Below are 47,654 nucleotides of genomic sequence, written 5' to 3' on the forward strand. Positions count from 1 at the left end.
CGGTGATAATGAGTTGGCCCGCATGTCGGCAGCCAAAGCTTGGTGTCACTGGGAGGCACGTTGTTCGACGCTGCGCCCCAGCCATGATCTGGAGGCCCAGATTATGGATACCCACAGTGCGGTGGCGATGTCGCACATCGAAAATCATTTCTTCCTCAACGACGCTTTCCTGCTGGCGCAGCGGCAACTGGAAAACCTCGACGCCATTGCGGAGATTCCCGGCGTGATCGTCCACGGCCGCTACGATATGATTTGTCCGCTCGATAATGCCCAGTATCTTCACGAGCGCTGGCCGGCTTCAGAGCTGTTGGTCGTACGCGAGGCGGGGCATTCTGCCTTCGAGCCCGGCATTACCGATGCACTCATAAAAGCTACCGAGGAAATTGCCGTACTGCTGGCGAGGCAGTTTAACGGCGAAGGTGCCTGAGTATTTAGCAAACCCGTCAGGAGTACGATGAAAGCCTTATTGCAGCGTGTGCGTCAGGCCCGTGTGGATGTGAATGCGCAGTGTGTGGGAGAAATTCAGCAGGGGCTGCTGGTGTTTCTCGGTGTGGAACGGGGAGATGATGCCGGTCGGCTGGAGAAGCTGCTTGAGCGTATTCTCAACTATCGAGTGTTTGCCGACGAAGATGGCCGGATGAATTTATCGCTACGAGATATCGGTGGCGGCATTCTACTGGTTTCCCAGTTCACGCTGGCGGCGGAGACCAGCAAAGGGCGCCGTCCCGGCTTTTCTACTGCAGCGGCTCCGGCGGATGCCGAGGCCTTATATGAGCAGGGGCTGGCCTGGTTGCGAGCGCGCCACGAGAACGTCGCGTGCGGGCAGTTCGGGGCGGATATGCAGGTGCGTCTCGTCAACGACGGCCCGGTAAGCTTTCTGCTTGAACAATAGTTCAGGCAGACTCGTGGAGGTGGCTGTAGTTCCCTGTTTTGTCTGTTTTTTCCTGATTTCGAATCCTGCGTCACAAAGTCATCTCTGTCGGGGAACGCTGTTCTCTGTTCGCGTCTAAAGGGCATCTTCATCCCAAAAGGAGAGAGCTCATGAATCGACAAACATTGAAAATCACCCTGCCACTGGTGCTGCTGGGTATTGGTTTTAGCAGCCCGCTGCTCGCCAAGGAATTCAGCTACAACTATGCCGAATTGGGTGTGGCTGATGTGGAAGTGGACGATAACGATGGCGACTATATCTACGGCGGGGGTTCGCTTTCACTGAATAGTGATGTTTTCATTCGCGGCTCGCTTGGCTCGCTGGATTTTGAGCCGGGTGAGGCCGATGTCATCAGTCTGGGGGTTGGTCACCCCATGTCGATTTCCCAGCGCAGTGATCTGGTGCTGGCGGTGGACTACAGCTATCTTGATCCCGATCGCGGGAGCGGTGATAGCGATACGCTGACGGCGAGTGCCATGTCGCGTACCTGGTTGACCAATAATGTCGAAGGTAACCTCTATGGCGGTTTTGCCTATGCCGACTACGATCGCGGCGATGACAGCGGTGCGATTCTCGGTGCGGGCATTCGCCTTTATGTCGCTCCCCAGATTTCTGTGGCAGCCGACTTCCGACGCAGCTTTGTCGGCGATCTGGATACCGACTCTATTGGTATCAGCGGCCGCGTACAGTTTTAATCCTGTATAAACGTTGCACATAAAAACGGCGCCTTGCAGGCGCCGTTTTTATGTCTGCGCGAAGCTGCCTAGTCACTCTGGCTGTTGTAGCCTTCGACGCGTTGCTGGAATCGCTGCTTCTTCCGATAGGGGAACACATCTGCCACAAAGCCGTCGCGGATTTTTTGTTGCAGACTTTGCCAGTACCCTGGGTCATACAGGTCGCTGTGCAGCTCGTCGAAGACTTTTTTGGCGCGCTGGTTCCCGGAAAAGAACAGGCGGAATTCCTCCGGGAAAACGTCCTCGGGCTTCACCTCGTACCAGGGCTGGGTGGCCATCGCCTGCTCCTCGGTTTTCGGCTCGGGGAGTTTGCGGAAGTTGCAATCTGTCAGCGGGCAGATTTCATCGTAGTCATAGAATACGACTCGACCGTGACGGGTGACCCCGAAGTTTTTCAGCAACATATCGCCGGGGAAAATATTACCGGCGGCAAGTTGCTTAATCGCGGTGCCGTACTCGTCCATGATGCTGTAAAGCTGTTGCTCATCGCAGTCTTTCAGGTACAGGTTGAGCGGTGTCATTTTGCGCTCGATGTACACGTGTTTGAGGATCAGCACGTTACCATTTTCCTCAACCAACGAGGGCGCTTCCTTGTAGAGCTCTTCAATCAGCTCGTCAGAGAAGCGGCGGCGATCAAAGGCAAGGTTGTTGAACTCTTGGGTGTCGGCCATGCGACCACCGCGATCCCAGCGTTTAACCAAGCTATAACACTTTTTAACATGCTCTCGTGTCATTTCCTTGGGCGGTGTAAACCGGTCTTTAATCACCTTGTATACATAGCCAAAATCCGGGCGGGTGAACACGAGCATGACCATGCCTTTGATGCCCGGCGCGATGACATAAGGAGCGTCACTTTCCAGCGTGTCGGCCACAGCGAAACGGAAGAATTCGCTCTTGCCGTGTTTCTGCATGCCGATGGCGTTATACAGCTCGAAGGTTTCCTTGTGGGGCATCAGCCGTTTCAAAAAGGCGACATACTCCGAGGGAATGGAGGCGTCGACCATAAAATAGCTGCGGCTGAAGCTGAACAGAATCGAGATGTCGTCGGGGTCGTAGAGCAGGGTATCCACATACAGTGGGCCCTCTTCCGAGTGCAGGATCGGCAGCACAAAGGGCAGGCTGAAACTGCCGCTGTAAACGCGGCCCACGAGATAGGCGGCCTTGTTGCGGAAGAACAGCGATTCCAGGGTTTCCACCCAGATGTCGCCCGTGCCGCGGGGAATGCGAGGGATCAATTCGTCGTTGACGACATTCATCATAAAGTTGATGTCGCGCTCCTGGTCTTCCCAGGGCGTATTGAACTCACAGTCATCGAGCATCTGGCGGATAATCGACGAGCCATTTTCACCGTTGAAGTGATAGCGGCGCAGGATCGAGTCGCTGTCCATCGGTCCTCGGTGGCCGACGGAGGTGGTGGCAAAGGTGTGCTGGTCGCGTATTTTTTCGTGCTTGAACACGTAGCAGTAAATCGAGTTAAAGAAAGACTGGGCGATTTCGAAATTGTCGTGATTTTGAATCAGCTCAGCGTATTCCTGCTTGGCGATTTCCCAGTGATCCCGGTTTTCTACGCTGCCGCCGGTAATGGTGTAGGCAGCTTCCGCCACAATAACCCGCTTTTGCTTCCAGAGGTTCAATCGCGCCTGCATTGCCGCTTGGGAGGCATGCCAGTCAGCGGCTTCGAATCGCGCCTGCGCACCCAGCGTGATGTTTTTGAATTCGGCAAAAAACGCATCAAAGCCATTCAGAATGGCCATGGCGAGGCGACGGGTAACAGCAGTCATTGCGAGGGTCTGTCCTGTGGGCCGTTGGTCTGCGTGCAGTCTGCCCGACTTTTATGGAAAAACGAAGCCCGGCCATCGGCCGGGCGACGTGTTTTACAGGAAGCAGTCGGCCATCACTTCCCGTGCTTCTGCTTGCTGGCAGTTGAGGATCATGGTGCCGACTTCGCCGCGTTGCTCGGCCGCTTTCCAGTCTTTGGCGCGCTCGCGAATGCGGGCTTCAGGGCCAACCATGGCAATTTCATCTACCAAATCATTGGGAATGGCATCGCGGGCTTCGTCTTTTTTACCGGCCAGGTACAGATCCTGTACTTTTTCAGCCGCGTCGCCGTAACCCATGCGCGTGGCGTAGTCGGTATAGAAGTTTTTACCCTTGGCGCCCATGCCGCCTATGTAAAGAGCCAGGAAGTCCTTGATGAAGTAGCGGCAGCCATCGAGATTGTCATCCATGATGACGCCGACAAAGGGGGCGACATCGAAGTCGGCTTTCGTGCGCCCGCTTTTTTCCAGGCCTTTATTGATGCTGGGCTCCAGTACGGAATACTTCTCCGGGCTCATCCACACCGGGAACACACCGTCGGCCACTTCAGCAGAGGCTGCGACGCCTGCCGGAGTTATCGAGGCGGTGTAAATCGGGATGCTGGGGTCGCCGTGCAAAATGGATTTCAGTGGCTTGCCCAGGCCGGTAGTGCCTTCCCCTTTGTTTGGCATCTGATACATTTTGCCGTCGAATTCTACTGGGCCTTTGCGTTCAAAGATCTGCTTCATGATCTGGATGTATTCGCGGGTGCGGGTGACTGGCTTGCCGTAAGGCACGCCGTGCCAGCCTTCGACGACCTGGGGGCCGGAGGCGCCGAGACCGACAATAAAGCGACCATCGGAAAGGTGGTCCAGGCTCATGGCGGTCATGGCTGCCATCGCCGGAGAGCGTGCTGGCATTTGCATGATGGCGGTGCCGACTTTAATTTTGTCGGTCTGAGCCAGAATCCAGGCGGCGGGAGTGACGGCGTCAGAGCCGTAGGCTTCTGCTGTCCACACTGAGTCGAAGCCCAATGATTCCGCGTGTTTGATATCGTCCATGGGCAATTTCAATTTAGCGCCCGAGTATCCCAGTAGTAGTCCCAGTTTCATGGTGTGCATCCTGTTATTGTGACGTCATTGTCGCGGGGTGGGAGTGTTGCTCCCCCGCAGTTGGTTTAGCTTACCAGCGCTTTTTCGGCGAAGATAACACCGGTTTCGTCAGCGTAGGCAAAGTCGCCAGGGGCGATGGTAATGCCGCCAAAGTGCAGCGGGACATTCAGTTGCCCCTCGTTACGCTTGTCAGTTTTGCGCGGTACGCTCCCCAGTGCCAGGACACCCAGTGACATGGGGGCAATTTCTTCTACGTCGCGCAAATAGCCGTAAATAATAATGCCGGACCAGCCGTTTTTCACCGCCGCGCCCGCCAGGTTATCGCCCAATAATGAGCGACGTGGGGACGCGCCGCCATCAACGACCAGCACGCGGCCATCACCGGGTTGTTTGACCTGTTCGGCTACCAGCGAATTATCTTCAAAGCATTTGATAGTGACCACTTCGCCGCCAAAGTGATGGATGGCGCCGTAGTGTTTCAGTGACAGTTCCAGTACGCGAACGTCGTCGCCGTGTTCGTCGCAGAGGTCGGGGGTGGATATGGTCATTGCAAACTCCCTGTGTTGCGGTGGTTATGGCGCTGATGAATAGATACAAAAAAAGGGGCGACATCGCTGCCGCCCCTTTTTATACACCAATTGCCGATTAGATGTTCTCGAACTGGCCCATGGTGTTGTCTTTACCGCCAGCTTTCAACGCAGCGTCACCAGCAAAGTACTCTTTGTGATCGTCACCGATGTTAGAACCAGCCATATCCTGGTGCTTAACGGTCGCGATGCCTTCGCGGATTTCTTTGCGCTGTACGCCGCCAGCATAAGCCAGCATGCCTTGGTCACCGAAGTAGCCTTTCGCCAGTTGATCAGTAGACAGTGCCGCAGTGTGGTAAGTCGGCAGAGTGATCAAGTGGTGGAAAATACCGGCTTCACGAGACGCGTCGGCCTGGAAGGTGCGGATCTTCTCGTCAGCGGCTGCCGCTAGATCTGTGGCGTCGTAGTCGGCGCTCATCAAGCGAGCACGATCGTAGGCAGAAACGTCTTTGCCCTCAGCTGACCACGCGTCAAAGATTTGCTGACGGAAGTTCAGGGTCCAGTTGAACGATGGGCTGTTGTTGTAAACCAGCTTCGCATTGGGTACCACTTCGCGAATGCGGTTTACCATGCCGCCGATTTGGCCAACGTGAGGTTTCTCGGTTTCGATCCACAGCAGGTCGGCACCGTTCTGCAGGCTGGTGATACAGTCCAGAACAACGCGGTCTTCGCCAGAGCCTTCTTTGAAGCAGAACAGGCCGCTTTGCAGACGCTTGGGCTTGAGCAGTTTGCCGTTAGATTTAACAACCACGTCGCCGTTTTGGATTTCGTCAGCGCTAGTGATGTAATCGCCATCGAGGAAAGCGTTGTATTGGTCGCCCAAGTCGCCCGGCTCGTTGGTAACCGCGATTTGCTTGGTCAGGCCAGCACCCAGAGAGTCAGTACGAGCAACGATTACACCGTCGTCGATACCCAGCTCCAGGAACGCGTAGCGTACCGCGCGGATTTTCGCCAGGAAGTCGGCGTGAGGAACAGTAACTTTACCGTCCTGGTGGCCACACTGCTTCTCGTCAGAAACCTGGTTTTCGATTTGGATACAGCAAGCACCCGCTTCGATCATTTGCTTGGCCATCAGGTAAGTCGCTTCCGCGTTACCGAAGCCTGCGTCGATGTCAGCAATGATGGGCACAACGTGAGTTTCGTAGTTGTCGATCTTGCTGATGATCTCAGCTTCTTTTGCGCTGTCGCCAGCGTCGCGAGCGGCATCCAGATCGCGGAACAGGTGGTTCAGTTCCCAAGCGTCGGCTTGTTTCAGGAAGGTGTACAGCTCGCGGATCAGGTCAGCAACGGTGGTTTTCTCGTGCATAGACTGGTCGGGCAGAGGGCCGAACTCGCTACGCAGTGCAGCAACCATCCAGCCAGACAGGTACAGGTAACGCTTGTCGGTGTGGCCGAAGTGCTTTTTGATAGAGATCAGCTTTTGCTGACCGATGAAGCCGTGCCAGCAGCCCAGAGATTGAGTGTACTTGGCAGTGTCAGCATCGTAGTCGGCCATGTCTTTGCGCATGATGCCGGCAGTGTATTTGGCGATGTCCAGGTGCGTTTTGAAACGGTTCTGGGTTTTCATACGAGCCGCGTACTCGGGAGTGATGTCTCTCCAGCCGCTTCCCATTGCTTCGCGCAGGCTAGCGATAGCCTCGATGTCTTTTTGATACTGTGACATGGTCGATCCCTTCCTAAAGTGAGGACAAGTGATAGTGACGGAGGGAAGTGTAGGAGGAATTTTAAGATTTACCTAATTTATAGTTTTTATGATCGTTATTTTTATTGAGAATTATAAATTCTGGTGATCATGATTCTACCTGTTATAACAAAATGGCTGGATGCGAGGTGCTGCTTCCTTTCTGTAGGGATCGACTTGAAGTCGCTTCATTCATTTGTGAAATAACAATAATAATATGGATAAATTTGTAGAATTATCCCCCGCTGGCTAGGATGTGGGCTACATTAGGTGAGGGATTACCCATTTCACCGTTTTCCAATGAGCGTCGCTAACCAGTTTTAAGGAGTTCCCATGTCTGCGTCGACCAACCGGGTTCAGCATAGTGGTTTACAAATTGCCGAGCTGCTTTATCGCTTGGTCAATGAGGAGATCGCTCCGGGCACCGGTGTGGACACCGATAAGTACTGGACGGCTTTTGCAGGCATTATCCGTGACCTGGCGCCCCGCAACCGGGAACTGCTTGCCAAGCGCGACGCTATTCAGGCTCAGATCGACCAGTGGCACCACGACAATGCCGCTAACTTCGATGCGGCCGCTTACAAGCAGTTCCTGAGCGACATTGGCTACCTGCTTCCCGAACCCGCTGATTTTAGCATTGCTACGGAAAACGTAGACGACGAGATCGCCACCTTGGCTGGCCCTCAGCTGGTTGTACCGGTAATGAATGCTCGTTTCGGACTCAATGCTGCCAACGCGCGTTGGGGTAGCCTCTACGATGCATTATACGGCACTGATGTTATTTCCGAAGAAGGTGGCGCAGAGAAGGGCAAAGCTTACAATCCGGTGCGTGGTGACAAAGTCATTGCCTACGCTAAAGCTTTTCTGAATAAGCATGTTCCGCTTGCGGCGGGCAGCCATGCCGACGCCACCGCATATTGCATCGACAACGGCAGTCTGCGGGTAACGCTGAAAGACGGTTCAACAACAGGCCTGCAAAGCCCTGAGAAATTTACCGGCTATATGGGCAGTGCTGAAGCGCCCAGCAATGTGCTGCTGATTAACAATGGTCTGCACATCGATATTCAAATTGATGGCGAGCACCCTATTGGCAAGACCGACGCGGCACGAGTGAAGGATGTTTGCCTGGAGGCAGCGCTGACCACCATTCAGGACTGTGAAGACTCCGTGGCTGCCGTCGATGCTGACGACAAGGTTGTGGTCTATCGCAACTGGCTGGGTCTGATGAAGGGTGACCTGGAGGAGCGTTTCGAAAAGGGCGGTAAAACCCTGACCCGCCGCATGGTGGAAGACCGTGTATTCACCGCGCCTGACGGCAGTGAGAAAACCTTGCACGGCCGCTCGCTGCTGCTCGTGCGCAACGTTGGCCACCTGATGACGAACGAAGCCATTCTGGATGCCGATGGCAATGAAGTGCCGGAAGGCATTATGGATGCCATGGTTACAGTGCTGGCTTCCATGCACGACTTGCAGGGTAACGGTCGTGTTCGCAACTCGCGTAAAGGCAGCGTGTACATCGTTAAGCCGAAAATGCACGGCCCCGAGGAAGTGGCTTTCGCTGCCGAGCTGTTCAGCCGCGTAGAAGATGCTCTCGGACTGGCTCGCAACACTCTGAAAATCGGCATTATGGATGAAGAGCGCCGCACTACGGTTAATCTTAAGGCCTGTATTGCCGCAGCCAAAGAGCGCGTGATCTTCATCAATACTGGCTTCCTGGATCGCACCGGCGACGAAATTCACACCAGCATGGAAGCGGGCGCCTTCGTGCGCAAAGCCGACATGAAGCAGCAGGCGTGGATCAGCGCCTACGAAGACTGGAACGTGGATATCGGTCTGGCTTGTGGCTTGAGTGGTCGTGCGCAGATCGGTAAGGGCATGTGGGCGATGCCCGATGAAATGGCGGCAATGATGGAGGCCAAAATCGGTCACCCGAAAGCCGGTGCCAACTGTGCCTGGGTACCATCACCCACCGCGGCGACGCTGCATGTGATGCACTATCACGACGTGAATGTGCGCAGCCAGCAAGAAGAGATTGCTAAGCGTCAACGCGCATCACTGGACGATATTCTGACCTTCCCGGTTGCGGCTGAGACCAACTGGTCCGCCGAGGAAATTCAGAACGAACTGGACAACAATGCACAGGGGATTCTGGGCTACGTGGTTCGCTGGATCGACCAGGGTGTTGGCTGTTCGAAAGTGCCGGATATTAACGATGTAGGCCTGATGGAAGACCGCGCAACACTGCGTATCTCGAGCCAACACATTGCCAACTGGCTGCGCCATGGCATCTGCACAGAAGAGCAGGTGATGGAGACCATGAAGCGTATGGCGGCCGTCGTTGATCGTCAGAACGCCGGTGATGCGGCTTACCTCAACATGGCTCCCAATTTTGACGACAGTGTGGCCTTCCAGGCCGCCTGCGAGCTGGTCTTCGAGGGCTGCAAACAGCCCAACGGCTACACCGAGCCGGTTCTCCACCGCCGTCGTATTGAGTTCAAGGCGAAGCACGGCGCCTAAGCGCCGCCGCCACTTTTTCCTGTCAGTGAGGCTTGGCCCGGTTCTTCCGGGCCTTTTTTTGTCTGATATTCGGCCACGAGTGTCGCAGGCGCGTCAGCAATGCTGGCGAGCTGGCGATAAAATGAGCATAATCACCCTGTGTTATGCAGCCCTTCGGAGCTATTCCTATCATGAATTTATCGCGTATCGATCTCAACCTGCTGGTGTATCTGGATGTGTTGCTGCGGGAAAAGAATGTGACGCGCGCGGCTGAGCAATTGGGCATTACTCAGCCTGCATTGAGTAATGGCCTGCGCCGCCTGCGTGATCTGTTCAACGATCCGCTGCTAGTGCGTACCAGTGAGGGCATGACGCCCACCGAGCGAGCGCTGGAGCTTCAGCCGCAGGTGCGAAATATTCTGGCTTCGGTGGAGCAGGCGGTGCTGCCGGTTTCCGACTTTGAGGTGACTCGCAGCAATCGGGTGTTCAGGGTGATGGCCAGCGATTATGCCGAGTCTACGCTGCTGACGCGTTTGCTGTTCAAGCTCCGGGATGAGGCACCGAATATCACTTTGGATATCCTCACGCCCTCCGACGTGACCTTTCAGGACCTGGAGCAGGGCAAGATTGATATGGCGGTAAACCGCTTTGATCGCCTGCCGCAGTCATTTCACCAGGCGACGGTATGGCGAGACAGCTTCTCCTGCCTGATGAGCAGCGAAAACAAAGCCTTGGAAAATTTTGATATGGAGGCTTTTCTGGCCGCGCCACACATCTGGGTGAGTAAAACCGGCATGGGTGTGGGGCGTGGTATGAGTCATCGCGACAGTCAGCGTTTGGGCTGGGTCGACGAGGCCTTGGCTGAAGTGGGGCACGAGCGGCAGATTCGCGTGTTTACCCGCCACTATCAAGTTGCCGCGCTCTTGGCTCGCCATCCTGATCTCATTGCGACGCTGCCTACTCAGGTTGCCAAGTTGTATGCGGATGACTCTCGCCTGGCAGTGCGCAAACCGCCGTTTATGATCATTCCCATCGAGTTGAAGTTGGCGTGGAGCCCGCTGTTGCAACACGACCCAGGCCATATCTGGCTGCGCCGCCGCATTGTTGATATGGGGCAGGAGATGATCGAGCACGGATGAGCTTGGCAAAAGTCCCGGAAAGTCGGCTCTCAGCGGGCCCGCGGGGTGACCTCGGCGGGTAAAGCTGTCATGCTTGCCGCCTCATTTTAACGGGAGGTTCCCATGAACATTGCCAACGATTGCGTGGTGGCATTTCACTACACGCTCACCGACGACAACGGGGTAGAGCTGGATTCATCTCAGGGCGGTGAGCCGCTCGCATACCTGCACGGCCACGGTGGTATCATCCCCGGGCTGGAGCGCGAACTGGAAGGCAAAGTTGCCGGCGATGCACTGAAAGTGACAGTTCAGCCTGCTGATGCCTACGGCGAAGTGAACCCAGAGCTGGTTCAAGCTGTTCCTCGCGACGCTTTCCAGGGTGTGGACCAGATCGAAGTTGGCATGCAGTTCCAAGCCCAGGGTGCGGGTGGCCAAGTACAGTTGGTCGTAGTAAAAGCGGTGGACGACGAAAATGTTACCGTTGATGCCAATCATCCTCTGGCGGGTCAAACACTGCATTTTGATGTCAATATCGCCGACGTTCGCGAAGCATCTGCAGAAGAGATTGAGCACGGCCACGTGCATTAATCGTTTGCCGGACTGGAGTTCTTCCTGTCCGGCTGCCTTCCCCCCCTTTTTGCCGCACTGGCAAGAAATCTGCTTAACGTCTTCCCATCTCAGTGCATCGCACTGTCAAAAAGATCGGTTACGCTGTGCCTGAGTGTCGGCGGACTGAGCGACCGGGAGGGACAAGCCATGTCGGATTTGACCGGAATTGATGAGTTTCTGCGCAGCGAATCGTTGCCAGCCAGCTATTGCCAGCAGGTCGACCAGTATTTTCTACCCTTTATTCAGCGCTGGTTGGCTGTCGAGTTGTCGGCGCCGAAAGTGCTGGGTATCCACGGGGCACAGGGCAGCGGTAAGTCTACCCTTGCTGCCTTTTATCAGTGGTATTTGCGGCGTCATTGCGGCAAGCGAGTTGCCTGCCTCTCGCTGGACGATTTTTATCTGCCGCGCGGTGAGCGCCTGCGTCTTGGTAGTCATCAGCATCCGCTGTTGGCTACACGCGGTGTGCCGGGCACGCATGACCTGCCGCTCGCGTTGGGAACACTGGAGGACTTGCGCGCGGGTCGCCCCACGGCACTGCCGCGGTTCGATAAAGCGCGGGACGATCGTTGTGAAGTCGTTGACTGGCCGCGTGTTGGCGCTGTGGATGTCATTATTTTGGAGGGTTGGTGCCTCGGGGTGCCGCCGCAGGCGGAATCAGAGCTCGTCGATCCTATTAATGCACTGGAAGCCGAGGAAGATAGCGATGGCCGCTGGCGGCGCTGGGTCAATGATCAGCTTGCCGGGAGCTATCAACAGCTGTTTGCGGAGCTTGACTGCTTGCTGATGTTAAAAGCGCCAAGCTTCGACTGTGTTGCGAGCTGGCGGGAAGAACAGGAGCAGAAAATGGCGGCCCGGCGTGCCGGTGATGACAGCGCTCACTTTATGAGTTCGGCTGAAATTCTCCGCTTTGTCAGTCATTATGAACGCCTGACCCGACATGCATTAAGCGTATTACCTGCGCGAGCCGATGCGGTGATGACGATGGATGAGCACCGCAGTATTGTTTCGTTGAGCTACAAAGGGAGTCCTGGGTGACCGCAAACACCGCCGTTTTTACCGACCTTGATGGCAGCCTTCTCGATCATGATAACTATTCCTTTGCCCCTGCGGCAGAGGCCCTGGCAACGCTGGATGACCAGCAAATTCCCTGGATACTTAATACCAGCAAAACGGCCGCTGAGCTGGCAGAGCTGCGCCAGCATCTGAATAATCCCTACCCGTATATTGTTGAAAATGGCGCTGCGGTGGTTTTTCCAGAGAACGCCGTGGTGGCGGAGCCTGAGGGCCTGGAGTCATCGCCTTGGGGGAAAGTCAAAGCGCTGGCTCCCGGGCGTCAGCATATTCTGCGTGTGATTCGAGACTGGCGTGAGGAACATGGCCCGGTTTTCACCGGATTTTCCGATATGGGCGCACCGAAAGTGTGCGAGCTGACCGGCTTGCCCCCGGAGGGGGCGGTGTTGGCACTGCAGCGCGAGTATTCTGAGCCGATTGTATGGCAGGGAAGTGATGCCAACTGGCAGGCATTTTCTGACATGCTTGCCGCTGAAGGCTTGCAGGCACTTCGTGGCGGGCGGTTTACTCACATCATTGGTGACTGCGACAAGGGGCGCGCCATGCGCTGGCTGGCGCCCAGATTAATTCCCGGGTGTACTGCGCCACGCTGTATTGCACTGGGGGACGGGGAGAACGATGTCGCCATGCTTGCACTGGCGGACGAAGGGGTGATTATCCGCTCTGCCCACCATGAGCCGCCACTCGTGCCGGCTCCCTCAGGGCGGATACACATTACCGACGAATGTGGTCCGGCGGGGTGGAATAGCAGTTTGTTGGCCTTGTTATAAGCTATAGGGGCAGGCGGCACGGAAAATGCCTTAATACTGCGCAGGCCCCGGATCGCGAACGAGGCTTGCGGAATGATAGGGCGGCCAATGCCGGGCGGTCCTGTCAGACACAACAATAAGGGGAATGCAGTACCATGGCTGATTTTTATCAGAACGGCATCATTACCACACTTCATAATCTTGTTGACCGGCCCATCGAGGCACTGGAAGCCGAGCTGAGTGGCTTCGCAAGGCACCGTCCGATGGCGTTGGTATTACCATCGTTGTTTTCTGAGCTGGAGGGGCCGGCTCTTGGTCACATCATTGATGAGATCGCCAAGGTGCCCTACATCAATGAGATTATTATCGGCCTCGATCAGGCTGACGAAGCGCAGTATCGACATGCGCTGAAATTTTTCAGCCGCTTGCCTCAACCGCACCGTGTGTTGTGGAACGATGGCCCACGGCTGCGCGCCATTGATGAGCGTCTCCAGGCGCGAGGATTATCGCCGCAAGAACCGGGCAAGGGGCGGAATGTCTGGTATTGCCTCGGTTATGTGCTGGCGTCGGGGCAGAGCGAGGCGATTGCGCTGCACGACTGCGACATTCTCACCTACGACCGTCGGCTGCTTGCTCAGTTGTTTTATCCAGTGGCCAATCCCGGCTTTAACTACGAATTCTGCAAAGGCTTTTACGCCCGTGTCGCGGATGGGCGCATGAACGGTCGTGTCAGTCGCCTGCTGGTGACGCCACTGATCCGCTCGCTGAAAAAAGTGCTGGGCGATCTCGACTACCTCGACTATCTGGACAGTTACCGCTATCCGCTTTCCGGTGAGTTCTCGATGCGCCGGGATGTGTTGAACGACCTGCGTATTCCCAGTGATTGGGGCCTGGAGATTGGCGTGCTGTCGGAAATGTATCGCAATTACTCTACCAACCGGCTGTGCCAGGTAGACATTGCGGACAGCTATGATCACAAGCACCAATCGCTGTCAGCGGATAACGATACTGGTGGCTTGTCGAAAATGTCGATCGATATCTCCAAGGCGATTTTCCGCAAGTTGGCCACGAATGGTGTTGTGTTTAACAGCGAAACCTTCCGTTCTATCAAGGCGACCTACTTCAGGGTGGCGCTCGATTTTGTGGAGAGCTACCGAAATGATGCGGTAATGAACGGCTTGGACCTGGATTTGCATCGCGAAGAAGAAGCCGTGGAGTTGTTTGCCGCCAATCTGGTTAAGGCGGGGAATGCCTTCCTGGATAACCCTATGGAAACGCCTTTCATCCCGAGTTGGAATCGGGTGTGCAGTGCGGAGCCGGAATTGTTGACGGCGCTTTATGACGCCGTTGCCGCTGATTTGGACGAGTTTGGTGCATGACGGATAGCAGCCCCCAGTCGCATTTGCGCGATAAACTCTACGCGCATCTTGAACAGATCTATCCCCAGCGGGAGCTGTCGCGGCTGGTGGAGTTGCTGATTGAGCTGATGGAGCTGGATCAGCGCTGCTTTATGCCGGAGGCGCATAAAAATCTCTGGGACGAGCGGGACTGTTTGATGATCGCCTACGGCGACAGTCTTCAGCGAGAGGGCGAGTGGCCGCTGCACACGCTTCACGACTTTTTGCGTCGAGAGTGCCGGGGGGTTATTTCCGGTGTGCATATCTTGCCGTTTTACCCCTGGAGTTCCGACGACGGTTTTGCGGTGATCAACTACGTTGAGGTGAATCCGTCGTTGGGGGAATGGCAGGACATTAATGCGATTTCCCGTGACTTCGATGTCATGGCCGATCTGGTTATCAATCACTGCTCAAGCCGCAGTCAGTGGTTTGAAAACTTCAAGCAGCGCCGCGACCCCGGCAAGGATTATTTTGTCGAAGCGGACCCCGAGTGGGATCTGTCGGCGGTGGTGCGGCCTAGAACAAGCCCCTTACTTGCCGAGGTGCAGACGCTCGATGGCAAGCGACACGTCTGGTGTACATTCAGTCACGATCAGGTCGATCTCAATTTTGCCAACCCCGAAGTGCTGTTGGAATTTGTGCGAATTGTTCGCCATTACCTCGATCAAGGGGTGCGCATCTTCCGGCTGGATGCGGTTGCCTTTCTCTGGAAGGAGCCGGGGACGAATTGCCTGAATCTGAATCAAACGCATGAAATGGTACGCCTGCTGCGCAGTCTGATAGAGCATGCGGCCCCTGATGCCATTCTGATTACTGAGACCAATATTCCTCTGCGCGAGAACCTGGCGTATTTCGGCAACGCCAACGAAGCGCACCTGGTTTACAACTTCTCTTTGCCGCCGCTGCTGCTGAACGCTCTGGTCAGTGGCGACAGTTCGGCGCTCAATCGCTGGATGATGGGGATGCCTGCGGCACAGGATGGCACGACGTACTTCAACTTTATCGCCTCGCATGATGGTATCGGCCTGCGGCCTGCAGAGGGCTTGCTGGATGACGATGAGATTAATCGGCTGGTGGGGTTGATGGAGGAGAGTGGGGGGCTTGTGTCGTGGCGGGCGCTGGGTAATGGCGAGAATCGCCCCTATGAAATTAATATCAGTCTGTTTGATGCCATGCGTCGCCGTCACGGTGCCGGTGAAGATGGTTATCAGGAAGCACGTTTCCTGTGTGCCCATGCTGTAATGCTGTCTTTGCAGGGTATTCCCGCATTCTATATTCACAGTCTGTTGGCGACGGGAAATGATTTGAACCGCGTGGCTCACAGCAATCACAACCGCTCGATCAATCGCCACCAATGGCAAGCTGACGAGCTGGAGGCCGCACTGGAACATGGCAGCAACAGCCACCATCGCCGTGTCTTTGATGCGCTGAAAACGATGATTAGCAAGCGGGCTGAACAGCCCGCGTTTCACCCCAATGCTGCCCAGTTCCCGCTCCATCTCGGGGACAAGCTGTTTGGCTTGAGGCGGGAAAGTCGCAGCGAGGGAGCGCCGCAAACCCTGTTGGCGATTTACAACTTCAGCGCAGAGAAGCAAACACTGCCACTGGCTGAGCTGAACCTCGATACCGACAGGCGCTGGTTCGAGCTGTTAAGCGGTGCCGAGATCGTTGCCGAACAGGGAAATCTGCTGCTACCTGCTTACGGTTATTGCTGGCTTGCCTGCTAGCCGTTGCCACCCGCAGGCGCATGATCTGTTCGCCTGTTGACCTCCAATGTTACTTATCCCTCGATGCATATCTGCTAAGCTGCGGCGGTTTCCCGTATCTGATACAGCAAGTTGAGGTTTGCCATGGCCGACTATAAAGCGCCCCTGCGCGATATTAATTTCGTTCTGAAAGAGTTTCTGAACAGCGAACAACACTATGCTTCGCTGCAAGGTTGTGAGCGGCCGGATATGGACGTCGTCGATGCGGTGATTGGTGAGGGCGCCAAGTTTGCCGAGAACGTCGTCGGCCCGATAGCGGCCAATGGCGATGAACAGGGTTGTAAGTTTGACGGCGGCAAGGTCACTACACCGGACGGCTTTAAGGAAGCCTTCCGTCAGTGGGGTGAGGGTGGCTGGCAGTCGCTGAGTATTCCAGTGGAAGAAGGCGGTCAGGGCTTGCCGTCGTCAATTGGTACGGTGATCGGCGAAATGGTCGGTTCGCCGAGCTGGGCGTTCAGCATGTATGGCGGTTTGGCGCTGGCGCCGGTGACGTGCTTGCTGAATGGCGGTACAGAGGAGCAGAAACAGCGTTATTTGCCCAAGCTGCTCAGTGGAGAATGGGCGGGCACCATGTGCCTGACCGAGGCCCACTGTGGTTCGGATGTTGGTCTGCTGCGCACGAAAGCGACCCGCAACGACGATGGCACCTACACCCTGCAGGGCACCAAGATATTTATCTCCGGCGGTGAGCAGGACATGACCGACAATATTATTCACGCCATTTTGGCGAGAGTGGACGGAGCGCCGGAGGGGACTAAGGGTATCTCGCTGTTTATCGCACCCAAATACTGGGTGAATGAAGACGGTTCGATGGGGGATTTCAACAATATCAGTTGTGGCGCTATCGAGAAGAAGATGGGGCTCAAGGCTTCTGCAACCTGTGTGATGAATTACGATGGCGCGCGTGCGGTACTGCTCGGTGAGGAGAATCGCGGCTTGGAAATCATGTTCAAGTTGATGAACGCTGCACGACTGGGTACGGCTTTGCAGGGGCTGGCGATGGGGGAGGTCGCCTATCAGGGGGCGATGGACTATGCCCGTGAGCGCCTGCAAATGCGTTCTCTCACCGGTCCGAAGAACCCGGATGGCCTCGCCGATCCGATTCTGGTGCATCCGGATGTTCGCCGTATGCTACTGACTCAAAAAGCCTTTATTGAAGGCCAGAGGGCGTTTATTTACTGGCTGGCGCAGCAAGTGGACTTGACTCGCCACGGCAGTGAAGAGCAGCAGGAAAGCGCAACGCAGTTGCTTGAGCTGCTGACGCCAATCGCCAAGGCCTTCTGCACGGAAACGGCTCAGGAAGTGACGTATCTCGGAATGCAGGTGTTCGGTGGCCACGGCTATATCTGGGAGCACGGTATGGAGCGGATTGCCCGCGATAACCGTATTTCCACGGTATATGAAGGGACGACCGGAATTCAATCGCTGGACCTGTTGGGCCGGAAAGTGATGGGAAGCGGCGGCGCGGTGCTGCGCAACTTTACCAAGCTGATTCACAAATACTGTGAAGCCCACAAAGAGAATGCCGCGATGGCGGAGTTTGTTGAGCCGCTGGCTGTGCTGAACAAAGAGTGGGGCGAAGTGACAATGGCTGTGGGTGAAAAAGCCATGAATAACGCCGATGAGGTTGGCGCGGCATCGGTGGATTATCTGATGTACTCCGGCTACATCGCTTTTGCTTACATCTGGGCGCAGATGGCGGAAGTTGCCCAGCGTCAGTTGGCCGATGGTAACGACGACCCGCTATATAGAGGGAAAATCAAAACGGCACGCTTCTACTTCCAGCGGCTGCTGCCGAGAACTGCCAGTCACAAGCAGGCAATGCTGGCCGGTGCAGACGCTTTGATGGACGTTGCTGAGGACGAGCTGGCGTACTGAATCAGATCGCGGAATGTTCGTGAACAAAAACGGAGCCTTTCGGCTCCGTTTTTTATGAGTGACTATTTGTTGTGCCGGTGTTCAATCAGTTCGTCGACGACCGCTGGGTCTGCCAGTGTTGAGGTGTCGCCGAGGTTCTCCAGCTCATTCGAGGCGATCTTGCGCAGGATGCGACGCATGATTTTGCCGGAGCGGGTTTTCGGCAGGCCAGGGGCCCACTGAATGACATCGGGTTTGGCGATAGGGCCAATTTCCTGAACACAGAGTGCGGTCAACTCCTTGATCAGCGATTCGTCGCCGACTTCGTCGTGCATCAATGTGACATAGGCGTAGATGCCCTGCCCTTTAACGTCGTGGGGGTAGCCAACCACCGCCGCTTCAGCAACCTTCTCGTGTAATACCAGTGCACTTTCCACTTCAGCGGTGCCCATGCGGTGGCCGGAAATATTCAGTACGTCGTCGACGCGACCGGTAATCCAGTAATCGCCGTCAGCATCGCGGCGCGCGCCATCCCCCGTGAAGTAGTAGCCGGGATGCGTGCTGAAATAGGTGTCGATCATGCGTTGGTGATCGCCGTATACGCTTCGAATCTGGCTGGGCCAAGAGCGTTTGATAACCAGCAGGCCTTCACCGGGCCCCTCAATTTCGTGACCGTCGTTATCGAGTAGAGCGGGTTCCACGCCAAAGAAGGGTTTGGTAGCCGAGCCGGGCTTCATCGGGATCGCGCCCGGCAGGGGCGTGAGCATATGGGCGCCGGTTTCGGTTTGCCACCAGGTGTCGACAATGGGGCAGCGTTTGTCGCCGACTACTCGGTAGTACCACTCCCAGGCTTCCGGGTTGATGGGTTCACCCACGGTACCTAACAGGCGAAGACTGCTGCGCGAACAGCGGTCGACATATTCATCACCTTCACCCATAAGGGCGCGAATGGCCGTCGGCGCGGTATAGAAAATATTCACGTCGTGCTTATCGACCACCTGCCAAGCGCGTGAGGCATCGGGGTAGGTGGGAACGCCTTCAAACAGCAGAGTGGTAGCGCCGTTTGCGAGCGGTCCGTAGACCATGTAGCTGTGACCGGTTACCCAGCCAATGTCAGCGGTACACCAGTAAATCTCACCATCTTTATAGTCGAAGACATACTTGAAGGTCATTGCCGATTGCAGCAGGTAGCCCGCTGTTGTGTGGAGTACGCCTTTGGGTTTGCCGGTGGAGCCAGAGGTATAAAGAATAAACAGAGGAGCTTCACTATCCATGGGAACCGCCGGGCAGTCAGCGCTGGCGGCGGCAGTGGCTTCTGTGTAACAGACGTCGCGGCCTTCTTCCCAGTTTACCTTGCCGCCAGTGCGTTTGACGACAATACAGGTGTCGACGCTGGGGCAGTCTTTAAGTGCTTTGTCCGCATTTTCTTTCAGCGGAACCTTGCGGCCGCCGCGCACGCCCTCGTCGGCGGTAATCAGGGCTTTGCACTCGGCATTTTGAATGCGGTCTTTCAGCGCCTCGGGCGAGAAGCCACCGAACACGATGGAGTGAACGGCCCCGATGCGGGTGCAGGCGAGCATGGCATACGCCGCTTCCGGGATCATCGGCATGTAAATGCAAACTCGGTCACCTGCGGATACGCCGCGGTCTTTCAGCACATTCGCCAGTTTGCAGACTTCGCTGTGCAGTTCGGCGTATGTGATGTGGCGGCTGTCGGCAGGGTCGTCGCCCTCCCAGATGATTGCCGTCTGGTCTGCGCGGGTGGCTAGATGTCGATCTATGCAGTTGGCGCTGACATTGAGTTTGCCGCCATCAAACCAACGGGCTTCGCCCTTGGGGAAGTCGTACTCGCAGACGCTGTTCCAGGGGGCGTCCCAGGTGAGAAACTCTTCAGCCTGCTCTGACCAGAATGCATCGGCGTCATTGATGGAACGCTCATACATTTCATCGTAGCGCTCGCGGTTGATGTGGGCATTGCGCGCGAATTCTTCCGGTACGGGGTGCGGGGTAAACGTCGTCATGATGCATCCTTCGTTACAATTATTATGGCGGCAGCGCGTCGAGGCGGCGCGGGTATGTAACAGAGGATACTCCCTGCTGCAGGGGCATTGAAGCCCAACTAGACTAAAGTCGAAGCGCTGCGGAGGGGGTAGGGGGGAAATAAAAAAGCCGCCTCGGAGGGGGCGGCTTTATGGGAATCAGGCGACCTGAATGGGAATCGCGTTGCTTGAGTGGCTGACGCTATTGTCTGGATTCATGTAAATCAGGCGGGGCTTGAAATTAATCAGCTCCGCTTCAGTGTAGCTGGCATAAGCGCAAATGATGATTGTGTCATCAACACCGGCTTTGTGCGCGGCAGCACCATTGATAGAAATGATGCCAGTGTTTTCCTCACCGCGAATCGCGTAAGTGGTGAAGCGATTGCCATTGGTGACATTGTATATCTGGATTTGCTCAAACTCGCGGATGCCTGCCATGTCGAGCAGTTTGCCATCGATGGCGCAGGAACCCTCATAATCCAAGACGGCGTGGGTCACGCGCGCTTTGTGGAGTTTGGCTTTCAGCATAACGGACTGCATAACGCTGTTCCTTTCTCTTCAGTCTGACTGGCGGCTAGTTTAGTTGGCGGCCAGCATGCCCCAGTCAGTACTGGGATTCAGGGTCAGGGTGACGTTGTCGATAAGCCGAGTCGAGCCCAACTTGGCGGCGGCTAGTATAACAACTTCTTCCGTTTCGGGGCGAACTTCAGCGAGGCTGCGAGCGTCGCAAATATTCACGTAATCCGGTTCAAAGCCCGCTTCAAGCAGTGCAAGGCGAGCATGACTCTCCAGCTCAACATAGCTGTCGTAGCCACAGGCAATGGCTTCGCGCAGTTCCTGCAATACCCGGTGGAGTTCCGGCGCCTGCTGGCGTTGTATGTCGCTGAGGTAACCGTTGCGTGAGCTCAGCGCCAGGCCATCTTCAGCGCGCGCCGTTGCCACACCAATAATATTGATGGGCATGCACAGGTCGCTGACCATCTTGCGGATGACGCTGAGTTGTTGAAAGTCTTTCTCACCAAATACGGCAGTGTCGGGCTGCACAATATTGAACAGCTTGGTCACAATCGTTGATACGCCGGTGAAATGCCCGGGTCGATTGGCTCCGCAGTGTCCTTCTGATACGACGGGAACTGAAACCTTGCTGTGCTGGTCCATGCCCTCGGGATAGATCTCTTCTACCGTGGGCAGGAACAAAAACTGGACGCCTTCGGCGAACAGCTTTTCCTTGTCGGCCGCCAAGGTGCGCGGGTAGGTGCTGAGGTCCTCGCTGGCGGAAAATTGCAGTGGATTCACAAAAATGCTGACCACCACAATATCGGCTTCGCGGGAGGCCCTGCGAACCAAAGAGATATGACCCTCGTGCAGATTCCCCATAGTGGGAACGAAGGCAACAGTTTTACCGGCGCGGCGCGCGCTGTGAATGGCGGTTCGGAGCGCTGCGGCTGAGCTGTATGTTTTCATACCACCTAACTTCCCAATCTCGATCTCTGCAATGTAGGCAGAGGCAGTTTGCTGTGAAGTCAGTCCGCGCATTCCGCGGGCTGGCGACCTGTTCCACCGAGCGCGTGTTTTCGCTGATTACACTGGTTATAAACTGACCAGTTTCACGGTGGCGGGCAAGTATGCCCCAATCATTATGGCCGTTCAATGCCTTGGTAACAAAAAATTCATGGATTTGTTACCCCGAATTTTTGTTTCTCAGGGTAACAGTTTCCGACGATTTTGTGCCTTAGTCAAAGCAGTGCTCAGCTGCTGGGAAGCTGCCATCAAGGACGGCGTTGCGGTAGCGGCACAGGGCATCTTCAATGCTGCTGCTGCCATCGGCGAAGTTGCGTACAAAGCGGGCGGTCTTGGCTGTGATGCCAAGCAGGTCGTGGAGTACCAGTACTTGAGCGTCTGTCTGCGGTCCGGCGCCAATGCCGATAACCGGAATACGGAGTGCCTGGGTGATCTCGGCCGCCAGTGTCTGCGGGACGCATTCGAGTACCAGCATAGCGGCGCCTGCGGCTTCCAGTGCCAGGGCGTCATCGAGAATGTGCTTGGCCTGGTCGTCGTTTCGGCCTTGCACGCGGTAGCCGCCGAGCACATTGACCGACTGGGGCGTTAAGCCGAGGTGGCCACAGACAGGGATGCCGGCCCGGCTAAGCAGCTCGATGCTGTCGGTAAGCCAGGCGCCGCCTTCCAGTTTCACGAGCTGTGCACCGGCGCGCATCAGCGTGCTGGCGTTGTCCAGGCATTGCTGCTGGCTGTGGTAACTCCCAAACGGCAGATCGCTGATGATCAGTGGCGCGCGGCAACCCCTGGCTACGCTCGCGGTATGATAGACCATGTCGTCAACGCTGACCGGCAGAGTAGAGTCGTGCCCCTGAAGTACCATGCCCAGCGAATCGCCAACCAGAATGGCTTCGATGCCCGCGTTCTCGACCAGTTGCGCAAAACTGGCGTCATAGCAGGTGACAACGGCGAATTTCTCGCCCTGCTGCTTTTTCTGTATCAGGCTTGGGATACTGGTCTTGCTCATGCTTGGCCTCGCGGAGACTCAGAAAAAAGTCGGGTTAAAATAATGGCGTCCGCTGCGAATTTCCAGCAAGTAGTCGAGTAATTGCTGATAGTCGCGGTCATTGTGGGCGAAATCGATCTCTTCAGCGTTAACGATCAGCAGTGGAGACGCCTGGTAGTCGAAAAAGAACTCGCTGTAGGCTTCGTTAACCTGTTCCAGATAGCGAAGGTCGATGTTGCGCTCAAAGGCAATGCCTCGTTGCTGGACTCGCTCCTTCAATACCTTGGCTGGTGCTTGCAGGTATATCACCAGATCCGGGGTCGGAACGTCCACAGCGATCTGCTGATAGACCTTCTGATACAGTTCCAGCTCATTGTTGTCCAGCGTCAGGCGGGCGAACAGCGGGTCCTTCTGGAACAGATAGTCAGCGATGTATCCCTGCCCGAATAGTTCGTTCTGATGCAGTTCGCCAAGCTGCTGGCTGCGTTGGAACAGGAAAAACAGCTGCGCGGCCAGCGCGCCGTGACGACGGTTGTCGTAAAACCGTTCGAGGAAAGGATTTTCTTCAGCGCCCTCCGGTACTGGAGAGTATTCCAGTGATGCCGACAGGCGCTGCATCAGGGTTGTCTTGCCAACCCCGATCGGCCCCTCTATCGCAATATAGCGCGGCGGGTTCGCCGATTTGAATAGCGGCTCATTCAGCATGTCGGTTCTGCTCGCTATCTTCTATTAGCCAAAGATCATCATCGCCGGGTGGTAGCAGGTGTTCCGCGCTCTGGCACAGTGTTGCGGCCAACGCCGCGTCCAGCTCTGCCAGCGGCAGCAGGACGAAGCGCCGCTCTCCTGCGCGCGGGTGCGGGATATTCAGGCGTTCGTTGTTAATCTCCCGGTCGCCGTAGCTGAGTATGTCCAGGTCCAGAGTTCGCGGTCCCCAGCGTATGTCCCGCTGTCGCCCGTGCTGGGCCTCGATCGCCTGAAGTGCGGTAAGCAGTTCATCGGGGCTCAGTGCTGTGTCGATTGCTGCCACAGCATTGATGTAGGAATCTTGCTGCCCAGGGCCGATGGCCCGGCTGCCATAGAGGCGGGAGTATGCGGTCAGCCGACTCCCCGGCAGGCGCTTCAGGGCATTCAGTGCGCCGTAAATCTGCGCCAGAGGTGCTCCCTGATTACTGCCTAAGGCAATATAACTGCGTATCATGTGTCTTTACGGGGTCTGCGTCGACGGCGGCGTGGACGCGGACGACGCTCGCGATCGCTGTCGTCCTGCGCATGCTGCTGCATGCCTTGCCGGGTGTCGGGTTGGGCCTCATAAAACGCCTGCCACCATTGACTTAGCTGGCCTTCCACTTCGCCGGCCTGTTCCCGAAGTAGTAGAAAGTCATAACCGGCTCGGAAATAGCGATTCTCAACCAGCTGGGCTGCACGTTTGCCTGACTGCTTTTCGAAGCGCAGCTGGAGCTCCCAGATGTCGCGCATCGGGAGTGAGAAGCGCTTGGGAATTGCAACGCGTTGCTGTTGTTTGTGAAGGCAGCGCTCTGCCGCCTGATGCAGAGCAGGAATGGGGGGCACGCCGTCATCCAGTAGCTCTTGATGCAATTGTTTCACAACCGGCCACAGCAGGATGGCGTACAGGAAGGCGGGGGTGACGGGTTTGCCTTCCTGAATGCGGGCGTCGGTATTGGCCAGCCCCTGATGAATCAGTTCTGTCGTCGCCGGCGACTGCGTGTCCAGCAGTCGCTGGGTTGCCGGAAACAGTGGCGCAAAGAGCCCATAGCGCTGCATTAATGCATAGGTTTGCAGTGCGCGACCATTCATAAACAGCTTCAGCACTTCATCGAACATCCGCGCCGCCGCAATGTCTTCGAGGAGAGGAGCGAGTTTGGTGAGCGGTGCCTCGGTGTTTGCCTCGATATCGAAGTCCAGCTTGGCGGCAAATCTCACCACGCGCAGCATGCGCACGGGATCTTCTCGATAGCGGGTTTCCGGGTCGCCAATAATGCGAACCAGCCGATTGTTCAGATCGTCCAGCCCGCCGACAAAATCATAGACGGCAAAATCCCGGCTCGAGTAGTACAGCGCATTGATACTGAGGTCGCGCCGCAGTGCGTCTTCATCCATGCTGCCGTAAACGTTGTCGCGCAGCAGCATGCCGGACTCGTTGCGTGCAGAGTGCTTGGCTTTGGCCTTGCTGTTTGTCTGGGGGGCGTCGTGATTGCCTCGGAAAGTCGTCACTTCGATGACTTCGCGTCCGAAGCGCACGTGAACAATACGGAAACGCCGACCGATAATGCGGCTGTTGCGGAACAGCGCTCGAACTTCCTCGGGGGTGGCGTCGGTCGCAACGTCGAAGTCCTTGGGCTCGCCGCCCAGTAACAGGTCTCTGACTCCGCCGCCGACGAGATAGGCTTCATGGTCGGCCTGGTTGAGGCGGTGAATGACTTTAAGGGCACTGTCGCTGATCAGGCGGCGGGAAACACAGTGCTCATCGCGGGGAATCACCGTGGGTCCGTGAGGAGCCTGATTGGAGCGACCTAACTTGCTGGTGAGTTTTTTCCAGAGTCCTGACACGGTATTGCGCTCGTTGGTCCTGATTTGGCCTGATCGGCAAAGCGGGCATTCTAGCACAAGCTGCTGGGGGGTGGAGGAGGTGGGGTTTTTTCAGAGCCCTAAAATGAAGAAGGGGAAAACAATGTCTTCCCCACCCAGGTCTCTTTGCTTCGTCTATTATTGTTATTGTTCGCGTTTTGTTATTTTTATTTTTGGTTTTTATTCTTCTTTGATCGCTATAAAAGCATTCTGCGTGCCAACTTTGGTATTTTTATGTTTTTCAGTAGCTTAGCTGTTTTTTGGGGTTCTGTGTGTCGGTGCTTTTACAGGGCTTTGTTACCGTACTAAACGCAAGTTGTTACGTTGGCTGGGTCCCGGTAACGGCTGTGTCAGTTGTTTCCTGAGCGCGCGCTTTTTTTCCGGGGGATGCCCAGTCGCTGACGGCGTTCCCACAGGCACTTGCGGCTGACCCCAAGTTTCTGGGCCAGTTCTGTTTCGCTCATGCTGTCCTGGTGCTCAAGTACAAAGCGCTGGAAATAGTCCTCCAGCGAGAGATCTTCAATCGGGTCGGAGCTGCGCACACGGCTGGCGCGGTTCTCTTTTCGCTCTACCGCGCTGCTGCGGCTTCGCTCCGGTTTGCGGCCGCGAATCTGGCTGATATCGACCAGCTCGAGGTCGATATCCAACAGCTCATTATCGATCTCCTCGCCTTCGCAGAGGATAACGGCGCGCTCGACGGCGTTTTCCAGCTCGCGGATGTTGCCCGGCCACACATAGGTGGTAATCGCTTGGATCGCCTTGGGACTGAACTTAAGCAACGGGCGACCAAGGGCCTCGCAGCGTTGCTTCAGCAGGGTCTCTGCAATCTCAAGAATGTCCTTGCCGCGCTCGCGCAGCGGGGGCAGCTCGAGTTTCATGACGTTGATACGGTAGTAGAGGTCTTCCCGAAAGCGGCCGTTGTGGGCCATCTCTTTAAGGTCACGGTGGGTGGCGCAGATCAGCCGTACATCCACCTTGCTGGATTCCACCGCGCCGATACGGCGGATTTCGTCTTCTTGAATAAAGCGCAGCAGGCGGGCCTGGGCTTCCAGGGGCAATTCGCCGATTTCGTCCAGAAACAGTGTTCCGCCATCGGCGGCTTCTATCAGGCCGATGCGGTTGGCGTTAGCGCCGGTGAAGGCGCCTTTCTCGTAGCCGAACAACTCGGATTCGATCAGGGTCTCTGGGATCGCTGCGCAGTTCACGCACACAATCGCTTTACTGGCGCGCTTGCTCTGACTGTGGATGGCGCGGGCGACCAGTTCTTTACCGGTGCCGGTTTCGCCGTGAACCAGCACGGTGGTGTCGGTCGGAGCGACACGGCGAATGTGCTCATAGAGCTTCTGCATAGGTTTGCAGTTGCCGATCATGCCCATGCTGCTGGCGTTATTGCCAGCGCGCTTTGCCGTGCTTGTGGCCGGTCCGCTTTCGGTGTCGCTGATAATTCGTGCGACGGTATCAATCATCTCATCGTGGTCGAAAGGTTTCGCGATGTAGTCAATCGCGCCCTTTTTCATCGAGTCAACCGCTGACTTCAGACTGGCATAGCTGGTCATAATCAGTACAGGGCTCTCAGTTTGGCTGATTAGCTCTGTACCAGGCGCGCCGGGGAGTCTCAGGTCGCTGATTAGCAGCTGGTAGCTGTCAAGATCGAACTGCTCAACCGCTTCCTGCACGGAGCCCGCTTCATCCACTTCGTAATCGTTGCGCTCCAGCAGGCGCCGCAGCGCCATACGGATAACGTCTTCATCTTCAACGATCAGAATGCGGGGCATTGGGAACTCCCTCAGTTTCAGGCCAGCTATACAGCCGAACAACATAACGCGTCCGGCGCGATAATTCCATACAGCGTGTGGGGACTCAGTGCTGCTGCCCGGTGCCGATCTGGCAGGCGAGCGGCAGGTGGATATGGAAACAGCTGCCGGGGTGTGGGCCTACGTCGACCGGGCTTTCAACGCTGATATCACCACCCAGGTCGTCGATAATACGGTAGACCAGCGCCAATCCCAGGCCGGTTCCCTTGCCGGGTTCCTTGGTGGTAAAAAACGGCTCGAAGATTTGTTCAATCAGGTTTTGGTCAATGCCGCTGCCCTGGTCTATTACCCGAATGTGAGCGCGTTGCTCATCGATTGGCGCACCTTCGATGCGAATGCTGGCGCCCGGTGGGCTGGCGTCGCGGGCGTTGGTCAGCAGGTTGATAAATACCTGCATCAGTCGCTGCTGGTCGCCCGCGACGAATAGCTCGGCGGGACTGTGGTTGAGGAAGATCACTTGGTCGGCTTCGCGGTCTAGCTGCAACAGGGCAATGGCTTCATCAATACACTGTTTTATACAAACGGCCTCTTTGGCGCGTGTTGGTTCTTCCCGCCCGCTATGTGCGAAGTTGACCAAGCTTTGCACAATGCTGGTAATGCGCTGAGTCTGTTTAACAATCTGCTCGGCGCTCTCCAGCAGGAACGGGTCGTCAGTCTCGTAGCGCAGGTTTTGTGCAAGGCTGGCAATGCCGGTAACTGGATTGCCGATTTCGTGGGCCACGCCGGCAGCCAGACGGCCGATTGAGGCCAAGCGTTCCTGGTGTGCCAGTTCCTTCTCCAGTAGTTGGGTTTCGGTGATGTCTTCCACGACGATAATCAGCTCATCGCGGCCGGGCATCTGGGAGGCGGTTTTGTGCAGGTTGAGCCAGTGATGCTGGGCTTCCAATTCAATGCCCGCTTTGCTCCAGTGCTCATCCTCGCTGCGGATAAAGTCATCGAGAAGGCGGCGCCACATGGGGGGGAGGCCGTCTGTACTTGAGCCGATGATGGCGCTGCCGGGAATGCCGGTAATGGCCGTCATGCTTTTATTCCACAGCAGAATTTCCCGGTCGCTGGCCAATGCGCAGACACCGGTAGGAAGATTCTCCAGGGTCTGGCGGTGATAGCGGCGCAGGCCGTCGAGGTCGGCGGCCAGGCCAGTCAAGTGAGTCTGGTAGTGCTCCAGTCGGTCTTCGATGTAGTTAATATCTTCGCCTTCGCCCATCAGGCTGGCCGCGTAGGGCAGACTGCGGTCGATTACCCGGCGAGCAATCGACGGGCCGAGCAGGGCGGACAGGTTGACCTCAATGCGATCGCGGATGCGTCGCAGTGCATAGGGTCGGGTTTCGTCGTCATCAAGCTGCAGTTCGGTCAGTGCGCGGTTGAACTCTTTATCGGCGGCAGCGCGGCCCAATATTTCTGCCAAACGGCTGCGCATTTCTCGCGCGCTACTTAAGTTGAGTGCTTGTCGTCCCGGGCGGTTCAGGTCGTCCAGTGCACAGGCTTCGGCGGTGCTCCTTTCTTCTTTCGAGGTTTCGGTGAGCAGTGATACGACGATCAGCACCAGCATATTGGCACCGAGGGACAGTGTAGAGATCGCGAGCCAGCGCTCACTTTGAGAGCCTTCCACGCCCGGCAGCGCAAGGATGAATGCCGGGGTATCAATGCCCAGTGCGGGAGCGAGTAGCCCGCATACCCACAGCGCAAAGCCAGCGAGCAATCCGCCGATGAAGCCTTTGCGATTGGCATCAGGCCAGTACATGACGGCCAATAGCCCCGGCAGGAACTGCGCGCAGCCGGCAACCGCAATGACCGCCAGTGCGCTGAGGGTGTGACGCTCGGGGATCAGGATATAAAGCAGGTAGCCCAATAAAATGGTCGCGAAAATCAGGATTTTGCGGGTCCAGAGTAGCCAGCTATAGATGTCGATGTCTTTGCGGCGGGGGCTGTGAAGCGGCAGGACGATATGGTTGAGGCTCATGGAGGCAATGGCCAGTGTGGCCACAATGATGGCGCCACTGGCGGCTGAAATCCCGCCGATAAACACCAGTAAAGACAGAGCTGGGTCGTCGAAATGCTGAAGCAGCGCGAGGGCGGCGTAGTCGCCACTGCCGTCGTTGCCGATCGCCTGGCTGGCCCACAACATGGGTAATACCGGCAGACTGAGCAGCAGCAGGTACAGCGGCAGCCCCCAGCTCGCGGTAAACAGTTTCTTGCGGCTGGGGTTTTCAGCAAACAGCATATGGAACACGTGCGGCATGCACAGTGCGGCGGCAAAGAACAGTACCAGCATCATGCGGGAGTAGTCGTCTTTGCTGCTTTGTTGTAGCTGCTGAATGACGCCGCCCTGCGTGTTCAGCCAGTTCTGCATATCATCCCATCCGCCGAAAATGCCCAGTACGGCAGCCGCCCCCAATACCAGAAAAGCAATCAGCTTGATCAGTGACTCAAAGGCCAATGCTGTAACGAGGCCGCGGTGGGTATCTCGCGACGACAGGTTGCGGGAGCCAAACAGAATGGTGAACAGGCTGATAATGAGGCAGAAAAGCAGCGCAGAAACAGGACGCATGCTGTTCTGCCCGTTTTCAGGGGTAAGCATGGCGATGGCATCTGACACCGTTTGGATCTGCATCGCGAGCAGTGGCCACATCGCAATACTGCAGAAGGCGGTTGTGAGTGAGCCGACCCACTGGCTGCGAAAGCGGAAGCTCAGCAGGTCGGCCAGGGAGTTGAGTTGATAGGTTTTGCAGATGTGGTGCAGCGGCGCAATGATGACTGGCAGCAAGAACAGGGCTGCCGACAGGCCGAGATAGTAATTGAGATAGCCCAGTCCATAGCTTTGGGCGAGACCGGTAACGCCATAGAAGGCGAAAGCGCTGGCGTACACGCCAAGGGAGAGCACATAGACTATGGGGTGTTGCGTCAGGCTGCGTGGCAACAGGCCGCGCTCTCCGGCGTAAGCGATGGCAAATAGCGCCAGCAGGTAAGCCAGGGCCGCGAGCAGCAGCACATTGACATCAAACATCCCGCTTGCGACTCCGGTGCTGGTTAATGAATACGAATACGATTACCGCCAGCCATAGCAGGTGCAGGCGGTACCAGGCGTTGCCACTTTCGTACAGCCAATGGTTCAGCGTTGGCATAAAGACGAGTAAGAAGCAGAGCAGCAGTAATAGTGGTGGTGATAACAGGCGCATGATCAGGGCTTTGCGGTAATCGGTGAGGGAATTATCACTGCGGCCTGCCCAAACTGCAAAGGCTGCTGCGTCAGTCGGCGATAATCGCCGCCTTGGGGAGTTGCTCGACTTGCCAGTGCTCTGTACTCCAGCGCAGCAGGGCGTCCAGCGAGGTTTGGTCGGGCGGAGCCGGCTGGCCGAGGTAGCGGAGCGCGAGCCGCAGGTTTTGTTCTGCCTGATCGTTGTCCAGAGCGGGGGCATAGCTGCGCTTGCTGAGCTTGTCGCCCTGGGTGTCAACCAGCAGTGGCAAGTGCAGATAGCGTGGGTGAGGAAAGTCTAGGCAGGATTGCAGTTGCCATTGCCAGGCGGTTGAATCCAGCAGGTCGCTGCCGCGTACGATGTCGGTAATGCCGCTAAAGGCGTCATCCACCACAACAGCGAGTTGATAGGCGAACAAGCCATCCCGGCGCCGCAGGACAACGTCGCCGCCATCGGCTGGGCAGCAGTGCTGGGCTCCCAGGTGGCGGTCGGGTATGTCGTAGCGGCGGCTGTTGGCCCGTAACCGCACGGCGGCATCATTGGGGTTCAGTTCGGCAATACAATCTCCGCGGTGAATGCCGTCATGTTCAGCCAGTTGCGCGCGGGAGCAACTGCAATAAAAGGCATCTCCTTGGTCCAGCAGCTGCTCCAGAGCATCGGCGTACGCAGCGTGCCGATTGCTTTGCCAGAGAATGCCGCCGTCCCAGTGGAGACCGTGGGCCTGAAGGGCGTCGATGATGAGTTTGTCGGCGCCTTCCTGTTCCCGCGGGGGGTCAAGGTTTTCAATGCGCAGCAACCATTGGCCGCGATGGGCGCGGGCGTCGAGGTAGCTGGCGAGCGCTGTGCACAGAGAGCCCAAATGCAACGGGCCGGTGGGAGAGGGAGCAAAGCGACCAATATAGTCGGTCTTGGGAATGACTGACATGTAACGAAGGCGGGCGGCTTTCGCCGCCCGTGAATCAACCGCGCTCTTGGCGCTCTTTGATTTCGTCCAGTGTTTTGCAGTCGATGCACAAGGTCGCTGTAGGGCGCGCTTCCAGTCGTTTAATGCCGATTTCAACGCCGCAAGTTTCGCAGAAGCCGTAGTCGTCTTCGTCGATCAGGTCGAGCGTGGCGTCAATCTTCTTGATCAGTTTGCGCTCGCGGTCGCGGGTGCGCAGCTCCAGGCTGAACTCTTCTTCCTGTGTGGCGCGGTCCGCCGGGTCAGGAAAGTTGGCAGCCTCGTCCTTCATATGGGTTACGGTGCGGTCAACCTCTTCCATCAACTCGGACTTCCAGTTGTACAGAATCTTGCGGAAGTGGTCTTTTTGCGCCTCATTCATATACTCCTCGCCCTTTTTGGGGACGTAGGGAGTAAAGGTTTTAAGGCTTTCTTGTGCTGTGTCCTTTGCAGGCATGCTTGGCCCTCATTTATTAACAAGCCGTTTACCGCAGACTGCGGATGCGCGCGACACCAACCGCGTGCCGCCAAACCGGCAAAACTACCAGATAAGTAGTGTAGACGCTACAGAAAAACGTGTTTGGACGACTGCCTGTACCGCAGTGGCGCTGGTACACTAGCCAGCTTGCCAGTTTGGAGGATGCATAGAGTGGCACCAGTCATTGCCGAGCGCCTTGCCGATATTGAGCCCTTCAGGGTTGTTGAGGTGCTGACCCGCGCCAAGCAGCTTGAGCAGCAGGGACGAGACATTATTCATATGGCGGCGGGCGAGCCGGACTTCAGCACCGCAGAGCCCATTATTCGCGCGGCTCAGCAGGCGCTTGAGCGCGGCGAAACCCAGTACAGCCCGGCAGCGGGAATTCCCCAGCTGCGGCAGGCGTTATCTGATTACTACCGCAGTGATTACGGTCTGGATATTTCGCCCTCGCGAATCATGATCACCCCTGGTGCCAGCGGCGCACTGCTGTTGCTGGCTGGCCTGCTGATTAATCCCGGTGACGGCATGTTGATGACCGATCCCGGTTACCCCTGTAATCGGCATTTCTTGCGCTTGGTAGAAGGCGAGGGGCAGTTGGTACCAGTGGGGCCAGAGCAGCGCTATCAGTTGGATGCCGAGCTTGCTGCGGCGCATTGGCAGTCGAATACCAAGGGCGTAATGGTGGCGTCGCCCGCCAATCCCAGCGGCGAAATTCTCAGCCGCGCGCAGTTGCAGGGATTGTTTGACTTATGCCAGCAGCGGCAGGGTCACCTGATTGTCGACGAAATTTACCACGGTCTTAGTTTTGGTGAAGACGCGCCGAGTATTCTGTCGCTGACGGATGAGGCGTTTGTGATCAACAGCTTCTCTAAATATTTCGGTATGACGGGCTGGCGGCTGGGTTGGCTGGTGGCGCCCGAGTGGGCGGTGCCGCATCTGGAGAAATTGGCGCAAAACCTCTTTATTTCCATGTCCACCATGTCTCAGTACGGCGCGTTGGCAGCGTTTACGCCGGAGTGCCGGGCTATTTTGAATGCGCGGCGGGACGAGTTTGCCCGTCGCCGGGATTTCCTCTATCCCGCGCTCTGTGAGCTGGGCTTCTCCATTCCGCACTGCCCGGCCGGGGCGTTCTATTTATATGCGGGGATCGACAGGTTCTCCAACAACAGTCAGCAATTTTGCCTGGAGTTGCTGGAGGAACATGGCATTGCCATCACACCGGGGGCGGATTTCGGGCGCCATCGCGCAGAGCAGCATGTGCGATTTGCCTATACAACCGGTATGGCCCAGTTGGAGAAGGCTGTTGAGCGTCTGCGGGTATTATATGGTTAGGGCACGTGGGAAGTAAGTTGAGCGATACAGCGCCGCGTATAACGCTTGGTGAACTTGTTGATGCGCTGAAGTCCTCGCGGATGAAGCGCCGGTGGTGGCGACGTTGGGTCAAGCGCTCAGCGGTGGCGCTGGTGCTGCGTGAGCGCGATGACCAGCTCGAGGTGCTGATGATCAAGCGAGCCGAGAGGGACGGTGATCCTTGGTCAGGGCATATGGCTTTCCCCGGAGGGCGTATGGATGCCGACGATCTTACCGGCATTCGCACCGCCTACCGCGAGACTCTGGAAGAATTGAACATTGATGTCGAGAAGGCCGGGCACTGTATTGGTCGTCTTTCCGACCTGGTCAGTCGGCCTCATTCCGGAAAGCGCCCAATGGTGGTCTCGCCCTATGTTTTCCATTTGCACACGCCGGTAACGCCCGAGCCAAAGCATGATGAAGTGGCGGAAGCCCTGTGGGTGCCGCTGAGTTTTATTGCTGACCACTCAAACCGAGAGCGTATGGAGTGGCGGCGCGGGCGTTTGGCGTTGGATTTGCCTTGCTATTTCTATGGTGGGCGACGTATTTGGGGCATGTCGCTGGCGATGCTTGATGAGTTATTGGGCCTCGTCCCGCTCAAGCTGCCATAAAAACATTTTGGTGTTGTTCAGCAGTTGTCGTGATTGTGACTGTGGGCGCACCGCTTCCGCCAGCGTTTGATCGTCTGCTTCACCGTTCAGCCAGTCCATGAAGAGCGACAGAATAACGGGCGTTTTTTTGGGGTCGAGGTACTGCCAGCGCGTTGCGCTGAGAATATTGCCGGATACCCGCCCGCCTTTGACCGGTAGCCAATAGACCCCGCAGCTCGACAGTGAGTAGTCTCCCTTTCTTCCATAACTGATATTTGGCTTGAAGGGATTGAAGCCGTCGTCGGGAACCTCATCAATGCGCTGCAAGGCGACAATCCACTGGCTGCCAACGGGGAAGTCGCTGATTTCCGGGCGGCAGAGTTCACCAGTGTCCCCCCACAGTCGGATCTGGGGCTGGTACTCCTTGCCCGCGATCAGTGTGTCGATCTGTAAGTCTGCGCTATTTCCCTGCTGGCTGACCACGCTGACTTGCGCCAGCAGGTCGCTGTCGGCATACACCTCGGCAAAGGGGCCCTGCCAGAGACAGTTACAGGCCGCTGCAGCGGGAAGACTGAGACTGAAAAACGAGAGAAAAGCGAGTAGGCGCATGGTGACATCTAGGCGAAAACGGTGATGTCAATGTACGGTGCGCGGGGTGGGGATTCAAGTTCTTGGGCAGCGCCGAGCCTCTGGCTCGGGCCGCCCGGACATCAATTAAATATCGATGTTAATGCCGAAGTAGACGCCGTCAACGGTGATGCCAGCTTCTTCATCGTCGTCTTCCAGTGACACGTCGAAGCTGCGATAACCGGCTTCCAGTGATACAACGGCCACTTCGTAGCCGATGCCGACGGCCAGATCGGTCACGCTGTTATCGCTGACGCTGATGACGTTGCCGACTGCTTGAGCATACAGGCCGGTCAGCGGCAGGTTAAAGCGCGCATTGGCGTAGAGCATGGGAACAGGCGCATCGAGCTCGATGCTACCTTCGCTGGTGCTGCTGGCTAGGCGAACTTCGCCGTCAAACATACGCACGGTCAGGCCGATGTCCAGGTTGACCCAGTTGTCGAGCAGCTCGTAGTAGAAGGTGGCGTCGGTATGGGTCAGGTCGGTAGTTGAATCGACGGTGTCGGCAATGGTGTAGGTGTCACCTTCGAAGGTGAAGTTACGTGCCAGCTGATTTTTCTCAGAAATCTCGATGTCGGTACGCTGCAGGCGGATATTTGGCAGCACCGGGACCGGGTGCTCAAGCGCAACGTAAATGCTGGTGCCGTTGTCTTCGTCGTAGCCCAGGTCTTTCTTGGTGTCGATGGAGTCGGGGCCGGATTGCACATCGCCGTCCCAGCTTTGCTTCCAGTAGTAGGCACCTGCTGAAGCGCCGATGATATCAGCCTGGGTGACGCTGGCCGCGCCAGCCAATACGGCCATCGCCAGAAGTTGTTTTTTCATGTTGTTCTCCCCCGTGAAGTCATTTTGTCGTGATTCTGTCTGAACAATAAGTCTTCACTGTGACAGGGTAAAGGTCATCGCTTGAGTAATATTGCCGCTTCTTTCGCAAAATAGGTCAAAATGCCATCGGCGCCCGCACGCTTGAACGACAGCAGAGACTCCAGGATCACCGCTTCGCGGCTCAGCCAGCCATTTTCAAAGGCAGCGCAGTGCATGGCGTATTCGCCGCTGACTTGATACGCATAGGTCGGCACAGCCAGTTCATCTTTTACGCGGCGGATCACGTCGAGATAGGGCATGCCGGGTTTGACCATGATCATGTCGGCGCCCTCGGCGAGATCTAAGGCGCATTCATGTAAGGCTTCGTCGCTGTTACCGGGGTCCATCTGGTAGCTGTATTTGTTACCACTGCCGAGATTGCCTGAAGAACCCACTGCGTCGCGGAACGGGCCGTAATAGCTCGATGCATATTTGGCCGCATAGCTGAGGATGCAGGTGTTCACATGGCCGGCCTGTTCCAGCACCTCGCGAATCGCGCCAATGCGACCATCCATCATGTCGGACGGGGCGACAACATCGGCGCCCGCATCGGCCTGTGCGAGGGCCTGCTTGCAGAGCACGTCTTTGGTGACGTCGTTCAGTACATAGCCCTTGTCATCGATGATGCCGTCCTGCCCGTGGGTGGTGTAGGGATCGAGAGCCACATCGGTAATAACGCCAATCTCCGGGGCGGCGTCTTTAATGGCCTTGATCGCGCGCTGTGCCAGACCGTCTGGGTTGTAGGCTTCTTCTGCCATCAGCGATTTCCCGTTGTCGCCGACAACGGGGAACAGGGCGATGGCGGGGATGCCAAGCTCGGCGAGTTCTTTTGCTTCTTTCGCCAGCAGGTCGATGCTCAGGCGCTCGACGCCGGGCATGGAGGCAACCTTTTCCCTGGTGTTCTCTCCTTCATGAACAAACATCGGATAGATCAGGTCATTGACGCTGAGGCTGTTCTCGCGGCTGAGACGGCGACTGAAGTCGTTGGCGCGCAGGCGCCGCATGCGTGTGCCGGGGAAGGGGCCGCGGTGAAGTGAAATGCTCATGTTTTTGAATCCTGTGCGAATGTCTGATCAGTCGAGGTTGGCGAAAACCTGCTCGGCTACATCCAGGGTCTGCTGGATATCGGCTTCCGTGTGCGCGGCTGACAGGAAGCCGGCTTCGTAAGAGGCCGGGGCAAGATACACGCCGCCATCGAGCATACCGTGGAAGAAGCGATTGAAGCGCTCGGTATTGCAGGCCATTACCTGTTGATAATTGGTGATTTTCGCTTCGTCCGTAAAGAAGATGCCGAACATGGTGCCCACATGATTGCTGCTGAGCGGAATATTGGCGGCGGCAGCCCGCTCGTGCAGACCGTCAATCAGTTGTTGAGTGCGGGCAAAGGGTTGCTCGTAAAAGCCGGGTTGAGAAATTGCGTCGATCATTGCCAGGCCCGCTGCCATCGCCGCCGGGTTTCCCGACAGTGTGCCGGCTTGATAGACCGGACCGCTGGGCGCCAGCTGTTCCATAATATCCCGGCGACCGCCAAAGGCGGCGACCGGCATGCCTCCGCCAATGACTTTGCCCAGACAGGTAATGTCGGCAGTCACGCCATAGTGGCCTTGTGCTCCGGTCAGGCCGAGGCGGAAGCCGGTCATGACCTCGTCAATAATCAGGACACTTTGGTAGTCGTCGCAGCACTGGCGCAGGCATTCGAGGAAGCCTGGGAGCGGCGGGACGCAGTTCATGTTGCCCGCGACGGGCTCAACAATGACACAGGCCACCTCGTTACCGAACTGTTCGAAGGCCGCTTTTACACCGTCAATGTCGTTATAGCTGAGTGTGACGGTATGTTCCGCCAGTGCGGCAGGCACGCCGGGGGAGCTGGGCACGCCGAAAGTCAGAGCACCGGAGCCAGCTTTGATTAGCAGGGAGTCTGAGTGGCCGTGGTAGCAGCCCTCGAACTTGATGATTTTGTCTCGACCTGTCGCGCCCCGGGCGAGGCGAATCGCACTCATCGTGGCTTCGGTACCGGAGTTGACCATGCGTACCATGTCCATACCGGGCACGATATCGCAGAGTTTGTCGGCTAGCCGGGTTTCGATCTCCGTCGGAGCGCCAAAACTCAGCCCTTTCTTAATCTGCTCGGTTACTGCGTTCACCACTGGAGCATAGGCGTGTCCCAGCAGCATAGGGCCCCAGGACAGCACATAGTCGATGTAGCGCTTGCCGTCGACATCGAAAATATAGGCGCCTTCCGCGCGATCAATAAACCGGGGGGTACCGCCGACGGCTTTGAAGGCGCGAACCGGGCTGTTTACCCCGCCTGGAATGTGCTGCTGGGCCGCCTGGAAAAGCGTGTCGTTTAACGAGGTTTGAGTCGTTGACATGAGAACTCCTAAATCTGTCTGTCGCCTATTATCTCGGCATTGGCGCCGACAGGCCATCCCGTTGTCAGCGGTTTTGGCGCAGGCGCTTAAAATAGTCTCTGGCTGCCGCGTTGACCCGTGGCGCGAGCGCAAGCGTAGAGATCATGGTTGGAAAGGCCATGACGGCATATACGCCGATTAAAAAAGCATTGATTACGTTCAGCGACGCCAGGCTGCCAACCACGATAAGGCTGATATAAAAGATCGTGTAGTAGCGCTGCTTGTCACTGCCGAATAGAAAATCTGCACATTTGGCGCCGTAGAACCAGAAAGATACCATCGTACTGAAACTCAGTAATGCCACCATTATAAGGAGCAGCCCTTGACCGGTACTTGGGAAGAGCGTCGCCATCGCGGCAGCGGTCATATTGACCCCGGTAATGCCCTCTGCCTGCTGCCATACCCCGGTCAATAGAATCAGCAGTGCCGTGCAGGTGCAGACCAGTAAGGTGTCAATGAGCGGGCCAACCATCGCAACGAGCCCCTCCCGAACAGGTTCATGGGTTTTCGCTTCGCCATGTGCCATCGATTCTGTGCCGATGCCCGCCTCGTTGGAGAAGGCGCCGCGCCTGACGCCGATCATGATCATGCTTCCGAGTGTGCCTCCGGCGATGGCGTTGCCGGAAAACGCATCGGATAAAATAAGTGCGAATATTCCGGGCAGTCGGTCAGCGTGTTCAGCAATGGCGATAACCGTGACCCCCAAGTAGAGAGCGACCATGCTGGGGACAAGGCGAACGGTGAGTGCGCCTATGCGGGTTATTTTGCCCGCGACGACGAGTGCAACCAGCACAGCGAGCACGACGCTGCTGGTGAGCCGCAGGAATGTGGACTGTTGAACGCTGAGGGGATTGCCTGCGGTGATAGCTGTTTCCAGCAGGCTGAGTAGCTGGTTGGCTTGAAATAGCGGCAGTGTTCCCAACATGCCGGCTATCGCAAATATCACTGCCAGTGGTTGCCACTTTCTCCCGAGGCCCTCGCGGATAACGTACATGGGGCCGCCCCGCAGCAAGCCATTGTCGTCTCGGCCTCGGAACATCACGGCCAATGATGCAGTGTAGAATTTGGTTGAGACGCCGACAATTGCTGTTACCCACATCCAGAAAATGGCGCCGGGGCCACCGGTGCTGATAGCAATCGCAACGCCTGCGATATTGCCCAGGCCCAGTGTGCCGGATAAGGCGGTCGATAGCGCTTGCGCGTGGTTGATTTGGCCGGGTGCTTGAGGGTCGTCATACCTGCCGCGAAGAATCGCGATGGCATGCGGTAAAAACCGGAAACATTGCAGCCGTGAGTAAAGGGTCAGAAACAGTCCGCCGCCCACCAGCAAGAGCAGCATCGGTGTTCCCCACATTGTGTTGGCAAATTGATTCGCCAGATTCTCAATGGCCGTCATGGTAAATGCCTTTGACCGCAGAATGGGGAGCGTGATTAACGATAGGGCTTGCCTCTTTGTGGTTTTGGTCGAATGTAAGAGTTCAGAAAGGTTTGACGACTGCCAGGATAACGACGCCTACCAGAACGAGCACGGGAGCTTCGTTAAACCAGCGATAGAAGACGTGCCCCCGGGTGTTTGCGTCGTTGGCAAATTGCTTGACCATGCGAAGGCATATCACGTGGTACACAATCAGCGCTGCGATAAGGCTCATCTTGGCATGGAACCAACCGGCGGATAGGTAATAGTCGGGATTCAATGTGAATAGCCAGCCGCCGAGCAGAACGGTGGCAATAGCGGAGGGCGTTGCGATACCTCTGGCGAGTTTACGCTCCATGATTTTGAAGCGTTCTCTGCTTGCGGTGTCTTCAGACATCGCGTGATAGACGAACAGTCGAGGAAGATAGAACAGGGCGGCGAACCAGCAAACGACGGCAATGATGTGAAAAGCCTTGAGCCAGAGCATGGGTGAGGTACTTCCGTTAAGCCAGGTGTATTGGGTAGACGCGAGGGTTTAGCATACAATAGTTGGCATCTAACTGGGATGGCCCAGTACATCATGTACGTCGGGCCACCGTCTTCAGACTCCTCGATTCTTCTCGGGCTTTGCCGTTATGAAATACCGCCACACTGGATCAATGCGCCGCCGCTTGCGCCTGTGGTGGCTGTTGAATCGCCGACATACCCGCCGCCAATTAGGGACCCTGGAGGATTGGAAAACCCGAGCGGTATTTTGGTTGGGTGCGCTGACTGTCGGTCTGGTTATTCAGGGTTTTGCCTGGCTGTCGGAAGAGAGTTTCAGTCTATTTGAACACGCACATCAGCAATATCCCTATGCCTTTTTGGTGATCACCCCGCTCGGCATGATGGCCATTGTCTGGTTGATGAACCGCATGGGCAAGGCATCTAGGGGCAGCGGTATTCCGCAGGTGCTGTTGGTCCACAAGCAGAGTTATCACTGGTTGCGCGGTCCATTTTTGTCTTTGCCGGTAGCCACATTGAAGGTGCTGCTTACTTGCGCAGCGCTGCTTGTTGGCGCGACGGTGGGGCGGGAGGGGCCGAGTGTTCATGTCGGAGCGGCGTTGATGTACCGCTTTGGGTGCTGGGCGCGACTCAAGCAAAAGCAAATTGAAAGCAGCTTGATTGTTGCGGGAGGGGCGGCGGGGGTGTCGGCAGCTTTTAATGCGCCGTTGGCCGGGATCGTCTTTGCCATTGAAGAGCTGCAACAGTCCATGGAGGCGCGGACCACCGGCACGCTGATTATGGCAATTATCCTGTCGGGGATCGTGGTGCTGATGTTTGCTGGCCACTACAGCTACTTTGGCGTACCCGATATTACGGCGCTGCCGCTTCAGGATTATCCGTTTATTATCGTGGTCAGTCTGATCTGCGGTTTGTTGGGTGGCTTGTTCAGTTTCTTCCTAGTGGAGGGCAGTCGGGCAGTCGGGCCGCTGGTGCTGAAGCAGCCTCTGGTCGTCGCCATGGTGATTGGCTTGTTGCTGGCGGTGATGGGGCTGCTCTCAGATGGCGCGACCATGGGCAGCGGTTATGTCGAGGCAAAAGCCCTGTTGGCTATGGAGGCAGAAGGCAGTTGGTGGACCGCATTCGGTCGCGTTATTGCCACCATGATCACGTATTTCAGTGGTATTCCCGGTGGTATTTTTTCGCCAAGCCTGGCGGCAGGCGCCGAGTTTGGGGCGTCGATGAGTTCGCTGTTTCCCTCTGTGCCGCCGGTATCTCTAATTCTGGTGGGGATGGCCAGTTATTTTGCCGGTGTGGTACAGAGGCCTATCACCGCATTTGTTATCGTGCTGGAGTTAACCGGGAACAATCACGATATACTACCGGTACTGATGGTGAGTGCGTTGGCGGCGACAGTGGTTTCCAAATTGGTGATGCCCGAGCCGGTCTATCATGTGCTGGCGAAAGACCTGGTGCGAAGCTGGGAACATCTGTTGAAAGAGAAGCGCAATGACAGCGAGGACGCTGACTCATTGCCCACAAACAAGTCATAGGAGGTCGCGTGGTAAAGGTAGGAATTGTAGGCGGAACAGGCTACACAGGCGCTGAGTTGCTTCGCTTGATCGCAGGGCACCCCGATGCGGAAGTGGCGATGATCACCTCCCGTGCCGAGGATGGTGTCGCGGTCGATGAACTGTTTCCCAGCCTGCGTGGTGTGTGCGACCTGCGTTTTTCCGTGCCTGATGTGACGGCTCTCTCCAGTTGTGATGTGGTGTTCTTCGCCACGCCCCACAATGTTGCTATGAAGCTGGTGCCCGAGTTGCTGGCGGCCGGCACGCGGGTGATAGACCTGTCTGCCGATTTTCGAATTCGCGACGCGGCGCTGTGGTCCAAGTGGTACAACGAAGAGCATCTTTGCCCGGAATTGCTGGACGAAGCCGTTTACGGACTGCCAGAAACCAATGCCGAGGCGATCAAATCGGCGCGCCTTATCGCCTGCCCTGGCTGCTATCCGACAGCGGTAGAGCTGGGTTTTCTTCCGCTGCTGGAGCAGAAGCTGGTGGACAGTCAGCGGCTGATCGCGAGTGCCGCGTCCGGTGTGAGTGGGGCGGGCCGTCAGGCCAAGGTCGATAACCTCTTCGCTGAAATGGATGGCAGCTTTAAAGCCTACAGTGTTTCCGGTCATCGCCATTTACCCGAGATTGAGCAGGAGCTGTCGATTGCGGCGAATGAGGCGGTAAACCTGACATTTACTCCCCACCTGCTGCCGCAGGTCCGCGGTATCCACGCGACGTTGTTCTCCGAACAGCTCGACCCGAATGTCGGTCTGGATGAATTGCAATTCCTGTTTGAAAAACGCTACGCCGACGCGCCTTTTGTCGATGTCATGCCGCTGGGAAGCCTGCCACAAACGCGCACGGTGCGCGGCGGTAACACCTGTCGTATTGCACTGCACCGCCCGCAGAACCGCAACACAGTCGTGGTGCTGTCGGTGATTGATAACCTGGTGAAAGGTGCTTCCGGTCAGGCTATTCAGTGCATGAATTTGATGTTCGGTCTGCCGGAGACAGCGGGGCTGGGCAGTATTTCGCTCCTGCCCTGAGGTGAGGGCTGCCTGACAATTCTTGACTGTTTTACTAGGATAAGAGGATAATTGTCGGGCACGCATCGTGCGAAGGTAAGAGGTGAAACATGTCAGCAGTTGAAGAATTTACGCCGTCGGTACTGCAGTTAACCGACAGGGCCGTGGCCAAAGTCCGGCACCTGATGGAAGACGAAGCCAATGACGAGCTGAAGCTTCGCGTGTTTGTCACCGGTGGTGGCTGCTCCGGCTTTCAGTATGGCTTCACCTTTGACGAGTTGGCTGATGAAGACGATACGCTGGTAGAAAAAGACGGTGTCGTTGTGCTGGTTGACCCGCTCAGCTATCAGTATATTGAGGGCGCCCAGCTCGACTATACCGAGGGGCTGGAAGGTTCGCGCTTTGTTGTCAGCAATCCCAATGCGACAACCACCTGTGGCTGCGGTTCGTCTTTCGCTGTGTAAACGTCAAAAAATTGCGCTGGATCAGTATTTTCTCTATTGGTTCGGCGCGTGCTGCGATTTCCTGACTTAAATCAATCTCCCTGCACTTCCCGTCCGCTGTAATGGTTTCCACACAATTTCATGCGTGGAGACGTCAAAATGAAAAAACTCAGTGTAGCGATGTCACTAGCGGCAGCCGTTGCTGCCCCCTCGGTATTCGCAGATAGCTTGGGTTATAAGCCTGGACAATGGGTGGTGCGTGCTGGTGCGACACAGGTCGAGCCGCGCGAAGACAGTGATGATATTAAGCTGAATGGCAGTGTGCTGATGCTGGGGGGCGGTTTGTTGACGCCAGGGCAAAGTTCGTCCGTTGGTATTAATAGCGATACTCAGCTCGGCTTAACGGTTGAGTATATGCTTACTGAAAACTGGGGTGTGGAACTGTTGGCTGCTAAGCCCTTCGAGCATACCGCATCGGGCAAAGGTTACATCCAAGGCTTGGATGTTGCCGACTTCAAACACCTTCCTCCCACGCTGAGCGCGGTCTATCACTTCTCGTCATTGGGCGCTCTTCAGCCATATGTTGGCGCGGGGATTAACTACACCTTCATTTACGATGAAGAGTTGACCCCCGAGGCGGAAGCGACATTTGCCAGCCTTGGGCTGAATAACGGCAAAATGAAACTGGATGACTCGATTGGTGTTGCCCTTCAGGCGGGGGTGGACTACCACGTGGATGAGCACTGGTTAGTCAATGCATCCGTACGTTGGATCGATATCGATACCGAAGCCAAAATTCAGTTCTCTAGTGGCGATAAGCTGACTACGGATATTGAGGTAGATCCCATGGTGTACACCCTGAGCGTAGGCTATAAATTCTAAGCTATACAAAGTGCTTAGGCGGGGTAGATTGCCCCCAATAGACGGGCGCCCCTGGCGCCCGTTACGCAGGGGACATTTCCGTGAATGCCATTCAGCGTTGCGTGGGCGAGCCATGCGAAGGCAGCGGCCTCAACCCAATTGGGATGTATGTCCAGCGTTGAGGTGTCTTCAACTCGGCTTCCCGGCATAAGTTCGGCGATTCGCTGTCTCAATGCCGTATTGTGGGCGCCGCCACCGCATAGATACAGTTCAGGCTCGGATAAATGCTCTTTACTGATGGCATCAACGAGAGTTACTGCTGTCAGTTCAAGCAGTGTGGCTTGAACATCTTCTTGGGGTATTTCCTCCAGCGCTGACAATTGCGCTTGGATCATTGCGAGGTTGTAGTCTTCTCTGCCCGTGCTTTTCGGTCCTGCTAGCTGGTAATAGGGGTTGTCGAGAAGGCCTTTCAGCAAGGCGTTGTTAACACGTCCTGTTGAGGCCCATTCGCCATCGCGATCGTAGTGCCGGTTTTTACAGTGTTGTATCCAGCTGTCCAGCAGAACATTGCCGGGGCCAGTGTCAAAGCCGCTGACGTCACCGCTTTTACGCAGTACGCTGATATTAGCCATGCCGCCAATGTTAGCGATCACTCGGTCACGCAATGCGTCGCCAAACGCCGCCTTGTGGAAAGCCGGGACCAGGGGGGCACCTTGGCCGCCGGCCGAGATATCGCGACGCCTGAAATCGGCAACGACATTGATACCGGTCATTTCCGCGAGGGTATTCGGGTCGCCAATCTGAAGTGTGAAGGTGTCGTCGAGTGCTTGCTTTGCGTTGCCTGGTCTGTGGCGAATCGTCTGGCCATGGCTGCCAATGGCGGCAATCGCAGAGGTCTCGATAGACTGCTCGTTAAGGAACTGGATAACCGCTTTGGCAAGTGTCTGGCCGAGTTGACGGTCAGCTCGCCCCATCCTTTCTATTTCGTCGTTGCCGGGCTGGCACAGCGCTAACAGATTGCTGCGCAATACTGGAGGAAAGGGGTAATCCTGTGCTGCCAGCAGTGTAATCTCGGGAGTGGTTTCTATCAGTGCGACATCAATAGCGTCGAGGCTGGTGCCGCACATCAGGCCAATATACTGAGAGGAGGGCACTAGCCTTCGCTGCCGTAGTTACGTTGTGCTGCGTAGGTGCGCAGTTGTAATTGCAGGCCGCTGATCTGGCTCAAGAAGTCTGGCATCGCTGCCTGGCTCACCTTGGTGGGCGGCGGGAGCTTGTCGACAATCGTTGCCGGGTTCCTGTGAACGCCGTTCATCAGAAACTCGTAATGCAAGTGTGGTCCCGTTGCGTAGCCGGTTGAGCCGACCCAGCCAATCGTTTCCCGCTGGCGAACACGCTCGCCTTTGGACACCGCGCGTTTGTGCAGGTGGAGGTACTTGGTTACGTAAGCTTCGCCATGCTTGATAAACACGTAGTTGCCGTTGGCCTTTGAATAGCCGGCTTCCTGTACGCGGCCGTCACCGGCGGCATAGACCGGTGTCCCGCGGGAGGCTGCGTAATCAATGCCTCGATGTGGGCGGACAGTTTTGAAAACCGGGTGCAGACGTTTTGGGTCAAAGCGTGAGCTGATACGGGTGAAATCCAGTGGTGCTCTCAGGAACGCCTTGCGCATGCTTTCTCCACGTTCGGAGAAGTAATCCACATCGCCTTCTTTATTGATGTAGCGATAGGCCTCAAACGAATCGCCCTGGTTAAAGTACTGTGCCGCAAGTATCTGGCCGCTGCCGAGGTGCTCGCCATTAAGGTAGAGCTCTTCGTAGATCACGATAAAATAATCGTTCTTGCGCACATCGTAGACGAAGTCCAGTACCCCGCCGAAGATGTTGGCCAGCTCCATAATGATGCTCTGGTTAACCCCGGCATCTTGCGCCGCTTTGTACAGTGAGCTGGTGATGGTAGCGCTGGCGACGCGCTGGCGCACTTCCGGAGTCTCGCTGACTTCGGTAGTCGTAAAGCCCGTCACGCCGCGTTCATAAACCAAGCTGTTCAGCTTGTCGATCTGCAGGCTCATGGCGCTGAGCTTGCCGTTGTCGTCAACCTGGAAGCCCAGCTTTTGGCCGGGGCGTATGGTGTTAAGCGCCTTGGTTTTTTTCGCGGTGCTGATCAGCTCATGCAGGTCCTGAGGTGTCAGCTTGGCCCGGCTGAAAATGCTGGATAGTGAATCGCCGGGGCGAACTTCCATTTCCAACCATTCCTGTTCAGGCTCTGTGAAAGCGTAGGTCTCTTCTGCTGGGGACTCGATAGCCGCGCGCGGTGTCAGGTCCAGATTGAGCGGGATGGCAGTGCGCTTGGCTTCGGCATTTTCCCCGGGAAGCATTAGCAATGAAACGCCCAGCGCAATCAGTGTTGAAGCGGCAATAGCGAGATGTCGACGCGGAAAGCGGACGCTGTCCTTCGGCTCGGCATGACGTTTTAGACTGCGGTTGAACATCTTGAATCCGGTTAATGTGACGCTGGCGAAATTTTGTGCATTATAACAAAGGCGCAAAGTGGCAAAAGTCGTATTTGCCGAAACTTCATGTAGATTCTAGCTTTTAGCGCCCGGTCTGTCAGCCGCGCCGCGTTTCCTTTTGATGGGGCTTGTTGTATCTTGCTCAGCCCTTGGCGGTCCCTGCCATGCGCGCCGAGCTGAATGTCGGTCGGCGATCTAAAGACAACTGTATATATAGAAGGTTCTGAAATGACGAGGCTCAATACCGGGTTACTGGCCGAACTGGAGGCGCGCGGACTCGTTGCGCAAATGACGGGCGAAAACAGCCTGTCAGACTACCTCTCCGAGGCGCCGCGTACTCTGTATTGTGGATTCGATCCCACCGCAGACAGTTTGCACATCGGTCATTTGGTGCCGTTGCTGGCCCTCAAGCGTTTTCAGGAAGCGGGCCACAAGCCGATTGCCTTGGTGGGCGGCGCGACAGGATTGATTGGTGATCCCAGCTTCAAAGCGCAGGAGCGTCAGTTGAATACGCCTGATGTAGTTGCAGGCTGGGTGGAGCGTCTCAAGTCGCAAATCTCCCGTTTCGTCGATTTTGAATCGGGTGATAACGCCGCCGAGATGGCCAATAATCTGGATTGGTTTGGCCCGATGACTGCGCTGGAGTTTCTGCGCGACGTGGGTAAGCACTTCTCCGTGAATAGTATGATCGCCAAGGAATCGGTGAAACAGCGGATTGATCGCGAAGGCTCCGGGATTTCATTTACAGAGTTCAGCTACTCCCTGCTTCAGGCGCTGGATTTCGCGGAGTTGAATAAACGTCACGGCTGTACCCTGCAACTGGGTGGTTCTGACCAGTGGGGCAATATTACGGCGGGTATCGATTTGGCCCGCCGTATGAACGGATCGGCAGTGCACGGTCTCACCATGCCATTGGTGACCAAGGCGGATGGCACGAAGTTCGGCAAAACGGAATCAGGAACCATTTGGCTGGATGCGGCCAAAACCTCCCCTTATGCCTTTTATCAGTTCTGGTTGGGCACGGCAGACGCCGATGTTTACAAATTCCTGCGTTACTTCACCTTCCTTGGCCTCGATCGTATTGCTGAGATAGAAGCGGAAGATGAGGCGGCGCAGGGGCGGCCGCAGGCGCAGCAGGTGCTGGCTGAAGAAATGACAGCGTTGATTCATGGTGACGACGGTTTGGCGGCTGCGAAGCGAATTACGGATGCGCTGTTCTCGGGGGAGTTGAATGAGCTGTCCGTCGATGATTTGGAGCAATTGCGTTTGGATGGCCTGCCATCGGCCGAGTTGGCGCGAGAAGAGTTGGCGGAGAAGCCGGTTACCCAGTTGCTTGCAGATGTGGGAATGGGTGCGGGCAAGCAGGTTAAAGATGCGTTGGGCCGAAACGCCGTATGGGTAAATGCACAGGCGGTGGGAATTGATCAGAATATGAGTGCGCCGGAGGTGTTCTCTAAAGCGTTTGCGATGGCTGGTAAGTACTATGTTGTCCGGCTGGGTAAGAAGAAGTATCAGCTTCTGGTGATTGTCTGAGCAGATTGCACGGTGTTTGATCAGTTTTTGTATGTTTTTCAGGCGTTTAAAGAAAATTTCAAAAAACTGTAAAAACACTGTTGACTCTCTTTGTCGGGTCTCTATAATGCGCCTCCTCGCTTGCAGAGACAGGCCTTCAGCCACCGGTTGAAGCGCTAAATATCCCGCAAGCGAGACGGCTAAAGCCGTTGAGAAAGTCTTCAGAAAACAGCCTGAAAAAACTTTCGAAAACAGCTTGCCAAGCAGGACGAAGTGTTTATAATACGCGTCCTCGCTTCGGGGGAAATCTGAAGCGCTATCAAAGCCCTGGCGGCTTTGAGTTGTTTAAAAAGATGAGATCAAGTAATTCGTGTGGGTGCTTGTTGACGGATATTGCGACATAAATATTCAGAGACAAGTGACTCGACAATTCAAATTTTGAATGAATCGATTAACACGTTTCTGAGCCGAGATTTTGAATGGTAAAGCAGGTTTTGCGTAACCATTCCATCATGCGCAAGCTGATGTAAAAGATTGAACTGAAGAGTTT

At 56.3% G+C, this 47,654-nt stretch carries 42 protein-coding genes (1 of these 42 running past the window's edge); 18 read left to right on the forward strand and 24 right to left on the reverse strand.

The window, feature by feature from the left end; translation table 11 throughout:
- The 3 genes from pip to G411_RS21505 form a co-directional block, all read left to right on the forward strand.
- Positions 1-427, forward strand: the 3' portion of a protein-coding gene (pip, locus tag G411_RS0111465) for a prolyl aminopeptidase (RefSeq protein ID WP_022959350.1). The gene continues 551 nt to the left of window position 1, outside the view; the window shows 427 of its 978 coding nt (coding positions 552-978); its start codon lies beyond the left edge, outside the window; its stop codon occupies positions 425-427.
- A gap of 27 nt (positions 428-454) precedes the next feature.
- Complete coding sequence (dtd, locus tag G411_RS0111470) at positions 455-892, forward strand: D-aminoacyl-tRNA deacylase (RefSeq protein WP_022959351.1); 438 nt, start codon at positions 455-457, stop codon at positions 890-892.
- Between the two features lie 149 nt (positions 893-1,041).
- Positions 1,042-1,626, forward strand: a complete 585-nt coding sequence (locus G411_RS21505; RefSeq protein WP_022959352.1) for a hypothetical protein — start codon at positions 1,042-1,044, stop codon at positions 1,624-1,626.
- A gap of 68 nt (positions 1,627-1,694) precedes the next feature.
- Here G411_RS21505 and aceK read toward each other — a convergent pair whose 3' ends face one another.
- The 4 genes from aceK to G411_RS0111495 form a co-directional block, all read right to left on the reverse strand.
- Positions 1,695-3,446 (reverse strand): bifunctional isocitrate dehydrogenase kinase/phosphatase, encoded by a 1,752-nt coding sequence (gene aceK / locus G411_RS0111480; protein WP_022959353.1) that lies wholly within the window; start codon positions 3,444-3,446, stop codon positions 1,695-1,697.
- Positions 3,447-3,539: 93 nt separating this feature from the next.
- Positions 3,540-4,574, reverse strand: coding sequence for an LLM class F420-dependent oxidoreductase (locus G411_RS0111485; protein ID WP_022959354.1), 1,035 nt, complete (start codon positions 4,572-4,574; stop codon positions 3,540-3,542).
- A 65-nt stretch (positions 4,575-4,639) separates the two neighbouring features.
- Positions 4,640-5,122: a ribonuclease E activity regulator RraA gene (rraA, locus tag G411_RS0111490; RefSeq protein WP_022959355.1), complete on the reverse strand. Its 483-nt coding sequence runs from the start codon at positions 5,120-5,122 to the stop codon at positions 4,640-4,642.
- 97 nt (positions 5,123-5,219) lie between these two features.
- Positions 5,220-6,824 carry an isocitrate lyase gene (locus G411_RS0111495; protein WP_022959356.1) on the reverse strand — a complete coding sequence of 535 codons (1,605 nt, stop codon included), beginning with the start codon at positions 6,822-6,824 and terminating at the stop codon, positions 5,220-5,222.
- A gap of 351 nt (positions 6,825-7,175) precedes the next feature.
- On the opposite strand from G411_RS0111495, the gene G411_RS0111500 reads away from it, so the two are divergent.
- The 8 genes from G411_RS0111500 to G411_RS0111535 all read left to right on the forward strand — a co-directional run bounded on the left by G411_RS0111500 (position 7,176) and on the right by G411_RS0111535 (position 17,926).
- Positions 7,176-9,359 (forward strand): malate synthase G, encoded by a 2,184-nt coding sequence (locus tag G411_RS0111500; RefSeq protein WP_022959357.1) that lies wholly within the window; start codon positions 7,176-7,178, stop codon positions 9,357-9,359.
- Between the two features lie 170 nt (positions 9,360-9,529).
- A complete protein-coding gene (locus G411_RS0111505; protein ID WP_028968368.1) occupies positions 9,530-10,477 on the forward strand; it encodes a LysR family transcriptional regulator in 948 nt (315 codons plus the stop codon).
- Between the two features lie 102 nt (positions 10,478-10,579).
- Complete coding sequence (locus tag G411_RS0111510; protein WP_022959359.1) at positions 10,580-11,044, forward strand: FKBP-type peptidyl-prolyl cis-trans isomerase; 465 nt, start codon at positions 10,580-10,582, stop codon at positions 11,042-11,044.
- 168 nt (positions 11,045-11,212) lie between these two features.
- Positions 11,213-12,100 (forward strand): kinase, encoded by an 888-nt coding sequence (locus G411_RS0111515; RefSeq protein WP_022959360.1) that lies wholly within the window; start codon positions 11,213-11,215, stop codon positions 12,098-12,100.
- Entirely contained in the window at positions 12,097-12,906 is an 810-nt protein-coding gene (locus G411_RS0111520; protein WP_022959361.1) for an HAD-IIB family hydrolase, read from the forward strand. The genes G411_RS0111515 and G411_RS0111520 overlap by 4 nt, the downstream gene beginning before the upstream one ends.
- 134 nt (positions 12,907-13,040) lie before the next feature.
- A complete protein-coding gene (locus G411_RS0111525) occupies positions 13,041-14,264 on the forward strand; it encodes a glycosyltransferase family protein (RefSeq protein ID WP_022959362.1) in 1,224 nt (407 codons plus the stop codon).
- Positions 14,261-16,009, forward strand: coding sequence for an alpha-amylase family glycosyl hydrolase (locus G411_RS0111530; RefSeq protein ID WP_022959363.1), 1,749 nt, complete (start codon positions 14,261-14,263; stop codon positions 16,007-16,009). Before G411_RS0111525 ends, G411_RS0111530 begins: the two co-directional genes overlap by 4 nt.
- A 123-nt stretch (positions 16,010-16,132) precedes the next feature.
- A complete protein-coding gene (locus G411_RS0111535; RefSeq protein ID WP_022959364.1) occupies positions 16,133-17,926 on the forward strand; it encodes an acyl-CoA dehydrogenase C-terminal domain-containing protein in 1,794 nt (597 codons plus the stop codon).
- Positions 17,927-17,988: 62 nt separating this feature from the next.
- On the opposite strand, the gene acs is transcribed toward G411_RS0111535, so the two are convergent.
- From acs to dksA, 12 genes are all read right to left on the reverse strand, one after another.
- Entirely contained in the window at positions 17,989-19,926 is a 1,938-nt protein-coding gene (acs, locus tag G411_RS0111540; protein ID WP_022959365.1) for an acetate--CoA ligase, read from the reverse strand.
- Between the two features lie 177 nt (positions 19,927-20,103).
- Positions 20,104-20,484, reverse strand: a complete 381-nt coding sequence (gene panD, locus G411_RS0111545; protein ID WP_022959366.1) for an aspartate 1-decarboxylase — start codon at positions 20,482-20,484, stop codon at positions 20,104-20,106.
- 39 nt (positions 20,485-20,523) lie between these two features.
- On the reverse strand, positions 20,524-21,408 hold the full coding sequence (gene panC / locus G411_RS0111550) for a pantoate--beta-alanine ligase (RefSeq protein WP_028968369.1): 885 nt from the start codon (positions 21,406-21,408) through the stop codon (positions 20,524-20,526).
- A gap of 268 nt (positions 21,409-21,676) precedes the next feature.
- Positions 21,677-22,468: a 3-methyl-2-oxobutanoate hydroxymethyltransferase gene (gene panB / locus G411_RS0111555; protein ID WP_022959368.1), complete on the reverse strand. Its 792-nt coding sequence runs from the start codon at positions 22,466-22,468 to the stop codon at positions 21,677-21,679.
- An 18-nt stretch (positions 22,469-22,486) separates the two neighbouring features.
- Entirely contained in the window at positions 22,487-23,152 is a 666-nt protein-coding gene (locus G411_RS0111560) for a deoxynucleoside kinase (RefSeq protein ID WP_022959369.1), read from the reverse strand.
- Positions 23,142-23,645, reverse strand: a complete 504-nt coding sequence (gene folK, locus G411_RS0111565) for a 2-amino-4-hydroxy-6-hydroxymethyldihydropteridine diphosphokinase (RefSeq protein ID WP_022959370.1) — start codon at positions 23,643-23,645, stop codon at positions 23,142-23,144. The genes G411_RS0111560 and folK overlap by 11 nt, the downstream gene beginning before the upstream one ends.
- Positions 23,642-25,015 carry a polynucleotide adenylyltransferase PcnB gene (pcnB, locus tag G411_RS20260; RefSeq protein WP_037508484.1) on the reverse strand — a complete coding sequence of 458 codons (1,374 nt, stop codon included), beginning with the start codon at positions 25,013-25,015 and terminating at the stop codon, positions 23,642-23,644. The genes folK and pcnB overlap by 4 nt, the downstream gene beginning before the upstream one ends.
- Positions 25,016-25,383: 368 nt before the next feature.
- Positions 25,384-26,808 (reverse strand): sigma-54-dependent transcriptional regulator, encoded by a 1,425-nt coding sequence (locus tag G411_RS0111575; RefSeq protein WP_022959372.1) that lies wholly within the window; start codon positions 26,806-26,808, stop codon positions 25,384-25,386.
- An 85-nt stretch (positions 26,809-26,893) separates the two neighbouring features.
- Entirely contained in the window at positions 26,894-29,851 is a 2,958-nt protein-coding gene (locus G411_RS0111580) for an ATP-binding protein (RefSeq protein WP_022959373.1), read from the reverse strand.
- Complete coding sequence (locus G411_RS0111585; protein WP_022959374.1) at positions 29,844-30,023, reverse strand: hypothetical protein; 180 nt, start codon at positions 30,021-30,023, stop codon at positions 29,844-29,846. The genes G411_RS0111580 and G411_RS0111585 overlap by 8 nt, the downstream gene beginning before the upstream one ends.
- A gap of 70 nt (positions 30,024-30,093) precedes the next feature.
- Positions 30,094-30,966 carry a tRNA glutamyl-Q(34) synthetase GluQRS gene (gene gluQRS, locus G411_RS0111590; RefSeq protein WP_022959375.1) on the reverse strand — a complete coding sequence of 291 codons (873 nt, stop codon included), beginning with the start codon at positions 30,964-30,966 and terminating at the stop codon, positions 30,094-30,096.
- A gap of 34 nt (positions 30,967-31,000) precedes the next feature.
- Positions 31,001-31,438, reverse strand: a complete 438-nt coding sequence (gene dksA, locus G411_RS0111595) for an RNA polymerase-binding protein DksA (RefSeq protein WP_022959376.1) — start codon at positions 31,436-31,438, stop codon at positions 31,001-31,003.
- 192 nt (positions 31,439-31,630) lie between these two features.
- Here dksA and G411_RS0111600 point away from each other — a divergent pair, with 192 nt between their 5' ends.
- Both G411_RS0111600 and G411_RS0111605 read left to right on the forward strand, forming a co-directional pair.
- Complete coding sequence (locus G411_RS0111600; RefSeq protein WP_022959377.1) at positions 31,631-32,791, forward strand: pyridoxal phosphate-dependent aminotransferase; 1,161 nt, start codon at positions 31,631-31,633, stop codon at positions 32,789-32,791.
- A gap of 17 nt (positions 32,792-32,808) precedes the next feature.
- The gene (locus tag G411_RS0111605; protein ID WP_051151272.1) at positions 32,809-33,420 is read left to right on the forward strand and encodes an NUDIX hydrolase; all 612 of its coding nucleotides are present in this window, start codon (positions 32,809-32,811) and stop codon (positions 33,418-33,420) included.
- Here the strand turns inward: G411_RS0111605 and G411_RS20265 are convergent.
- The 6 genes from G411_RS20265 to hemJ all read right to left on the reverse strand — a co-directional run bounded on the left by G411_RS20265 (position 33,388) and on the right by hemJ (position 39,199).
- A complete protein-coding gene (locus tag G411_RS20265; RefSeq protein ID WP_022959379.1) occupies positions 33,388-34,008 on the reverse strand; it encodes a hypothetical protein in 621 nt (206 codons plus the stop codon). The two genes, G411_RS0111605 and G411_RS20265, sit on opposite strands and share 33 nt — an antisense overlap.
- Positions 34,009-34,113: 105 nt before the next feature.
- Entirely contained in the window at positions 34,114-34,848 is a 735-nt protein-coding gene (locus G411_RS0111615) for a TIGR04219 family outer membrane beta-barrel protein (RefSeq protein ID WP_022959380.1), read from the reverse strand.
- A 74-nt stretch (positions 34,849-34,922) separates the two neighbouring features.
- Positions 34,923-35,933 (reverse strand): porphobilinogen synthase, encoded by a 1,011-nt coding sequence (gene hemB, locus G411_RS0111620; RefSeq protein ID WP_022959381.1) that lies wholly within the window; start codon positions 35,931-35,933, stop codon positions 34,923-34,925.
- A 27-nt stretch (positions 35,934-35,960) separates the two neighbouring features.
- A complete protein-coding gene (gene hemL, locus G411_RS0111625; protein WP_022959382.1) occupies positions 35,961-37,259 on the reverse strand; it encodes a glutamate-1-semialdehyde 2,1-aminomutase in 1,299 nt (432 codons plus the stop codon).
- Positions 37,260-37,323: 64 nt separating this feature from the next.
- Positions 37,324-38,694, reverse strand: coding sequence for an alanine/glycine:cation symporter family protein (locus G411_RS0111630; RefSeq protein WP_022959383.1), 1,371 nt, complete (start codon positions 38,692-38,694; stop codon positions 37,324-37,326).
- Positions 38,695-38,776: 82 nt separating this feature from the next.
- Positions 38,777-39,199, reverse strand: coding sequence for a protoporphyrinogen oxidase HemJ (gene hemJ / locus G411_RS0111635; protein ID WP_022959384.1), 423 nt, complete (start codon positions 39,197-39,199; stop codon positions 38,777-38,779).
- Positions 39,200-39,347: 148 nt separating this feature from the next.
- On the opposite strand from hemJ, the gene G411_RS20270 reads away from it, so the two are divergent.
- The 4 genes from G411_RS20270 to G411_RS0111655 all read left to right on the forward strand — a co-directional run bounded on the left by G411_RS20270 (position 39,348) and on the right by G411_RS0111655 (position 43,101).
- Positions 39,348-40,748: a chloride channel protein gene (locus G411_RS20270; RefSeq protein ID WP_245542378.1), complete on the forward strand. Its 1,401-nt coding sequence runs from the start codon at positions 39,348-39,350 to the stop codon at positions 40,746-40,748.
- An 8-nt stretch (positions 40,749-40,756) separates the two neighbouring features.
- The gene (gene argC / locus G411_RS0111645; RefSeq protein WP_022959386.1) at positions 40,757-41,797 is read left to right on the forward strand and encodes an N-acetyl-gamma-glutamyl-phosphate reductase; all 1,041 of its coding nucleotides are present in this window, start codon (positions 40,757-40,759) and stop codon (positions 41,795-41,797) included.
- 89 nt (positions 41,798-41,886) lie between these two features.
- A complete protein-coding gene (gene erpA, locus G411_RS0111650; RefSeq protein WP_022959387.1) occupies positions 41,887-42,240 on the forward strand; it encodes an iron-sulfur cluster insertion protein ErpA in 354 nt (117 codons plus the stop codon).
- A gap of 138 nt (positions 42,241-42,378) precedes the next feature.
- Positions 42,379-43,101 carry an OmpW/AlkL family protein gene (locus G411_RS0111655; RefSeq protein ID WP_022959388.1) on the forward strand — a complete coding sequence of 241 codons (723 nt, stop codon included), beginning with the start codon at positions 42,379-42,381 and terminating at the stop codon, positions 43,099-43,101.
- Positions 43,102-43,115: 14 nt separating this feature from the next.
- Here the strand turns inward: G411_RS0111655 and G411_RS0111660 are convergent, their stop codons facing one another.
- Positions 43,116-44,234: an anhydro-N-acetylmuramic acid kinase gene (locus G411_RS0111660; RefSeq protein ID WP_022959389.1), complete on the reverse strand. Its 1,119-nt coding sequence runs from the start codon at positions 44,232-44,234 to the stop codon at positions 43,116-43,118.
- Positions 44,234-45,571 carry a peptidoglycan DD-metalloendopeptidase family protein gene (locus G411_RS0111665; RefSeq protein WP_022959390.1) on the reverse strand — a complete coding sequence of 446 codons (1,338 nt, stop codon included), beginning with the start codon at positions 45,569-45,571 and terminating at the stop codon, positions 44,234-44,236. The genes G411_RS0111660 and G411_RS0111665 overlap by 1 nt, the downstream gene beginning before the upstream one ends.
- 249 nt (positions 45,572-45,820) lie before the next feature.
- On the opposite strand from G411_RS0111665, the gene tyrS reads away from it, so the two are divergent.
- Positions 45,821-47,125: a tyrosine--tRNA ligase gene (tyrS, locus tag G411_RS0111670; RefSeq protein WP_022959391.1), complete on the forward strand. Its 1,305-nt coding sequence runs from the start codon at positions 45,821-45,823 to the stop codon at positions 47,123-47,125.
- Positions 47,126-47,654 lie beyond the last annotated feature (529 nt).

The sequence above is a fragment of the Spongiibacter tropicus DSM 19543 genome, assembly GCF_000420325.1.
GTDB classification, from domain to species: Bacteria; Pseudomonadota; Gammaproteobacteria; order Pseudomonadales; family Spongiibacteraceae; genus Spongiibacter; species Spongiibacter tropicus.

Bases quoted from the DNA above. Each gene is read 5' to 3' on its own strand.
- dtd (WP_022959351.1), top strand. From the start codon at position 455: ATGAAAGCCTTATTGCAGCGTGTGCGTCAGGCCCGTGTGGATGTGAAT.
- G411_RS21505 (WP_022959352.1), top strand. From the start codon at position 1,042: ATGAATCGACAAACATTGAAAATCACCCTGCCACTGGTGCTGCTGGGT.
- aceK (WP_022959353.1), bottom strand. From the start codon at position 3,446: ATGACTGCTGTTACCCGTCGCCTCGCCATGGCCATTCTGAATGGCTTT.
- G411_RS0111485 (WP_022959354.1), bottom strand. From the start codon at position 4,574: ATGAAACTGGGACTACTACTGGGATACTCGGGCGCTAAATTGAAATTG.
- rraA (WP_022959355.1), bottom strand. From the start codon at position 5,122: ATGACCATATCCACCCCCGACCTCTGCGACGAACACGGCGACGACGTT.
- G411_RS0111495 (WP_022959356.1), bottom strand. From the start codon at position 6,824: ATGTCACAGTATCAAAAAGACATCGAGGCTATCGCTAGCCTGCGCGAA.
- G411_RS0111500 (WP_022959357.1), top strand. From the start codon at position 7,176: ATGTCTGCGTCGACCAACCGGGTTCAGCATAGTGGTTTACAAATTGCC.
- G411_RS0111505 (WP_028968368.1), top strand. From the start codon at position 9,530: ATGAATTTATCGCGTATCGATCTCAACCTGCTGGTGTATCTGGATGTG.
- G411_RS0111510 (WP_022959359.1), top strand. From the start codon at position 10,580: ATGAACATTGCCAACGATTGCGTGGTGGCATTTCACTACACGCTCACC.
- G411_RS0111515 (WP_022959360.1), top strand. From the start codon at position 11,213: ATGTCGGATTTGACCGGAATTGATGAGTTTCTGCGCAGCGAATCGTTG.
- G411_RS0111525 (WP_022959362.1), top strand. From the start codon at position 13,041: ATGGCTGATTTTTATCAGAACGGCATCATTACCACACTTCATAATCTT.
- G411_RS0111530 (WP_022959363.1), top strand. From the start codon at position 14,261: ATGACGGATAGCAGCCCCCAGTCGCATTTGCGCGATAAACTCTACGCG.
- G411_RS0111535 (WP_022959364.1), top strand. From the start codon at position 16,133: ATGGCCGACTATAAAGCGCCCCTGCGCGATATTAATTTCGTTCTGAAA.
- acs (WP_022959365.1), bottom strand. From the start codon at position 19,926: ATGACGACGTTTACCCCGCACCCCGTACCGGAAGAATTCGCGCGCAAT.
- panD (WP_022959366.1), bottom strand. From the start codon at position 20,484: ATGCAGTCCGTTATGCTGAAAGCCAAACTCCACAAAGCGCGCGTGACC.
- panC (WP_028968369.1), bottom strand. From the start codon at position 21,408: ATGAAAACATACAGCTCAGCCGCAGCGCTCCGAACCGCCATTCACAGC.
- panB (WP_022959368.1), bottom strand. From the start codon at position 22,468: ATGAGCAAGACCAGTATCCCAAGCCTGATACAGAAAAAGCAGCAGGGC.
- G411_RS0111560 (WP_022959369.1), bottom strand. From the start codon at position 23,152: ATGCTGAATGAGCCGCTATTCAAATCGGCGAACCCGCCGCGCTATATT.
- folK (WP_022959370.1), bottom strand. From the start codon at position 23,645: ATGATACGCAGTTATATTGCCTTAGGCAGTAATCAGGGAGCACCTCTG.
- G411_RS0111575 (WP_022959372.1), bottom strand. From the start codon at position 26,808: ATGCCCCGCATTCTGATCGTTGAAGATGAAGACGTTATCCGTATGGCG.
- G411_RS0111580 (WP_022959373.1), bottom strand. From the start codon at position 29,851: ATGTTTGATGTCAATGTGCTGCTGCTCGCGGCCCTGGCTTACCTGCTG.
- G411_RS0111585 (WP_022959374.1), bottom strand. From the start codon at position 30,023: ATGCGCCTGTTATCACCACCACTATTACTGCTGCTCTGCTTCTTACTC.
- gluQRS (WP_022959375.1), bottom strand. From the start codon at position 30,966: ATGTCAGTCATTCCCAAGACCGACTATATTGGTCGCTTTGCTCCCTCT.
- dksA (WP_022959376.1), bottom strand. From the start codon at position 31,438: ATGCCTGCAAAGGACACAGCACAAGAAAGCCTTAAAACCTTTACTCCC.
- G411_RS20265 (WP_022959379.1), bottom strand. From the start codon at position 34,008: ATGCGCCTACTCGCTTTTCTCTCGTTTTTCAGTCTCAGTCTTCCCGCT.
- G411_RS0111615 (WP_022959380.1), bottom strand. From the start codon at position 34,848: ATGAAAAAACAACTTCTGGCGATGGCCGTATTGGCTGGCGCGGCCAGC.
- hemB (WP_022959381.1), bottom strand. From the start codon at position 35,933: ATGAGCATTTCACTTCACCGCGGCCCCTTCCCCGGCACACGCATGCGG.
- hemL (WP_022959382.1), bottom strand. From the start codon at position 37,259: ATGTCAACGACTCAAACCTCGTTAAACGACACGCTTTTCCAGGCGGCC.
- G411_RS0111630 (WP_022959383.1), bottom strand. From the start codon at position 38,694: ATGACGGCCATTGAGAATCTGGCGAATCAATTTGCCAACACAATGTGG.
- hemJ (WP_022959384.1), bottom strand. From the start codon at position 39,199: ATGCTCTGGCTCAAGGCTTTTCACATCATTGCCGTCGTTTGCTGGTTC.
- G411_RS20270 (WP_245542378.1), top strand. From the start codon at position 39,348: ATGAAATACCGCCACACTGGATCAATGCGCCGCCGCTTGCGCCTGTGG.
- erpA (WP_022959387.1), top strand. From the start codon at position 41,887: ATGTCAGCAGTTGAAGAATTTACGCCGTCGGTACTGCAGTTAACCGAC.
- G411_RS0111655 (WP_022959388.1), top strand. From the start codon at position 42,379: ATGAAAAAACTCAGTGTAGCGATGTCACTAGCGGCAGCCGTTGCTGCC.
- G411_RS0111665 (WP_022959390.1), bottom strand. From the start codon at position 45,571: ATGTTCAACCGCAGTCTAAAACGTCATGCCGAGCCGAAGGACAGCGTC.
- tyrS (WP_022959391.1), top strand. From the start codon at position 45,821: ATGACGAGGCTCAATACCGGGTTACTGGCCGAACTGGAGGCGCGCGGA.